This window comes from Streptomyces sp. NPDC047000, assembly GCF_040644295.1.
Lineage (GTDB): Bacteria > Actinomycetota > Actinomycetes > Streptomycetales > Streptomycetaceae > Streptomyces.
Genome location: NZ_JBEYWE010000026.1, coordinates 1 through 55521, shown reverse-complemented (window position 1 = coordinate 55521; position 55521 = coordinate 1). Strand labels below are relative to the sequence as shown.

General features: G+C 70.7%; 53 protein-coding genes and 6 pseudogenes (1 of these 59 only partly in view). 31 read left to right on the top strand and 28 right to left on the bottom strand.

All coding sequences use genetic code 11. The annotated features are described in order from the left end of the window. From ABZ862_RS30570 to ABZ862_RS30550, 5 genes are all read right to left on the bottom strand, one after another. A protein-coding gene (locus ABZ862_RS30570; protein WP_360965030.1) for an amino acid adenylation domain-containing protein crosses the window boundary here: on the bottom strand, positions 1–1234 show its 5' end (the start). Its footprint begins 3482 nt before the window's first position; the window shows 1234 of its 4716 coding nt (coding positions 1–1234); its start codon is at positions 1232–1234; its stop codon lies beyond the left edge, outside the window. 89 nt (positions 1235–1323) lie between these two features. Then, positions 1324–2580, bottom strand: coding sequence for a glutamate synthase-related protein (locus ABZ862_RS30565; protein ID WP_360965027.1), 1257 nt, complete (start codon positions 2578–2580; stop codon positions 1324–1326). Beyond that, positions 2577–3569: an asparagine synthetase A gene (locus ABZ862_RS30560; protein WP_360965024.1), complete on the bottom strand. Its 993-nt coding sequence runs from the start codon at positions 3567–3569 to the stop codon at positions 2577–2579. The genes ABZ862_RS30565 and ABZ862_RS30560 overlap by 4 nt, the downstream gene beginning before the upstream one ends. 14 nt (positions 3570–3583) lie before the next feature. Next, positions 3584–4816 carry a methylaspartate mutase gene (locus tag ABZ862_RS30555; RefSeq protein ID WP_360965138.1) on the bottom strand — a complete coding sequence of 411 codons (1233 nt, stop codon included), beginning with the start codon at positions 4814–4816 and terminating at the stop codon, positions 3584–3586. Positions 4817–4878: 62 nt separating this feature from the next. Further along, positions 4879–5292, bottom strand: coding sequence for a cobalamin-dependent protein (locus ABZ862_RS30550; protein WP_360965021.1), 414 nt, complete (start codon positions 5290–5292; stop codon positions 4879–4881). A 596-nt stretch (positions 5293–5888) separates the two neighbouring features. On the opposite strand from ABZ862_RS30550, the gene ABZ862_RS30545 reads away from it, so the two are divergent. The 5 genes from ABZ862_RS30545 to ABZ862_RS30525 all read left to right on the top strand — a co-directional run bounded on the left by ABZ862_RS30545 (position 5889) and on the right by ABZ862_RS30525 (position 11497). Next, on the top strand, positions 5889–6191 hold the full coding sequence (locus tag ABZ862_RS30545) for a transposase (protein WP_360965135.1): 303 nt from the start codon (positions 5889–5891) through the stop codon (positions 6189–6191). Positions 6192–6518: 327 nt separating this feature from the next. Beyond that, positions 6519–7175, top strand: coding sequence for a hypothetical protein (locus ABZ862_RS30540; RefSeq protein WP_360965018.1), 657 nt, complete (start codon positions 6519–6521; stop codon positions 7173–7175). A gap of 530 nt (positions 7176–7705) precedes the next feature. Next, positions 7706–8347, top strand: a complete 642-nt coding sequence (locus tag ABZ862_RS30535; RefSeq protein ID WP_360965015.1) for a hypothetical protein — start codon at positions 7706–7708, stop codon at positions 8345–8347. A 706-nt stretch (positions 8348–9053) separates the two neighbouring features. Next, positions 9054–10085: a serine hydrolase domain-containing protein gene (locus ABZ862_RS30530; RefSeq protein WP_360965012.1), complete on the top strand. Its 1032-nt coding sequence runs from the start codon at positions 9054–9056 to the stop codon at positions 10083–10085. Between the two features lie 332 nt (positions 10086–10417). Continuing rightward, entirely contained in the window at positions 10418–11497 is a 1080-nt protein-coding gene (locus ABZ862_RS30525; RefSeq protein WP_360965009.1) for a hypothetical protein, read from the top strand. Between the two features lie 12 nt (positions 11498–11509). Here ABZ862_RS30525 and ABZ862_RS30520 read toward each other — a convergent pair. Further along, positions 11510–11658, bottom strand: a pseudogene (locus ABZ862_RS30520) (ATP-binding protein); the annotation flags it as partial. A 25-nt stretch (positions 11659–11683) separates the two neighbouring features. Between ABZ862_RS30520 and ABZ862_RS30515 the strand changes: the two are divergent. After that, the gene (locus ABZ862_RS30515; RefSeq protein WP_360965006.1) at positions 11684–11890 is read left to right on the top strand and encodes a hypothetical protein; all 207 of its coding nucleotides are present in this window, start codon (positions 11684–11686) and stop codon (positions 11888–11890) included. A 144-nt stretch (positions 11891–12034) separates the two neighbouring features. Here ABZ862_RS30515 and ABZ862_RS30510 read toward each other — a convergent pair whose 3' ends face one another. Next, the gene (locus ABZ862_RS30510; protein WP_360965003.1) at positions 12035–12622 is read right to left on the bottom strand and encodes a cysteine hydrolase family protein; all 588 of its coding nucleotides are present in this window, start codon (positions 12620–12622) and stop codon (positions 12035–12037) included. Between the two features lie 74 nt (positions 12623–12696). Between ABZ862_RS30510 and ABZ862_RS30505 the strand changes: the two genes are divergently transcribed. Then, positions 12697–13683 carry a helix-turn-helix domain-containing protein gene (locus ABZ862_RS30505; protein WP_360965000.1) on the top strand — a complete coding sequence of 329 codons (987 nt, stop codon included), beginning with the start codon at positions 12697–12699 and terminating at the stop codon, positions 13681–13683. 96 nt (positions 13684–13779) lie between these two features. On the opposite strand, the pseudogene ABZ862_RS30500 reads toward ABZ862_RS30505, so the two are convergent. Both ABZ862_RS30500 and ABZ862_RS30495 read right to left on the bottom strand, forming a co-directional pair. Continuing rightward, positions 13780–14142 (bottom strand): annotated as a pseudogene (locus tag ABZ862_RS30500) (nuclear transport factor 2 family protein); the annotation flags it as partial. Beyond that, positions 14139–15137, bottom strand: coding sequence for an NADP-dependent oxidoreductase (locus ABZ862_RS30495; protein ID WP_360964997.1), 999 nt, complete (start codon positions 15135–15137; stop codon positions 14139–14141). The gene ABZ862_RS30495 and the pseudogene ABZ862_RS30500, both read right to left, overlap by 4 nt. A gap of 56 nt (positions 15138–15193) precedes the next feature. On the opposite strand from ABZ862_RS30495, the gene ABZ862_RS30490 reads away from it, so the two are divergent. Next, positions 15194–16174, top strand: a complete 981-nt coding sequence (locus ABZ862_RS30490; RefSeq protein ID WP_360964994.1) for a LysR family transcriptional regulator — start codon at positions 15194–15196, stop codon at positions 16172–16174. A gap of 173 nt (positions 16175–16347) precedes the next feature. On the opposite strand, the gene ABZ862_RS30485 is transcribed toward ABZ862_RS30490, so the two are convergent. Further along, positions 16348–16476 (bottom strand): hypothetical protein, encoded by a 129-nt coding sequence (locus tag ABZ862_RS30485; protein WP_360964991.1) that lies wholly within the window; start codon positions 16474–16476, stop codon positions 16348–16350. 415 nt (positions 16477–16891) lie between these two features. Between ABZ862_RS30485 and ABZ862_RS30480 the strand changes: the two genes are divergently transcribed. Continuing rightward, positions 16892–17041, top strand: coding sequence for a hypothetical protein (locus ABZ862_RS30480; RefSeq protein ID WP_360964988.1), 150 nt, complete (start codon positions 16892–16894; stop codon positions 17039–17041). Between the two features lie 155 nt (positions 17042–17196). On the opposite strand, the gene ABZ862_RS30475 is transcribed toward ABZ862_RS30480, so the two are convergent. The 9 genes from ABZ862_RS30475 to ABZ862_RS30435 all read right to left on the bottom strand — a co-directional run bounded on the left by ABZ862_RS30475 (position 17197) and on the right by ABZ862_RS30435 (position 27910). After that, the gene (locus tag ABZ862_RS30475; protein WP_360964985.1) at positions 17197–17382 is read right to left on the bottom strand and encodes a hypothetical protein; all 186 of its coding nucleotides are present in this window, start codon (positions 17380–17382) and stop codon (positions 17197–17199) included. Then, entirely contained in the window at positions 17369–18022 is a 654-nt protein-coding gene (locus ABZ862_RS30470) for a DUF6338 family protein (protein WP_360964982.1), read from the bottom strand. Before ABZ862_RS30470 ends, ABZ862_RS30475 begins: the two co-directional genes overlap by 14 nt. Continuing rightward, positions 18019–19074: a tetratricopeptide repeat protein gene (locus ABZ862_RS30465; RefSeq protein ID WP_360964979.1), complete on the bottom strand. Its 1056-nt coding sequence runs from the start codon at positions 19072–19074 to the stop codon at positions 18019–18021. The genes ABZ862_RS30470 and ABZ862_RS30465 overlap by 4 nt, the downstream gene beginning before the upstream one ends. Further along, positions 19071–22478 (bottom strand): CHAT domain-containing protein, encoded by a 3408-nt coding sequence (locus tag ABZ862_RS30460; protein ID WP_360964976.1) that lies wholly within the window; start codon positions 22476–22478, stop codon positions 19071–19073. The genes ABZ862_RS30465 and ABZ862_RS30460 overlap by 4 nt, the downstream gene beginning before the upstream one ends. Before the next feature lie 297 nt (positions 22479–22775). Continuing rightward, positions 22776–23741, bottom strand: a complete 966-nt coding sequence (locus ABZ862_RS30455; RefSeq protein WP_360964973.1) for a transposase family protein — start codon at positions 23739–23741, stop codon at positions 22776–22778. A gap of 72 nt (positions 23742–23813) precedes the next feature. Next, positions 23814–24404, bottom strand: coding sequence for a hypothetical protein (locus ABZ862_RS30450; RefSeq protein WP_360964970.1), 591 nt, complete (start codon positions 24402–24404; stop codon positions 23814–23816). 91 nt (positions 24405–24495) lie between these two features. Then, on the bottom strand, positions 24496–25233 hold the full coding sequence (locus tag ABZ862_RS30445) for a phosphotransferase (protein WP_360964967.1): 738 nt from the start codon (positions 25231–25233) through the stop codon (positions 24496–24498). 377 nt (positions 25234–25610) lie between these two features. Then, the gene (locus ABZ862_RS30440) at positions 25611–27488 is read right to left on the bottom strand and encodes a discoidin domain-containing protein (RefSeq protein WP_360964964.1); all 1878 of its coding nucleotides are present in this window, start codon (positions 27486–27488) and stop codon (positions 25611–25613) included. 44 nt (positions 27489–27532) lie between these two features. After that, entirely contained in the window at positions 27533–27910 is a 378-nt protein-coding gene (locus ABZ862_RS30435) for a family 1 glycosylhydrolase (protein ID WP_360964961.1), read from the bottom strand. A gap of 122 nt (positions 27911–28032) precedes the next feature. Between ABZ862_RS30435 and ABZ862_RS30430 the strand changes: the two genes are divergently transcribed. Beyond that, complete coding sequence (locus tag ABZ862_RS30430; protein ID WP_360965147.1) at positions 28033–28281, top strand: hypothetical protein; 249 nt, start codon at positions 28033–28035, stop codon at positions 28279–28281. A 41-nt stretch (positions 28282–28322) separates the two neighbouring features. On the opposite strand, the pseudogene ABZ862_RS30425 reads toward ABZ862_RS30430, so the two are convergent. Both ABZ862_RS30425 and ABZ862_RS30420 read right to left on the bottom strand, forming a co-directional pair. After that, a pseudogene (locus tag ABZ862_RS30425) lies at positions 28323–28427 on the bottom strand (carbohydrate ABC transporter permease); the annotation flags it as partial. Positions 28428–29552: 1125 nt separating this feature from the next. Continuing rightward, on the bottom strand, positions 29553–30476 hold the full coding sequence (locus tag ABZ862_RS30420) for a LysR family transcriptional regulator (RefSeq protein WP_360964959.1): 924 nt from the start codon (positions 30474–30476) through the stop codon (positions 29553–29555). 133 nt (positions 30477–30609) lie between these two features. Between ABZ862_RS30420 and ABZ862_RS30415 the strand changes: the two genes are divergently transcribed. From ABZ862_RS30415 to ABZ862_RS30395, 5 genes are all read left to right on the top strand, one after another. After that, positions 30610–31443, top strand: a complete 834-nt coding sequence (locus ABZ862_RS30415; protein ID WP_360964955.1) for an inositol monophosphatase family protein — start codon at positions 30610–30612, stop codon at positions 31441–31443. A gap of 41 nt (positions 31444–31484) precedes the next feature. Then, on the top strand, positions 31485–32081 hold the full coding sequence (locus tag ABZ862_RS30410) for an NAD(P)-binding domain-containing protein (protein ID WP_360964952.1): 597 nt from the start codon (positions 31485–31487) through the stop codon (positions 32079–32081). 424 nt (positions 32082–32505) lie between these two features. Further along, positions 32506–33180: a response regulator transcription factor gene (locus ABZ862_RS30405; RefSeq protein ID WP_360964949.1), complete on the top strand. Its 675-nt coding sequence runs from the start codon at positions 32506–32508 to the stop codon at positions 33178–33180. A gap of 71 nt (positions 33181–33251) precedes the next feature. Continuing rightward, positions 33252–34616: a HAMP domain-containing sensor histidine kinase gene (locus tag ABZ862_RS30400; RefSeq protein WP_360964946.1), complete on the top strand. Its 1365-nt coding sequence runs from the start codon at positions 33252–33254 to the stop codon at positions 34614–34616. Between the two features lie 61 nt (positions 34617–34677). Next, the gene (locus tag ABZ862_RS30395) at positions 34678–35538 is read left to right on the top strand and encodes an endo alpha-1,4 polygalactosaminidase (protein ID WP_360964943.1); all 861 of its coding nucleotides are present in this window, start codon (positions 34678–34680) and stop codon (positions 35536–35538) included. A 394-nt stretch (positions 35539–35932) separates the two neighbouring features. Here the strand turns inward: ABZ862_RS30395 and ABZ862_RS30390 are convergent, their stop codons facing one another. Continuing rightward, positions 35933–36472: a PadR family transcriptional regulator gene (locus ABZ862_RS30390; RefSeq protein WP_360965132.1), complete on the bottom strand. Its 540-nt coding sequence runs from the start codon at positions 36470–36472 to the stop codon at positions 35933–35935. Positions 36473–36648: 176 nt separating this feature from the next. Here ABZ862_RS30390 and ABZ862_RS30385 point away from each other — a divergent pair. From ABZ862_RS30385 to ABZ862_RS30335, 11 genes and pseudogenes are all read left to right on the top strand, one after another. Further along, positions 36649–36906, top strand: a pseudogene (locus tag ABZ862_RS30385) (alpha/beta fold hydrolase); the annotation flags it as partial. 46 nt (positions 36907–36952) lie between these two features. Continuing rightward, the gene (locus ABZ862_RS30380) at positions 36953–37252 is read left to right on the top strand and encodes an antibiotic biosynthesis monooxygenase (RefSeq protein WP_360964940.1); all 300 of its coding nucleotides are present in this window, start codon (positions 36953–36955) and stop codon (positions 37250–37252) included. A gap of 546 nt (positions 37253–37798) precedes the next feature. Further along, positions 37799–38503 carry a response regulator transcription factor gene (locus ABZ862_RS30375; protein ID WP_360964937.1) on the top strand — a complete coding sequence of 235 codons (705 nt, stop codon included), beginning with the start codon at positions 37799–37801 and terminating at the stop codon, positions 38501–38503. Further along, a complete protein-coding gene (locus ABZ862_RS30370; RefSeq protein WP_360964934.1) occupies positions 38500–39933 on the top strand; it encodes an ATP-binding protein in 1434 nt (477 codons plus the stop codon). The genes ABZ862_RS30375 and ABZ862_RS30370 overlap by 4 nt, the downstream gene beginning before the upstream one ends. 47 nt (positions 39934–39980) lie before the next feature. Continuing rightward, on the top strand, positions 39981–40373 hold the full coding sequence (locus tag ABZ862_RS30365; RefSeq protein WP_360964931.1) for a hypothetical protein: 393 nt from the start codon (positions 39981–39983) through the stop codon (positions 40371–40373). Continuing rightward, entirely contained in the window at positions 40370–41332 is a 963-nt protein-coding gene (locus ABZ862_RS30360; protein ID WP_360964928.1) for an FAD:protein FMN transferase, read from the top strand. The genes ABZ862_RS30365 and ABZ862_RS30360 overlap by 4 nt, the downstream gene beginning before the upstream one ends. Next, a complete protein-coding gene (locus ABZ862_RS30355; protein ID WP_360964925.1) occupies positions 41329–42018 on the top strand; it encodes a ferric reductase-like transmembrane domain-containing protein in 690 nt (229 codons plus the stop codon). Before ABZ862_RS30360 ends, ABZ862_RS30355 begins: the two co-directional genes overlap by 4 nt. Positions 42019–42122: 104 nt before the next feature. After that, positions 42123–43349 (top strand): NADH-ubiquinone oxidoreductase-F iron-sulfur binding region domain-containing protein, encoded by a 1227-nt coding sequence (locus ABZ862_RS30350; protein WP_360964922.1) that lies wholly within the window; start codon positions 42123–42125, stop codon positions 43347–43349. Next, on the top strand, positions 43346–43552 hold the full coding sequence (locus tag ABZ862_RS30345) for a ferredoxin (protein ID WP_360964919.1): 207 nt from the start codon (positions 43346–43348) through the stop codon (positions 43550–43552). The genes ABZ862_RS30350 and ABZ862_RS30345 overlap by 4 nt, the downstream gene beginning before the upstream one ends. Before the next feature lie 328 nt (positions 43553–43880). Next, positions 43881–44921: a tetratricopeptide repeat protein gene (locus tag ABZ862_RS30340; protein WP_360964916.1), complete on the top strand. Its 1041-nt coding sequence runs from the start codon at positions 43881–43883 to the stop codon at positions 44919–44921. Then, complete coding sequence (locus ABZ862_RS30335; protein ID WP_360964913.1) at positions 44918–45952, top strand: polyprenyl synthetase family protein; 1035 nt, start codon at positions 44918–44920, stop codon at positions 45950–45952. Before ABZ862_RS30340 ends, ABZ862_RS30335 begins: the two co-directional genes overlap by 4 nt. A gap of 260 nt (positions 45953–46212) precedes the next feature. On the opposite strand, the gene ABZ862_RS30330 is transcribed toward ABZ862_RS30335, so the two are convergent. Continuing rightward, complete coding sequence (locus ABZ862_RS30330) at positions 46213–46914, bottom strand: DUF6192 family protein (protein WP_360964910.1); 702 nt, start codon at positions 46912–46914, stop codon at positions 46213–46215. A 317-nt stretch (positions 46915–47231) separates the two neighbouring features. Here ABZ862_RS30330 and ABZ862_RS30325 point away from each other — a divergent pair, with 317 nt between their 5' ends. Next, positions 47232–47360: a hypothetical protein gene (locus ABZ862_RS30325; protein WP_360964907.1), complete on the top strand. Its 129-nt coding sequence runs from the start codon at positions 47232–47234 to the stop codon at positions 47358–47360. 192 nt (positions 47361–47552) lie between these two features. Here the strand turns inward: ABZ862_RS30325 and ABZ862_RS30320 are convergent, their stop codons facing one another. Beyond that, positions 47553–49670 (bottom strand): NACHT domain-containing protein, encoded by a 2118-nt coding sequence (locus ABZ862_RS30320; RefSeq protein ID WP_360964904.1) that lies wholly within the window; start codon positions 49668–49670, stop codon positions 47553–47555. 290 nt (positions 49671–49960) lie between these two features. On the opposite strand from ABZ862_RS30320, the gene ABZ862_RS30315 reads away from it, so the two are divergent. Beyond that, the gene (locus ABZ862_RS30315) at positions 49961–50089 is read left to right on the top strand and encodes a hypothetical protein (protein WP_360964901.1); all 129 of its coding nucleotides are present in this window, start codon (positions 49961–49963) and stop codon (positions 50087–50089) included. 204 nt (positions 50090–50293) lie between these two features. Here ABZ862_RS30315 and ABZ862_RS30310 read toward each other — a convergent pair whose 3' ends face one another. From ABZ862_RS30310 to ABZ862_RS30300, 3 genes are all read right to left on the bottom strand, one after another. Beyond that, positions 50294–51238 carry an SGNH/GDSL hydrolase family protein gene (locus ABZ862_RS30310; RefSeq protein ID WP_360964898.1) on the bottom strand — a complete coding sequence of 315 codons (945 nt, stop codon included), beginning with the start codon at positions 51236–51238 and terminating at the stop codon, positions 50294–50296. 350 nt (positions 51239–51588) lie between these two features. Beyond that, complete coding sequence (locus tag ABZ862_RS30305; protein WP_360964895.1) at positions 51589–51918, bottom strand: hypothetical protein; 330 nt, start codon at positions 51916–51918, stop codon at positions 51589–51591. Positions 51919–51938: 20 nt separating this feature from the next. Then, positions 51939–53225, bottom strand: coding sequence for an aromatic ring-hydroxylating dioxygenase subunit alpha (locus ABZ862_RS30300; RefSeq protein ID WP_360964892.1), 1287 nt, complete (start codon positions 53223–53225; stop codon positions 51939–51941). 379 nt (positions 53226–53604) lie between these two features. On the opposite strand from ABZ862_RS30300, the gene ABZ862_RS30295 reads away from it, so the two are divergent. The 3 genes and pseudogenes from ABZ862_RS30295 to ABZ862_RS30285 form a co-directional block, all read left to right on the top strand. Then, on the top strand, positions 53605–54900 hold the full coding sequence (locus tag ABZ862_RS30295) for a cytochrome P450 (protein WP_360964889.1): 1296 nt from the start codon (positions 53605–53607) through the stop codon (positions 54898–54900). Further along, positions 54897–55085: a ferredoxin gene (locus ABZ862_RS30290; protein WP_360964886.1), complete on the top strand. Its 189-nt coding sequence runs from the start codon at positions 54897–54899 to the stop codon at positions 55083–55085. The genes ABZ862_RS30295 and ABZ862_RS30290 overlap by 4 nt, the downstream gene beginning before the upstream one ends. Before the next feature lie 25 nt (positions 55086–55110). After that, a pseudogene (locus ABZ862_RS30285) lies at positions 55111–55338 on the top strand (DUF1330 domain-containing protein); the annotation flags it as partial. 95 nt (positions 55339–55433) lie between these two features. On the opposite strand, the pseudogene ABZ862_RS30280 reads toward ABZ862_RS30285, so the two are convergent. Beyond that, positions 55434–55521 (bottom strand): annotated as a pseudogene (locus tag ABZ862_RS30280) (carbohydrate ABC transporter permease); the annotation flags it as partial.

The window sequence follows — 55521 nt, the reverse complement described above, 5'->3', positions numbered from 1 at the left end:
CGACGACCGCGCAGGCCGACACGCCCGGATGCGCGGCAAGCGCGTTCTCGGCCTCACCCGGCTCGACCCGGAAGCCACGGATCTTCACCTGGTCGTCGGTGCGCCCGACGAACTCCAGCATGCCGCCGTCGGCCGTCCACCGGACCAGGTCGCCGGTGCGGTACATGCGCGCCCCCGGCTCCCTGCTGAACGGGTCGGCCGGAAAGCGGTGCGCGGTGGACGCCGGCCTGCCCCAGTAGCCCAGTGCCTGCAGCGGCCCTCCGATGAAGAGCTCGCCGACGGTGCCCGGCGGGCAGGACCGTAACCGCTCGTCGAGGACGTACAGTTCGCGCGGGCCCAGGGCCGAGCCGATCGGCGCCACGCCATCGTCCGTTCCGCTCGTTGCATCCGTTGCCTCCGACAGATCGGCGACCGTCGCAGTGATCGTCGTCTCGGTCGGTCCGTAGGCGTTGAGCAGCGGCACGCCCGTGCGCTCCCGCCACCGTGCCGCGGTGGCGGAATGCAACCGGTCACTGCCGGAGATCATCAGCCGCAGCCTCCGGGGAGGCTGCCCACGCAGGGCGCCCACCACCTCGCGGAAGTATCCCGCAGGCAGGTTGGCGACCGTCACGCCCTCGGTGTCCAGCAGGTCCAGCAGCTCTTCCGCGGCCGGCAACTGCCGCTCCGGCACGACCAGACAGGCGCCCGCCAACACGCCGGCCAGGACCTGTTCAATCGCCACATCGACGGTGGGGCGGGCGAAGTGCAGCACCACGTCGTCCTCGGTCAGGCCGAACCGGCGCACCGCGGTGCCGAGGTGCGCCAGCAAGGTGTGCCAGGCCACCAGAACGCCTTTGGGCGTGCCGGTCGTACCCGAGGTGTGGATGACGTAGCCGCCGCCGGTCAGCCGGCCTCGCGTCCCGTGGCCGCAGGTCCGGCCGTGAAGCCTGCCGTCGGCCAGCACCAGGGTCGCTCCCACGTCGTCGAGGAGTGACTCCGCGCGCTCGCCCGGACCGGCGGGATCCAGCGGCAGGTGGACCGCGTCGGCCCGCAGCGCGGCCAGCAGACCCGTGACGTAGTCGATCCGGTCGTCGCTGCGCACGGCGACGACCTGGCCCGCTCCTATGGTCCGGGCGAGCGCGCCGACGCGCTCGTCGAGTTCCTGGCGGGTGATGGTCCGGCCGCCGCAGCGCACCGCCGCAGCGGTCGGACGGTTACGAACGAGGGAAGGGAAGGGGACACCGCTTGCCAACATGATTCAACCCCGATGAATGAGTGACACCGATCGCTACGGCCGGCGGCGTGGACCGCGCACCGGTCGCACGGGCACGAGCAGCAGGACGTTCAGGACGGCGTCGCCCGTCCGTCCGGACCGGGCAGCCAGACGTCGTCGCGGTCCAGCGCACCGGGCGCGTACTTGCCGAGCGCGCTGATGAGCAGCTGGAGCTCCAGGGCCAGGCAGTCGACGAGCCGCACCAGCCCCTTGCGGGGGTCCTCCACGGCTGCGAGCACGGCGGCCCGGCCGAGCCCCACGGCCGCCGCGCCCAGCGCCAGGGCCTTGACCGCTCGGCCGCCTTCCCATATACCGCCCGAGACCAGCAGGTTGGCAGGCGGCGAGGTCAGCCGGCCCAGGCACTCGGCCAAGGGCAGTCCGACGTCCTGGAGGAACACGCGGGGCGCCCAGCCCGTGCCGCCCTCCGCACCGTCCACGGTCACCGCGTCGGCGCCCGCCTCGGCAGCGACGCGCACGGCCTCGGCCAGGTCCCGGCCGGGGAACAGCTTGACCCACACCCGGACCCGGGGAAAGTTGTTGCGCATCAGCCGGATCTGCTGCCGCAGGATCTCCGCGGTGAAGGTGCCGGGAGCGCTGGAGCGCAGGACCCGCCGGTCGCCCAGCACCGGATCCAGTGCGTAGCGGTCGCCGCACCGCAGGCCCGCCCCGGATACGGTATCGAGGACGGTCATCCCGCCCAGCCCCGGCTTGGCGCCCTGGCCGACCTTGAGTTCGAACGCGAGCCGACCGGACTCCAGCAGGGGCTGCGCCGCGGGGTCGCTGTGCACCAGGTTCCACACCTCGGCGTCGGCGTCCTCCGTGCTCTGCTGTACGGCCACCCCGCCGAACCCGTCGGCCACCTCCCCGCTGTAGGCGCCGATGCGGTCCAGCAGCGTGCCACCGGCGCTCTCGTCGAGCCGCCCGTATCCCCGCATGGGAACCAGGTTCTCGCCGATGACCATCGGCACCCCCAGGGCACCGGCCTGACGGCTGACGGCCAGCCCGAGGTCTCCCTCCGCGGCACGGGTGGAACCCAAGGCAGAGACATACACGGGCAGCGTGGAGCGGAAGCCGCCCACCGCCGTGCCGAGATCGACGTCCCCGTAGGTGGGCTCCCGGCCCAGCTCGATCAGGCGGGCCAACCGCTGCTCCATGAAGACGGGGGGCACCAGCCGCATCCGCTCCAGCGGATCGGTGGCTTGAGGGGGCGACGACCCGAACAGCACGTGCCCGTAGTCGTCGGCCGCCGGGAACACGGCTGCCGTGCCGAGGCGGGCCCGCTGCCTGATCTCCTCCTCGGGGAACCCGGGTGCCGTCAGGTCGCTCATGGCGAGACCACACCCGGCAGCTTGGGGAACGCGCTGGCCTGCCATACGGCGTCGAGCCCGGCGACATAGCGGGTCAGCCGCTCGATGCCGATACCGAACCCCGAACTGCGGGGTATGCCCTCGCGTACCAGGTCGAGGTACCACCCGTATTTCTTCGGGTTCTCTCCGGTCTCCCGCATCCGAGCGATGATCTCGGGATAGCTGTGGGTGCGCTCGCTGCCACTGCACAACTCGCCGTATCCCTCGGGCGCGATGAGGTCGAAACTGCGCAACCGGCCCGGCTCGGTGCGGGATTCGCGGTCGTAGAAGCCCCGCGATCCTTTCGGGTAGTCGGTCACGAAGAAGGGCCGGTCGGCCTTGGCGGACAGCAACGCCTCGGCCGCCCAGTCCAGTTCGGCGTCAAGGCTCTGTTCGTGGCCGTTCTCGCGCAGCCGGGCGACGGCTTCGGTGTGCGTCATGCGGTGGAATGCACCCTGGGTGAGGTGGGTGAGGGCCCGCACGTCGCGGTCGATCAGGGCGAACTGCTCGGTGAGGTCGGCGACGGTCTCGCGCACCATGTGCACCACCAGTTCCTCGACAAGCTGGACGGCCTCGTCGCGGCGCGCTCCCGCCACCTCCACGTCCAGCTGGTGGAACTCGGCGAGGTGACGGCCGGTGTCGGCCGTCTCCGGCGGTTCCAGGCGGATGTTGGGCGCGACACAGAAGATCTTCGGAAAGGTCCGCAAGGCCGCCTGCTTGTACAGGATGACGCTGCTCATGAGCTTGTACCGGTGGCCGTAGTAGTCGATGTCGACCTGCTTGGACCCGCGGGCGCCCGGGTCGGTGACCGGTCCGGAGATCGGCGGCAGCAATTCGACGAAGCCCGCCTCAGCCAAAAACCGGCGTGCGGAGAGCAGCAACGCGTTCTGGACGCGCAGCACCGCCCGCGTGCCGGGGTCGGACAGATGCCGGCCCGGGGACGGCAGAACCGCGGCGCCCGGTGCAGTCACTTCATTCGCTTCACTCACAGTTGTGTTCCCCCTTGATGGCCTTCCCCGGTGGGGCTGTGCTTCAGGGTGGCGGCTGCCCGCCGGTCGTAGGTACGCCGCACGAACGACAGCGCGGCCAGCAACTCGGCCGAGCCGGGGTCCGCGTGCCGGTCCACTGCAGACGCGGGGACGGGCATCGAACCGACGGCCGACCAGTGCAGGCGCCCGTCCTGGTCGAGCCGCCCGCGGGACCGGCCGCCGTTGTCCGGATGCAGGCAGTACGGGATGTCGAGGTAACCCTTGTGGAAAGCGTCGACCAGGGCGTCGCCGAGATCCGTCCGCAGGTCCAGGACCGCGTCGATCAATGCCCTGGCCTCCGCCTCGATACCGGTGTCCGGCACGGTCGCTTCCGGGAGCCGGCATCCTGCGCCGGCCGCGGCGGCGGCTGCCTGTTCGAGGGCCCGGACGTTCTCCGCGATCGTGGGGATGCGGTACGCCTCGGCCGTGGTCTTGACGATCAGCCGAGCCGCCCCGGTCCGCACGCAGAGCCGGGCCGCGTCCTCCAACAGGAGCCGGGCGCCGGCCGGTGTACGCGGAAACACCCCCATGTACGCGTACACCACGACATGCCATTCGACGTCCGGCAGGAGTTCGGAGGCGATCCGGCGCAACGCGGCCACCGCCTCCTCGTCCTGGCGGCTGTTCGCCTGCTGGGTGTAGCTGAGCGAGATGCTGCGCAGCCCCTGCTCCCGGAAGAACATGCCCTCCAGCACGCTCATGGCCACCAGCAGACCCGGCGGGCAGAGCTGCCCCATCAGACATCCGCCGAACGTCTCGAGGTGCGGCTCCACACCTTGTTCCCGGCGTTCGGCGAGCATCCGGCAGCAGCGTCTCCAGGCGCCGACCGCCGTACGCAGCGGGGTACGGCTGTAGGGCAGGCAGTACGACACCGGTCCGCCCTCGGTCGCCGCCAGGCCCGTCTGTGCCAGGGCGGTGAAGATGCGTTCGGGGTCCGCCGACCCGTGCCGCACCTGGACCGGGAAACTCGGATCGGCCACTCCCCGAAGCACCCGGCGGGTGACGTCCGGGCCCAGGGAGACCAGCGGGTAGCCGTTGAGCTCCAGTCCGGCGGCCACCGACCGGTGCGCCTCAGCGAAGTCACCGGTGCGGGTGTAGCTGTCGAGGGTGATCGTCCCGACGGTGGTGGCCGCCGCGCGCTTGGTGGCGAGCAGCCCCGCTCTCATCTGCAGGGGATCCTGCATGCCCATCCTCGGCTGGACCACCAGCGTCCCCGACTCCTGGGCACGTCTCACGAAGCCACCGAACGCCGTCACGCCGGCAGCTCCGCACAGAGCGAGGACACATAGGCACAGAACTCGTCCACCGCCGCGCCGCCCTCGAAGACCTCGTCGAAGCCGGCCGCCCGCAGGGCCCGCGACCGCGCTCCCCCGTCGGTACCGCCGATGCCGAGGCTGCCGCCGATGACCACGGGAGCCTCTCGTGTTTCCGGGCACGACCGCAGCCGGGCCACGATCCGCTTGCCGTCATGAAATCCGTGCCCGTTGACACTGCAGACGACGATCAGATCAGGTCGCCTGTGGCAGCATTCGTGCACGATCACCTCGTCCGGTACGCAGGGGCCCAGATTCGTCACCCGGTGACCGAGCTCGGTCAGCAGGACCTGCAGATAGGTCAGGTTCCAGGTGTGTGAATCGGAGGCCACCGTCGTCAGCACGACATCCATGCCTGATCGCTCAGCCCTTCCCGGTTCGCGGCGCGTTCGTCGGCCGGTCGGCGGGCCCACGGCGGATGCCGACAGGCCCGATGCGGAACGCTATGGCCGGGGCACTCGGGGCATCGGCAGTTCATCCGGCAAGTGGTCGGCGCCATCGGCCGACCGGGGAGTGTCCCTCGCGGGCGCGTCACCAGGTCGGCCCTTCGACCCGGCCCGGGACCGCCCGGTCCAGCAGAGAGACGCTCCTGCTCGAACGGGCTTCACCAGCAGCGATGCAGCCCACGCCGTCCGTCCTGTGACGCCCGATGGGAGGAGGAACTGCCGCGTGCCTGCTGCCGTGACTGCGCCGACCGGGCCCTGACGAGTTCAACGCACGGAATGACCCGTCCATCACCAGTAACTGGTCAACCCGAGGCCGATAGCACCGATGATGATGCCGATCATCATGACGGCAAGGGAAAGGATGAAGATCCCCCAGCATGAGAAGGACGCGTCGAGGCCGACCATGCCGCCCTGTCACCCCGCAAAGTCACCGGTCTGCTCACCTGCCATCCCGACCGCCTGGGCGAGGACCAGTGCGCCCTGCGTGACCAGCTCACCGGCGCCTGTCCCGAGATGACCGTGCCGGCCGACCAGATACGCACCTTCGCCGAACCACTGACTCCGCACACGGACAACACCGGGAGCCGGCGGCCTGGATCACCCGGGCTCGAGGTGCTGACCTGCCGTTTCTGCACTCCTTCGCGAACGGTCCGGAGCGCGACCGCGCCGCAGTCGATGCCGTCCTCACCCTGCCCTGGCACAACGGCCGAACCGAAGGCGCCAACACAGAGATCAAACTTCTCAAGCGCCTGATGTACGGCCGCGCCGGACACCGGCTCCTGCGCCGGATCGTCCTGCTCAACTGAGATCAGGGATGGAAGGCGTCCAATCGGGAAGAGCCCGTGAGGCCGTCGTGAACATGCACGGGGTGCTGTCTCCGTTTCGAAACCGCGGGATCAACGCGGCAGCGGAGATCAACGAGCGAGCCGAGGCCGTGTTCGGGGCCGAGGTCGAGAGTGAAGACGTCGTTCGACAGGAGCACCAGGCTCAATTCGTCCGTACTATCCACCAAGATGTGGAACAGCGGTCGCACTCCCGCCGTCACACGGCGCCAGGCACCGGACCGGTCGCCTCCGGCAGGCGGCTGTCCAGCCGCCAACCCCTTCACAGCCCCCAGTCGCAGGAGGAGTTCGATGTCTACCGACAGAGCCGCCACCGGCCTGACAGACCAGTACCGCTCACGAGTGGCCGCTGACCTGGAGTCCAACGGCCGCGAGCAGGAGCGTCTCGCCACCGAGATCGCCGCTCTGCAGAAGCAGCTGAGCGTGCTGCAGCACGAGCAGTCGGTTCTGACGCACGTCCAGGAGGTACTCGGCGCCGCCCCACAGGCGCAGGCCCTCGCCGCCGACGACAGCTCGGTTCCCCCGCCTCGTAAGAGGACACCCGCCTCTGCCGCATCCCACAAGGCAACGCGAGCGAAGAAGCCAACCGGCGGGAACGGCAAGCCGACCAGGAAGGCCGTGCCGGAGAAGGCTTCTGCCGCGAAATCGGCTGTCACCACACCCACGTCGTCGCAGCCGACGCTGGTCGAACTCGTCCGCGACCACCTCGCCCAGCACCACGAGCCCCGCTCCGCGGCCGAGGTCGCCGCATCGCTCGGCCAGGCCCACCCCGACCGCGGCGTCAAGACCACGGTCGTGCGCAGCACTCTGGAAGGACTCGTCGCCAAGAACCGCATCCAGCGCACCCGGCAGGGCAGCTCCGTCTTCTACAGCGCCCCCGCGACCGAGATCGACGACACTCCGGCCGAACCCCAGCAGAGTGCGCCCGTCGAGCCGACGGGCAGCTGAGCCGTCGATCTCAAGCCGCGGGGATGCCGGTGCGCTGAGGAGGGAAGCCGGCTGAAGAGCGGCGGCCGGGAAGGCCGAGGCGCAGGCTGCTCCTTCGGGTGCGCCTTCGGGTCGGCAGTCCTCCGCCGTGTCGGGCCGCGTTCGGAGGCCGACGTCGTCCCTCTGTGGAGGCGCACGGCAGTGTGCCCTGTACGGCGGAACGTTGGCCGGTTCCTTGTCCCCCTGCTCGTCGCAGCGCTCGAACTCGTCCGCTCGTGTGCCGGAGCGCCGGCACGGAGAACCGTCGGAACGCGCCCGGGAGTTCGGCCTCAGATGCCGGAAGATCACGGGCATCGGTGATGCGCAGGCGGGTGAGGAGGACGACGTGACACCTTCCGGGCGGGGTCGGTGCTGGACAGTCTGGAAGACCGCGCGGTTCGAGTGGTGCTCCGGTCACCTCGTTCGAGCAGTTTGCGCTGCCGGAGTGGACGGGCCGACTGCTCGGGCATGCGTCGTTGCACGGTCAGCCCGCCGGGGTCAGACTCGCGGCCTTGTGTCTCACCGCGCGCACCCCGCTGCACGGCCGGGGGAAGACCGGGCTGCGGCCGCTCGCCCGGCTGTGCGCACCGGGCTCCCCCGCTGCCGGCGGCGGGACGCTCACCGCGCTGCGGACCGCGGGCCGACTGGACACGCTGCGCGTGAACAGCACCGGGAAGCAGCCTGCCGCCTGCCGTCTCGGTGAGATCGCACGCCGCCTCGTACCCGTCTGCGGCGCTTCTCCTGCGCAGAGCGCCATCTGCGCGAATGCACCGGCCGGTGCATTCGCCCTGGCGGATCGGGCACACTCCCATGGGCGCCGCCACGGCCGTCCAGCCCCGCTGAGCGCCGCACTCGCCTTCCACGCCCGGCAATCCCTGCCCCGATTCCCCAGCGGCAACGAACTGGCACAGTTCCTCACGGCCGTCCGGCAGGAGGGCCGACTGGAGATCATCGATGACGCCGGGCAGCCGGTGCGGCCCGGACACCGGTACCGGGGTCATCTGGCGGTCGCAAAGGCCGAAGCCCGCAAGCGGTACGCGCTCTCCCCGCGGCGGGACGCTCCCCGCGCAGCCGCGCGGTGCCCCGCGGCGCCCGGCGCGGGAATCTGGCTCGTTCCCGGGGCGCGCGCCATCCTGGATCCGGGGTCCGTGTGAAGACCCGCAGCAACCGTGCAGCGACGCGCAACTTGTACGAATACCTGACCCAGTGCAGCGCGAAGGGCAACTCAGTCACTGCGCACGATCGATTGCCCCTGGCGCAAGCCCCCGGGCTCCGGGCCGCACCCACACTGCCCGGCCCGACTCGGCCTGCATCAACGGGCACCCTGGAAGGGTGCACCGGTCTCGGAACTCGCATGCAAGTGACGGCGTCCGCCATGCACGCAGCAACTCGCTGAAACCGCTCGCCCCGCGGACTCCACCCAGGATTCTCGCACCTTCGGCTATCCTCCGAAAGGTTCCCCAGGGTAGTGCAGGGCCCGCCGGAGCCGGCTTCGCCCCACGGCCGGGCGACAACTCGCCGGGCGAAGTCCCGTGTTCTCCTCCCCGTACGCCGATGGTGCCCGACGGCCTTCTCGGATTCTCGAAGGAGCATAAATTGCGTGTGCATGAGCCTGTCCGACGGCGCCCGCAACTGACGGGGTTTCGCGCAGTAGCAACAGTTGCGGTGTCCGCGGCCCTCGTCATGCCCCTTGCCGCGACCCCGTCGAGTGCGAACACGATCCACGAGAGCGCGGCGGTCCACGAGAGCGCAGCCGCCGGCCCTCGGACCCTCTCGGCGGTCCGACAGGACGGCACTGCGGAGACACGCGCTCATCTGCACGATTTGGCAAGGAAGTTGGTGGAAGAAGGAGTGCCTGGGGTGATCGTGCGGGTGGACGACGGTCACGGCAGGCCCATCGAGATCTCCGAGCAGGCCGCCTGGACGAAGAAGGACCATCGGCTCAGAGCGGACGACGAGGTGCGAGAAGCGTCCAACACCAAGACGGTGATGGCCACCCTCGTCCTGCAACTGGTCGCTGAGCACAGACTCGCCCTCACCGACCCGGTCGACAAGTGGCTGCCCGGCCAGGTGCGCAACGGCAGGGCGATCACCCTGCGCATGCTGCTCAACCACACCAGTGGGTTGTTCGACTACACCGAGGACCCCGCCCTCGTCCCGGCCCTCACCGGCCGGGACTCCCGCGTATGGACGTCGACGGAAATCCTGAGCCTGGTGAGCGGACACCCGGCACTGTTCGAGCCCGGCACCGAGTGGTCGTACAGCAACACCAACTACATCGCGATCGGCGCCGTCCTGGAGAAGGTCACCGGTAAGAACCTTGCGGCGCTGGTGCGGGACCGGATCGCCGGACCCCTGGGGCTCCGGCACACCTTCTACGCCACCGGCTCCACCTGGCACGACCGGCACGCGCACGGCTACGAACCTGACGCCGCCCACATGCCACCGGACGTCCCCGACGAGTTCAGGAACTACGCCGGACCGCAGCACGACGACCACGTGGACGTCACCGGCGACTACGTCACGGCCGACGGAGCGGATGCGGCGATCGTGTCCACCGCCGGTGACTGGTCCCGTTTCTACGGCGCACTGATGTCGGGCCGCCTGCTGCCCGCCGCCCAACTGGCCGAGATGCGCACCACCGTGCCGGAGGACGGGCCAGGAGACCCGGACGAGCTCGGCTACGGGTTGGGCATCGAGACGGCGAAGACCTCCTGTGGCACGGTCTGGGACCACGTCGGCGTCGTCCCGGGCTATGCGACCTACAACGTCACCGACTCCACCGGCCATCGCACGGCCGCCTTCTTCTTTGCCACATCCACTCTCAACAAGCAGGCGCACCGGACCGGCGCGGCCCTGATGGACGCGGTCAACTGCGCCATGTTCGACTGACCTGCGCATGTCCGTGGGAGCCGCCGCCGGATCACGATACGAAACGCCTACCGGTAGTTCGTCGAGTCCGGCAGTAGAGGCCGATGCCGTGTCCGGTGGTGACCGCGTCGATCAGGTCCTGGAGCTCGGCGGGCGGGATCCGTGTCCGTCCATACTCGCCACCACCGGCTGAGGGTGACGGCGGGGGCGAGCCAGGAACGGATGGCTCGTAAGGCTGGCTTCGTTCACGTGAAGTAGCAGCGTTTGATCAGCAGTTTGAGCAGCAGTTGACGATCTTGAGTGCTGCAGATGCTCACGAGGAATTGACGTCGCCGTGGTGCGGTACCCCTGGAGTGCGGCAGAAGCGGTCCGTTCTTGATCACCGGTCGTCAGAATCCCGGCGTTCGGATGCTGCCGATGGGCTGGAAGGCCAAGCCATGGACGATGACCGCTGGGCCGACCGGCCGGAACGGTGGGTCGGCACGGACTGCGACGTGCGGGCGGTCGTCAGCGCGATCCCGCGGGAGGCCAAGGACGGCTTCAGGTACGACGAGGTCCCCTGGCAGCGGTTCCGCCACTTCCACGGCCCGGGCGAGGAGATCCCCGACCTGCTCGCCACACTCGCGTCCCAGGACGCCGAAGCTGCCGACAGGGCCTTGCGGCAGCTCTGGACGTGTCTTCACCATCAGGGCAGCACGATCGCGGTGGGAGCACTGGCGGTACCGTTCCTGCTCCGGATCGCGGCGACCGCGCGCCCCGAACTCCGAGCCCGAACCCTTCGCCTGATCGCCGAGATCGGCCGGTGTCAGCACATGGGGGACGGATCGCGGGAAGGCCTGCTCCAGGTCGCCGAGGAGCCGTTGATGATCGAGGGCAGCACGATGTGCCCGGTGGACTGGACGATCCAGGCCGCCCGTCAGGCCGTCACGGACGACCTGCACCTTCTGCTCCCGCTTCTCTCCGACCCCGACCCCGAGGTCCGCTCCGTGACCGCCTACGTCCTGGCGGCGGCGGCCGACGGGCTTTCACACGTCTCCTCTGCTCTGCAGTCCAGGCTGGCGGAGGAAGACGATGCGGTAGTCCGGGTGAGCCTGGTCCTGGCGATCGCCCAACTCGCCCGCGAACATCAGGATGAACATGCTCCCAGGTGGGCCCGGGGCCTGTGGTCGGATCCCGGGCGACCGCCCGAGGTCCGCATCGGCGCCGGCCCGGCCTGGCTGTGCCTCGTCACCGGCCCCGCCCCCGACGAGCTCCGCGCCCTCCTCACCGACCATGGCACCCGTCAATACGATGGCCTGCTCCAGCCGGTGCCATGGCTCACCTGGATCGACCCCACCGGCGTCGGGCTGCGCAGTTGCATCGACGAAATGCTCACGGCGAACGTCCCCGAAACAGTGCTTGACGATCCTTGGGGTGGAGGACCAGCAAGCTGAACCATGCAGCGGTCAGACGGCTTCGGCGAGCACTTCGGTCCGCGCCCGGGTCGCGGCGAGGCGGTAGGAGTCGGTGCCGGTCTCGATGATGGTGCCGTTGAAGGTCAGGCGGTCGACGATAGCCGCACAGAGGCGGGGTCGGCGAAGGTCCTGGACCAGCCATGACGGGCTCGCGGGTTCAGCACGGTGACCATCGACAACGACATCGGCCTGCCGGAGCGAACCCTCGCGGCTCTGGGCCGACCCGCGTGGATCGACCGGGTGTTCGGCGACCTCGCGGTGAAGGGCCGGGCGACGTCGACCCGGCGCGGGTATGTGCAGATCTTCAAGGAGTTCCACTGTCCCGGGCGGCGGCACCGGGCACGGACGACTGAAGTCGCTTGCACTCTCTGACGGCGGATCATCGACTTCAGGCACGTCTACCGGGCCACTGGGGATCGGCCGAGCGACAGACCGCGCCTGCGCGCCGATCTTGACGGGGCGGATGCCGACGTTCACCCACCCCGGTGTTCCTGGGCGGCCAGGAGCGGGCGGGGCTCAGGGGCGGACGGCCGCGACCAGTTCGTCGGTCGTCACCACCCGGGCGAAGCCCCCGCCGTGCAGCGAGACGGCACTCGCCCGGGCCAGTTCGTCGGCCGTCAGGCACCAGCCGTTCGGGCCGGTCAGATCGAAGGTGTGGGTGGCGTCGAGGGCGACCAGCACGTCGTAGCCGAGGTTGCCGCCCATGCGGGCGGTGGTCTCCACGCACATGTTGGTCTGGATGCCGGCCAGTACGACCTGGGTGATATCTGCCGCTTCGAACCAGTCGTCAAGGTCGGGGGTGCCGTAGAACGCCGAGTTCACGGACTTGGTGACGAGCAGCTCCGGCCCGCCGCCCTTGCCGCGCCGCTCCTCGACGTACGTCTTGAAGTCGTTGCCCTCGTACCCGGTCCGCAACGGCGAGCCGGGCTTGTCGGAGTCGTGTCGTACGAAGACGACCGGCCGGTTCGTGTCCTGCCAGGCCGCGATCAGGGAGGCGATGTTCTCGTCGGCGGCCGGATTGTTGCGCGGGCCCCAGAACTCCCGTTCGTCGAAGCCCTTCTGCACGTCCACCACTACCAGCGCCGTGTTCTGTGTGATCTCCATGTTCACGATCCTGCCGTCCAACCAGCAGGTTTCACAGAAGGCGGAAAGACAGCGATCGATGGTTTACTGCCAGGATGACCCGACCGGCACCGGCCCACCGCATCGCCCTGCTCGCTTTCCCCGGCATCCGCGCTTTCGACGTCTCGGTAATCACCGAGGTGTGGGGCGCGGACCGCACCGACCGCGGGGTGCCCGCGTTCGAGCTGCGCCGGGTGGCCGCGGGCCCCGAACCGGTACCGCTGCGCGGCGGGCTCGCGCTCGCCCCGGACCGCACCCTCGCCTGGCTGCCCCGCGCCGAGCTGATCCTGGTGCCGGGCCTGGACGACCATGACACCCCGGCGCCCGAGCCGGTCCTGGCGGCACTGCGCCGCGCCCACGTCCGGGGCACCACCATCGCTGCGCTGTGCGGCGGTGCCTTCACGCTTGCCCAGGCGGGACTGCTGGACGGCCGCCGCGCGCTGACCCACTGGGCGCTGACCGATCTGCTGCGGGCCCGGCACCCACGGGTGCGGGTCGAGCCGGACGCCCTGTTCATAGAGGACGGCAATCTGTGGACGTCCGCCGGCACTGCCGCCGGCATCGATCTGTGTCTGCACCTGGTACGCACCGCGCACGGCGCGGAAGCGGCCGCGACGGTCGCCCGGTCCATGGTCACTGCGCCCTTCCGGACCGGTACCCAGGCCCAGTTCATCGAGCACCCGACCCCGCACGCCGACCGCGACGCGGACGTGCTGGCCCAGGTACGCACCTTTGCTCTGGCGCATCTCGGCGAGCCGCTCACCGTGTCCGCGCTCGCCGCGCGTGCCGGGATGTCGCGACGTTCCTTCGCCCGCCACTTCGCTGCGGCCACCGGAACCACTCCGCTGCGCTGGCTTCTGGACCACCGCATCGCGGCGGCCCAGAAACTCCTCGAACGCACCGATCTGCCCATGCCGGAGATCGCCCGCCGGTCCGGTTTCGGCAGCGAGGTCACCATGCGCCAGCACTTCGCATCCCGGCTGGCGACCAGCCCGCGCGCCTACCGGGCGTCGTTCGCTGCACCGGACGGGCCCAGCAGATAGCGGGGCAAGGAGGTCCCCGGAAATCCGGTCCTGGCTGCGATCCGGCTGGAAGCGGGGCTGACGATCCTGCGGGAGCGTCAGGGTGAGCTCGGCGATCCGCCGCCCACCGCCGGACCGGCGCAGGCCGAACGTGCAGACCCCGGTCGAGATCATCTGGTTGCTCTCGCCGGTGTTCCTCGTCTGCACCAGACAGGCCCGCACTTCAGCGGTGGTGGCGTCCATCGTCGTGACCACCGCATTGTCCAGGTGGTGCCGCACCCTTCCGGTCCGGGCCGTGCGCCCGTCACGGATGAAGTCGAGCACCGCCGTGCCTCCGGCGACCGGGCCGAGCACTCCCTGCCCGGGCATCGTGAAGGTCCAGGTGATGTCTTCGGCCAGGACAGCTTCCGCCTCGGGCGCATTCAGCTGGTCCAAGAGGTGGGCGTACTTCGCGACCGCCTGCTGGAGTTCGGCGATCACGAGACCACCCTCAGCACGATCTTGCCTTGGATGTGGCCCTGCGCGGCCCGCATGTGTGCGCCGGCCGCCTCGGACAGCGAGTAAGTGCTGTCCACTCCGACCTGGAGCTTGCCCTCGTCGAACAGGCGCCCGATCTCGGCGAGTTGGGGGCCGTTGGACCGTACCTGAATGTTCGAGACTGTGATGCCCAGACGCGCCGTCTCTTCCGGGTCGTACTGGGCGAAGAACACCGGAAGCATGCTGCCGCCGCGCTTGAGCACGGTCAGGAAGCGTGAACTGTCCGGGCCGCCAACGGTGTCGATCACCAGATCGACGCCGCTGACCACGTCCGCGGCCTGCGTCGTGGTGTAGTCGATGCACTCATCGGCGCCGAGCTTGCGCAGGAACTGCTCGTGCCGGCCCGAGGCCACCGCGATGACGTGTGCCCCCTTCCATTTCGCCAGTTGCACCGCGAAGTGGCCCACTCCACCGGCGGCCCCATTGACCAGCACGGTCATCCCTGGCGTGATCGGCACCGGCTGGTGCACCTGGCCGGTGAAAGGAGACGGCACGTCGTGGCCGAGATCAACCAGGTACTGCCAGGCCGTAAGCACAGCCATCGGCGCCCCAGCCGCCTGCACGTGGTCGATACCGGCCGGCTTGTGCGCCAAGTCCGAAGCCCGCGCGGCCACGTACTCGGCGTACGTCCGGCCGTCGAATCCGGGGAACCGCAGCATGCCAAGGACCTCGTCGCCGACGGCGAACCCCGGCACGTCCGGAGCGACCGCCTCCACCACACCCGACATGTCCGTTCCAGGAATCAGGGGGAACTCCAGCGCCGGCCTCATCTCTGCCGGCATGACCTTCATCCCCTCACGCAGGTACCAATCCGGCGGGTTGATGCCCACGGCGTGCACCCGGACGAGCACCTCGCCCGGGCCGATCTCGGGAACCGGCACCTCGTCGTACTGCAGAACTTCCGGCCCGCCCGCTTCGTGGAACTGAATCGCCTTCATCACACCTGTCGCTTTCTCGGGGAAACGTTGCATCTTCAGTCAAGGCCCAGGACGGCATGACAGTCCAAGGCCGGTTCGGCAACCCGGTCATTCCGAAACAGCATGACGCGTACGCTGCAAGGGTGAACGATCTCGGGCAGGACCTGGAACTGCGGCTGGTGCGCTACTTCACCGTGGTGGCGGCACACCAGCACTTCGGCCGGGCCGCCGGCGAATTGCACGTGGCCCAGCCGGCGCTGAGCCGCCAGATTCAACGGCTCGAGAAACATCTCGGCACACGACTGCTGGACCGCACCCCCCAGGGCACCCGGCTCACTCCGGCCGGCCAGACGTTCCTCCCCCGGGCCCGAGCCCTGCTGCAGGCCGCCCGCCAGGCAGAGCTGGCCGTACGTGAACAAGCCCAGACCGAACGAATCGCCATCGGCTACGTCGAAGACCTGGTGGTCACTGCCGCCGTACGGGAACTGCGCCGCCGTTACCCGGACGCCGAGATCACCACCCGGCATCTGAGCTGCCGCGACGTCAGAGCACTCTCCGACAAGCGCGTCGACGCCCTGATCACGCGAGCCCCGCTGCCACTCGACGCCGACGACCTGTTCACCACCCCGCTGTACGAGGAGCCCCGGATGCTCGTGGTCCCGCGCGGCCATCCCTTGGCCGACCGCGCGTCGGTGACCGCGGAAGAACTGGCCGGCGAAGAAGCGGCGCAGTGCGCGTTCGAGACCGCAGACTGGGCTTCCTACCGAATCCTCGGGGCCGGCGTGCCGCCGGTCGAGAGCTACGAGGACAAGCTCGAACTCGTCGCGAGTGGCGAGGCGATCGCCGTGCTACCGGTCGGCGACCGGCGCAGTTCACTGCGTCCCGACCTCGTCACCGTCCCGATCGAGGGCGCTCCCCCCAGCCAGGTCGTCCTGATCAGCCGCAAGGGCGACCCGAATCCGATGATCAGGAATCTCCGGCTTGCCGCCAAAGCCGTCCTGACCGGGACCGGGCCGACGATGACCATGAGCGGCAGATCTACCAGGGCGTCCGAGTAGAGTTCCGCCGACTCGCCGCAGGCTGAACACCGCTCGCCGCAGGAACTGCCCGTCTTGTCGCCGCCCCCTCTCGAGAAACGACAACGGCCTGTGCTCTCCTCGTAGGGAACACTGCATCCTGAGGAGTCTGCGGCGCTGGCGCGCGAGCAGCACGCAACCACGGCCCGGCCCGGTCACGTCAGCGAGGGCAAGCATTCGGACCAGTTCTCGCCGGCGAGCGTGGCCCAGCGGTCGGATGTCTTGGGGCGGATGCCGAGCAGGCCGGCGACGACCACGGGCGGCAGATCTACCAGGGCGTCCATCATGGCGGCGTTCCGAGCCGCGCGGACGGGCAGACCGTGGTGTCTCAGGGGGCCAGCGAGATCGAGGGGGGTTACGCGGGCGTCCAGGGTTTTGGCCTGACAGGGGGTATCTGTGCCCGGTCGTGGTGCTGTTCCGGGGTGTGCTGTGCCGGAGCTGACCCTCGATGAGACGGGCGAGCTTCGGGGGGAGCACGAAGGGGCGCTGTTCGACCGTCAGGGAGGTGTTCTCCTGGTCGCGTCGGATGTGGTCAGCGGTGAGCTCGACGATGCGGGTGAGGGGAGGACATACAGGGTCCATCGCATGATCGAGGTCTGTCCGGGTCCACGCTGTGAGGCCGAGGGCGGTCAGGGGTCTGCGGCAGTCGCGGGCGGTGCGGCGTAGGGCGGCGGCGATGTCGGTGCGGCCATCCGCACCGTGTTCGCCCAGCCCGGCCAGGACGCCGTCCGCCGTCCGCCCGACACGGCCGCCGACATGCTCGGAGCACAATTCCCGCAGGTCAAGCAGACGCTCCTGAAAGCCAAGGACGACCTCACGGCTCCCAAGGAGCCGGGGCGCGCTCAGTAACTCCCACTCCGGATCGGTGAGTTCATGACGACAAGTCACCCCACCACGATCCACCATTCGATGATCTCTGAAGACGGGCCCCAGGGTGCCCGGGCCGAGGCTCCCAGTCCATGGCGGTCCGGCGGACGCCGCCCGGAACCGCGCACTCGGTCACATCACTGCGGCGATGTGTCGCCGTCCCGTTCCACGGTGGTGGAGACACCGGCCGGTCCCTGTGGAGGCAGGGCCTGGTTCTCGGGCACGTCCTCCTTCTTGGGATGGTGGGTGCCCCGCGGCGGGCCCGCCCAGCTCGCGAAGTCGTCGTCGAGTTCGTCGTAGTCGGCGGCGTCAGGCTGCGTCATCGGCGTCTCCTCGGGTGTCGCGGCGCGGTTCGTGGAATTCCAGGAGGTCGACGTCGGCGGCCCGGACGTACAACCCGGCCGTGCCGCTCATCCGTGGTCCGAAGGTGCCGTCCGGCTCCATCCGGTACTGGGACTCCAGGTAGAGGTCACCGGGCTGCGGATAGGCGGAGGCACGCGAGCGCGTTCCGTACCAGCCGCCGGCCCAACCGCCGTTCTTCAGCCGGACCCGGACGAAACACGCCCCGCGGTCCCGGAAGAGAGCGTCCCACGCGGTGGGGGTCCCCTCGTGCACGGCGGCGCGCCGGCGCCGGATCCAGTACGCCTCCGCCCACGCCACCAGCGTCGGCACGACGACGACGAGAAACAGCAGCCACAGCCCGGCCTCCCGCGGCTGCTCGGCGACACCGGTCAGAGGCCGCTTCCCCCCGCCCCGCAGCAGCCGTATCAGGTGGGGACCGACGGCGATCAGATATGCGGCGTCGAGCAGGACTCCGACGGCGAGGGCGTGCACAAAGCGGTTGTTCACCTCCTGCTCGGCCTCGCGGATCCCGAGGAGCCGCTCCCTCGCGAAGAGGTAGGAGGTGCCGGGCAGAACCAGCAGCACCAGGATCGCGAGTTGCTGAACGGTACTTGGTGTCATGGTCCGCTCCCCCGCTCGCGCGCGCTGACGGCCGCGTTCCGGGCCAGTGTGCTCAGTGCGGCGAGGTCCAGATGATAGGCGCGGGTCTTCACCCACTCGGCCGGGGACGGCTTGATCAGCTCCACTTCCCGCCCGGCCCGCTTCATCAGCTCGATCGTCGCCGGCTCGTCGTCCTCGTGGAAGGCGAGCCGGGCGCCTACGAGCAGGAGGAATGCCGCCAGCAGGCGTTCCCGGGGCCGGGCGCGCCGCTCCAGCAGGGCCAGGGCACGGGAGAAGCACGTCCTCGTGCGCGGCACGATGCCCCGCAACGCGCTCTCCACACCGTCGTCGACCAGAGCGCGCACCTCGCGCAGGACACCGGGGCCGAGCGGCGGCGCGTCCGCCGGGTCCCCGATGCGCCGGTCCGCCTCCAGCAGGAGCCGGGTCGTCTCCCGACGCATCGACCGGGCACCCCCGAGCGACTCGGTCAGCACCAGAACCCGGTCCAGGACGGCGATCGCGTCCGCCACCTGTCCACGGTCGAGGAGCGCCTCCCCGAGCAACCGGGAGGCCCGTGCGGTTTCCGGCTGCCGGTCCGCCGCCTCGAAGACGGCACGGCACTCCTGGAGGAAGGCGAACTCGGCCTCCCCGGTCGGCCGCCCGGCCTCCAGCGCCAGTAAGGCGTTCGCACCGGCCTTGAACAGCGTCTCCTCGTCGCGGCCACGGCGTGCGTGCGTCCAGCTCTCGAGATACGCGGCGAGGCCCTGTTCGAGGTCACCTGCCTGGCTGTGGGCGACCCCGAGGTTGAGCAGGACGTGGCCGAGCAGTGCCGGGTCGTCCGCCACCCGGCCCCTGGCGATCCGCTGCGCCCGCAGCCCTGCGGCGAAGGCCTCGTCGTAGCGTTCCTCCTGGGCGTAAGCCAGGCAGAGCGAGCCCAGTGTGGAGGCCACCTCCCTGTCCGAGAGCGTGCGCCGGACGGCCGGGGTGTCGACGAGCGCGAAGAGCGCGACCCGTTCGTAGGCGGGCATGTGCAGGAAGTCGGCCGCGGTCGTGTCCGGCGCCTCGGTCATCATGCCCCCACCATGCTGAAGGGTGCCCACAGGAAGGGGTGCCGGAAGGGACGCGCCGGGACACGGCGGGACATCAGCCGCCGGCGGATCTCGGCCGGGAGCCAGTCCAGGCCCAGCAGTTCAGGCACGGTGGCCGAGCGCAGCCACAACTGGGCCCACCGCAGAGCGCGTGCGGGTGATTCGGCGACGCCGGGCGGTGTGCCGTACGGGGGCGGCTCGACGCCGTGGCCGAGCAGCCGCCGGTAGAACGCGATCATCAACAGCACGGCTGCGGTGTCGTTCGTCCTCCAGCGCGTGCAGACGACGCCTGCTCCGCCGGCCAGCAGGATGCCGGTCGGCAGCCCGATCGCCTCGTCCGGCAGGCGGGAGTCGACGAGCCCGGTCTCACAGGCCGACAGGGTCACCAGCCGGGCCCGCTCCAGCGGCCGGGGACGTGCGTTCAGCAGGTCTGCCAGGGTGATGCGCTCGCCGTCGAGGTCGAGCCCGGAGGCGAGCGGATCGGTCGGGTCGTAGGCGCCGTGGCATGCCAGATGGACGTGGCTGCCGCCGGACAGCGCGGCGACCAGGTCCCCTTTTGTGCACGCGTCCTCCGCCCCGGGCGGACCGCCGGTGACGTCCCGGCTCTCCCCCACCTCGGCGAACAGCCGGCGCAGCGTCTCCACCTCCTGCGCGGCGAGCAGTCCTCTGTCCTGGCCCGGGGTGGACGCCGCCACGAGAAGGGGTTCCGACAGCGGTGCCGCGGCCCGGTGTCTGGCCGCGAGGAGCAGTCGCACCGACGGTGCGTACGCGACCGCACAGGTCGCAAGCAGCGGCTCGCCCGTCGAAGGAAGGTGCGCGGCGTGCAGGGGCAGATGGGCGGTAGGGCCACAGGCGATCACGACCACGCCGGTCGCCGTGCCGAGCGCCTCGGCGACCGGTCCGATCAGCTCCTCCCCGAGCCGCGGGAGCAGCTTCCGCAGCTCCCCTCCCTTCCCGGCCACGGTTGCGGCGAAGGCGTCGGCCAGTGCACGGGCGTCCGCGGCGGTCAGCGTGGACTCCACGGCTTCGACGCGGGGCCCGGGATCGCTCTCGTGCCGGACGATCAGGGACAGACTCCCGTTCTTCGTCGCGGCGATGTAGCAGAGCGGCTCTCCCGGTCGTGCGGCCCCCAGGATGTCGGCCCGTGTCGTCTCCCGCAGGAAGGACCCCATACCCGGCAGCGTCCTGACCCGAGCCAGGGCGGCGGCCAGCTCCGCCCTGGCTTCGTCGAGGACTCCGCCCAGCTCGTACTCGGCCGCCTCCAAGTCCCGCCCGCCGTCCCGCAGGGCTCCCTGCCGGCTCAGCTCACGGTTACGGGCCTCCAGGGTCTGTACCGTTTCGGCGGCTCGCACGTAGGCGGTGTGGGTCTTCGGGTCCGTCTGCGCCAGCCGGTGAAGCTGGTCGTGATCCGGTGACAGGGCCAGATTGAAGTTGCGTGTTCTGCCCCGCTCCAGGCAGTGCAGCGCCTCTTCCGACCGGCCCGCGCGAGCGAGTGCGTAGGCGGCTCGCTGATGCAGATCCCCGGCCGAGTTCAGCCGCAGCTCACGCGAGGAGCTCACCAGGCAGGCGCGGAAGAGCTGTTCGTCCGCCTCTACGGCCTGCTGGTACGCGTCGGCCGCCGCGGACCATTCGGTCCGTTCCGCGAGAGCGTCACCGAGCTGTTCTGCCGCGGTTCGCAGCAGGTCGCTGTGACCGTGGGCACGGTCCATCGCTTCCCGCAGAACGGACAGCTCCTGCTCACGAAGTTCGTCCTCCCGCGAGGGGTCCAGCTTGCTGCAGACCCGGCACGCCTTCGCCAAGGAGACGAGCTGAAAGCAGAGTTCGAACCTGGTCGGGAGACCCTCGTAGGCGGCGACGGCGTCTTCGATGTACCCCAGCCCCCGCCGTGCCCCGGCGGCAGGATTTTCCGCCTCGCCTCTCTCGGCCCGCTCGAGCAGGGCCCAGCCGAGCTTGGACATGCTGCGTGCCCACAGGTGGGGAGCGGTGTCCCTGCGGCGGTTCACGAGGGCGGTCTCGTGGCACCGGATCTCCTCGTCGTACTCGCCGAGTTCGCCTGCGACGACGGCCAGCTTGTCGTAGGTGCTGGAGGCCTCGCCGAGGTCGCCGACCCGCTCGTAGACGGCGAGCGCCCGCAGCAGGTGCTCGCGTGCGCGAAGGCCGTTCTCCCGGCTGTCGCCGCGCATTCTCTTGCTGAGTGAGACCGCCAGTCGGGCCTGCGTGTTGGCCCACTGTTCGGGGTCGGTCTCTTCCGATTCGCAGGCGTCCAGCTGCTCGTACAGCCGCACCACGTGTTCCCTGTTGACGGCCGGGTCGCCTTGTTGCCGTACGTTGTACGCGCCGGCGAGGAAGCTCTGGGCGTCGCACCAGAGCTCCTTGTCCCGGGCGCGGTCGAGCCGGGCGACGACCGGTTCCAGCAGGCCGATGGCCTCTTCGATCTGGCCGGGTGCGGACTGAGTGCCCTGATCGATCAGCACCTTCGCCAGCTCACTGTGGACACGTGCCCACGTCCCGGCATCGCGCTCCGGCTCTGTCTCTTCCAGAGCCGCCCGCAGGTGCCGGACGGCCAGCTCCTGGTTGGCGTCAACGTCGCCCGTGTAACGCTGGCCATAGGCGCGTGCCAGCTCGTATCGCGCTATGGCCCAGCCCTGCGGGTCCTCCTCCCTCGAAATGCTGCGCGCTCTGCGCAGCAGCAGGCCGATGGCCCGTTCCAGGCCGATGACGTCCCGACCGCGGTTCCCACTGCTCAGCATCATGCCCAGCGTCATCTCCAGGTCGCCCCGCAACTCGGGCTGGTCACGGTCGCCCAACAGCTCCAGCGCCCGCTCCGCCAGACGCGCCAGCTCCTCCGTGAGCGGCCTGTCGCTCAGGGACCGGCCGAGCCCGGCACGCCCGGACGCCACCAATTCGGCGCCGATCCGCAGCACTTCAGGCGGTGCTGGCGAGCGCCGGGGCTTGACCCTGCACATGCGCGGCCCTCCGTCTGCCGGGGCGCCGCGCGCAGTCGGCGCCAGCACTCCCCGTGCCGCGTCGAACGGCACGGACAGGACACCGGAGTTCTCCGCCTCCTCCGCACTCACCGGCCCCAGCCTGTCGAGCAGCGCCTCCACGTAGAGCTTCTTGTCGGCCTCGTCCTGCTCGGGCGGGGTGCGAGGCGGATAGAAGTAGACCAACTGCCCGGTCGCTTCGCCGCGGTACACCAACAGCGGGAAGAACCGGGCCTTCCTCGCGCCGCAGGAGGGACAAGTGACCGACGGCACGTTGCCCTTGATCACTCCTTGCACCAAGTCGGGCCGCGCCAGGGCGTCGACGACCATGTACGTGTTGTCCTGGACGCCTTCGCCGCACCTGCGGCACTGCCAATCGTGCCTGATCCGAACCGAGTAGTTCACCGGCCCCCAACCGACGTCGCACGCTCCGAGTGAGGACCCCCTCCCCGTGCGCACCGGAGGTCCTCGGGGTGCAGCCGCCGAACCGCAGACGCACCGTCACCCGCTGCCCCCACTGTAGGGACACACAGTGACAGCCGCCGCGTGAACCCGTGATTCCGCCATCGGGCACCTCGCGCGGGCTCCCGGTGTCTCGGTTGTGCCAGGACGCCTCAGGCATGAACTGCCCCCCAGGCTGGTGGCGTTGCCAGCCGTTGCCGTTCGCTTCCGGCGGCAGGAAGTTCCTGATCACCACGTCCGTCAACCTGGGCACCACCGCGGCGCAATGAGAAGCCGCCATCGTGGTCTTTGCTGGTCAGCGAGGCTGGCGTGACGTTCGGGTGGGGTGCTCGCGCTGATCGGGAGCGTGATCGTTGACGCGTGATCGTCCGTCACCGCTGTACTTCGGTGGTCGCCAGGACGAGCAGGGCCCGCAGGAGGGTGGTCGCGTGCCGGGCGTTCATGCGGAGCTTGGTCAGGATTCTGCCAGGTCTTGAGGTTGGCGAAGCCGTGTTCGTTCGCGGCACGTTCCCGGCTGACCAGGCGGTTCGCTTCCTTCTCGGCGGCGGTGAGGCGGTGGTTGCGGGTTGCTTTGCGGCCGGTGATGATCACTGGGTCGTCGTCGGGCTTGTCGTCCAGACCGACGAAGCCCAGGTCAGCCAGGGCCCCGAGCCCGGCCTCCCGCAGATGCCGGGTGATCTTGTCGTGGCGGGAGGCGGTGATCTCGCTGGAGCCGCCGGGCCTGGCCGCGGATATCCGGATCAGGTTGCCCTTCTCATCGGTAAGTGCGAGAGACAGCAGGCCATGAGCCTTGCTCTTGCCGCTGCAGTTCTTCCGGTTGTCCCTCCCGGTGCGGCGTCGGGCGCGGATGAGGGTGCCGTCCAGCAGAACCACGACCCCGCCGCAGCGGGCGATCTTCTTCAGCGCGCGGTCCAGGCGCGGGGAGCGGGCGGCGAGGAGTTCGATCACTTCCTGGACCCGGCGGCGGATGGTGGAGGCGGACACGTCGTTGCCGCCGGCCATATCGGAAAGGCGCTGGTCATGGCGGAGCACGGCGAGCACGATGATCGCCTGGGTGCCGGGGCCGGTCCTGCGCCGGCGGGAGCGCATCCGGTGACGACGGCGACGTATGAGACCGGCGACGAGGTCGATGGTCCGTTTCGACAGTGGGAGGCGGACCTGGTGGACAACGTCGTGAGAGCCCTCGGCGGACTGGTTTGTCTTCACGCACTCACCAACTCCCGCCGGGGGTCGTCGTGCTACGGCAGGAATCGGCCGCTCCGCTGCAGTCTTCGCCGGTCAGCGCGGCAGGTGGCGGCCGGATCCGGTCCGGGCCAGCCAGCCCCGGTCGGAGAGTTCGCGCAGCTGACCGCGGACCGGCTCGACCTTGCCCGGTGTGGTTTCACGGCCCAGGGCGATCGCGGCATCCCTGGCCATCACCGGCCCGCTCGCGCCGGCCACGATCGCCATGATCCGCTGATACTCCGGCGTAAGGACCTCCGCCCCCATACCCTCCGTCCGCTCCGGCACCAGCCGCATCCCACCCGCACCCGGCCCGACCACCACCTTCTCCGGCTCCGGCCCCGGCTCCGGCTCCGGCTCCGGCTCCGGCTCCGGCTCCGGCTCCACAATGCGCGACGACTGCCGGCCGCCGTCGGTCGCCTCGGCCCACTGTCCGAACACCACCTCGGCGGCTTCCAGCCGGGCCACCTCGGCATCGATCCCGGCCAGCTCCTTGCGCAGCAGTTCGGCACGTTCCGCCAGCTCAGCCCGTCGCTCGACCGTCCAGGTCAGCACGTCCGTCGTGAACATCCCTCCCGCCGCAGAACCTAGCGGCAGCCCAAGTCCCCCGTACGAGAAGGACAGAGGCCACCCGTGACGGATGATCACGTGCTACCGATCTCCATCCCAACCAGCACGAGCGCCTCTACGAGACGTCACACCAGCCCCGCTGACCAGCAAAGACCACAATGGCGGCTTCTTACTGCACTGCGCGTTCCAAAGCATGCTGATGATCGGAAACCCACTGATACGCCCTTTGAACCTCTCTCACGACCCCAGCGTCACGAAGCCTGACCATGGCGACGTCACCCGCATCGGCCTCGGTCTCGATGCCCCGCCAGCACCGGTCCTGCCACCACAGGACCGTGGCTACAAGACGTTGCCGGTCCGACAGCTCGTAGCCGTCGGCGATCAACCTCATGCGGCGGCCCGCCTCACCGACGTCGGTCACAGCAGGGCCGAGACCCAGGTACTGCCAGCAGACATGAGCGATGTCATGGATCCGGGCGCCGGGCGCCGCCAGGTCCCAGTCGATGAATGCCGCCGGCCGAAGCGAGCCGCCGACCAGCCGGTAGACCGTGTTCTTGGGCGACAGATCGTTGTGACAGACGACCTCGTGGTCTCCGGCCAGTCGGGTACCGGCCGTCAGGTCGTGGAACTCGCGCGCGAGCCGGGCGACCGCCCCCAGGCTCTCGTCCGACGACACCGCAGCAGGCTGTCGCGGTTCCCACGCCACATGGCCATCCAGGTAACTGAGCACTTCGCGGCCCTTTTCGTCCACACCGAGATACCGCGGAGCTCCGCTCCAGTCACCGGCTTCGAGCAATCTCAGCAGATCACCCACGAACTTCGCGCGAGCAGACGCTGGACGGCGCACCGTGTCGCCGACACGAACGACGGCATTGATGAAACCTCCGGGCAAGGACGACTCAGGCATCCCTCCACCCTGCCCGATCGTCACCTCGAATTCTCAGTGACTTGCGGCTTCCCCACGCCCATGGGAGCGCTGCCCGCCCGCCTGAAGCGGACGCGCTCCCGCCCGGACATCGCCGGTGAGGTACTGCGCCTCAAGTGCACGGCGATGAGCCTCGACCCCAACGCGAAGTTCTATGACCGCACGCCACTCCTTGCCCACCGCCGCTGGCTCCGTCCTCGGTACACCGGTGGTCTCGAAGGGCCGCGCATCGCGGAGGGAGAACCGTCACGACGCTTCAGCCGAAACCCCCAGCCGGTGAGTGAGCAGGTCAGAGCCCTTGGCCGGCCATGGCGGCCGGCCAAGGGCCGCGCCGGCACCCCGTCCTTGGTCCCGGCGGGTCAGCGCTTCTGCTCCACCCGCACCCAGTCCACCTCCGCCTGCACTCCCCCTGCCGCGATCCTGTCGACGCTGGACTGCGGCAGACCCCAGTAGGGGCTCGTGACCTGGTTCCAGCCGGCCGGGTAGGCGCCGCCGAGGGCGAGGTTCAGGATGACGTACTGGTTGTGGTCGTAGACCCACTGGCCCCGGGTCGATTCGAGCTTGTTGCGCGTCGTCTCCTGGACGAGGCGGTCGTCCACAGAGAAGCGCATCGTCGTCGGTGTCCACTCGACGGCGTACGTGTGCCACTGGTCGGCCGTACCGCCGTTCGGGTATGTCTGGCGGGCGCCGATGTTGCCGTCCGCCGAGTAACCCGGCCCGTGCAGGGAGGTGCTCGTCCAGTCCGGGTAGCCGATGTTCTCCATGATGTCGGTCTCGCCGGAGGCGGGCCAGGACACGGACGGATCGTCGACGTTGCTGCCCAGCAGCCAGAAGGCGGGCCAGAAGCCGTCGCCGACCGGGAGTTTCATCCGAGCGCTGACCCGGCCGTAGGTGAAGTCGAAGTGCGTGTTGGTGTCGATGCGGCCGGATGTGAAGTCGTAGGTGCCGCCGCCCGCCCGGGTGCAGCCCTTGCAGTACTTCGCCCCGAGGAGCAAAGAGCCGTTCTGTGTGCGGACATTGTCCGTCGAGTCGACGTACGCCTGCGACTCACCGTTGACCGGGCCCATCTCCGTGCCGGTGCGTACCACACGCCACTTGGAGCGGTCGAGCGCGATGCCGGTGAAGTCGTCGAAGAACGTCGTCTGGTACGTGCCCGGCTGGTCGCCCGGCAGCGCGGGGTAGGCCGCCGCGGCGCTGCCGCCCGTGCCCCACACCTGGAACTCGTAGAGCGAGTAGCCGAATTGGGCCGTGTAGGGAGCCGGGTTGTAGAAGGAGCGGCGCTCCTTGCCGAGCATGCGGACGTAGCGGCCTGCGACCGGGGACGGCAGCGTGACGGCGTCGTGCAGGCCCACCGCGTCCGCGGGCGACTGGACGTTCGACCGGCGCGCGGCGACCTGGTCGGCGGAGGGTTGGTAGACCGTGCGCCAGGTGTGGTTGTCGTCGGAGACCTGCAGCTGGTAGTCGACGGCATAGGCCGCCTGCCAGTACAGGTCGACGGTGTCGATGGTCGACTGTGCGCCCAGGTCAACGGCGACCCACCGGTCGGCGTTCCAGTCACTCGCCCAGCGCGTGGCGTCGTCCCTGAGGTTGGCGGGCCAGCCTCCGTCGGTGACGTACGACGGTGAAGTGCCGGCGTCCTGGTAGTAGTTCGAGTACGCGGGGTGGTTCAGGGCGAGGTCGGTCCGGGTCGTGGACGCTGGGGCGGGTTCGCCGCCGTAGACCTTGAAGTCGTAGAGCGAGTAGCCGTACGGCGTGGCGCGTTCGATGCCGCGCATCCTGACGTAGCGGCCCGTCACCTCCTGCGGGTACGTGTGTGCGGTGACCGATCCCCCGGTGCCGGCCGTCTCGGAGTAGAAGGAGGTCCAGTCGCTGCCGTTCTTCGAGACCTCCAGGACGTATCTCTTGCCGTAGGCGGCCTCCCAGTCCAGGACGACCCGGTCGATCCGGACGGTCGTGCCGAGGTCGATGCGGATCCAGGCGTCGTCGGCGAAGTTGCTGGACCAGCGGGTCGCGCCGTTGCCGTCGAAGGCGAGGCCCGGGGTGGTGCCGCCGTTCTCGCTGCCGGAAGCGGTGACGGCGGCCGGGTCTGCGGCGTAGGCGGCGGCCGCGCGGTCGGTGTCCCAGGTCGCGGCGGCGGCTGCGGGCACCGCGGCGGGCGCGGCGAACGCCGGGCCCGCGGACAGCACCGCCAGGGTGGCCAGGGCGGTCAGGAGGATGCGCGGGGTGCGGGATGGCATGCGGCTCTCCTTGGGGGAGGTGGGGATTCGCAAAATTGTCGCGTTCATGCCAATTCAGTCTTCGGGTCCGGCTGCGGGGCCGCGTACGATCTCCGCGTTCCGGTGCCCGCTGTCCGGTCCCTGATCGCGCGGACGTGAGTGCGGCGGTCGACGTGGACGAAGCCGAAGCGCTTGTCGCAGCCGTACGCCCGCTCGGAGTTGCCGGGCGGCGACCAGGCGAAGCAGTCGGCGCGGGAGGCGCCCTTGCAGGCCGCCCAGATACAGCCGGGCAGGTGCCCGACCGTGTGGTCATGGCGCTCCGTGTCGCCGATGGCGCCCTCAGGATGGGCCATGTCCGGGCGGGCGGAGCCGTTCTCGGCAATGGAGGGCTCCCGTACGCCGTACTCGTGGGAGATCGGCGCGCGGGACTCCGAGGCGCGCACGCAGCGGCCACGCGGGCGGGACGCGTGGGGTCGTCGGCGACAGCCGCCCGAAGGCAGCGGTCCGGGCCCAGCCGGTCCAGCGGGGCGGCGACCCTCGCCCCGTCGCCCGGCCGCTCGGGGAGTTGGACGACGCACCCCTCACACCGGTCGGCCGGAAAGCCGCGGTCGTGCGCGCGGTCCAGCCACCGGCAGTCGACGTGCTCGTCGTGGCGGCGGGCGACTGCCTCGTCCTCGCAACGGCCGGTGGCGGCGTACACGGTGGAGAGATTGCCGACGAGGCCGCCCTCAGCACCGGAAGGCTCGTCGAGGGTGGCCCAGTGGATGACGCGGCCGCCCAGGCGCACGGCGGCGACCGACACGTACGCGGCTGAGCGCTCGACGGTCGCGCGGTCGGGTTCGCGGTGGAGGCAGGCAGAGCGACGGCCGACGTGCGGGTGGTGTCGCCGGCCGGCAGGGAGGCGAGGACCACCTCGCCCCAGCCCTTCACGAAGGCGGATACGGCGACCGCGACGAAGCCGGATGCTGGGCATGGCTCCTGCTGTCCCTTCCCGGGAGTCGAAGCCCCGAAAGCGGCGCCGGAGTCGTCCCCATCCGGTTCCCGGACCCCCTCATGGCTTAATTTAGGACATGAGTTAATTCTAAAGAGAAACACCCGTCAAGGGATCCGGCACGGGTATCTCGCCGGGCCGGGCCAAAAAGGGCTGGGGAGAAGGAGGCCGGGTGGCGGCGCCGGGCCGCCGTACGGGTCGCGACCTGCGAGGGGAGAACCACACCGCCCTTCTGCGGCGGTCGCGTTTCGGCGGGCCCCTGAACCGCCATGCGACCGCCACCGGGGCTGGGCTCGGCTCTGCAGCCCCGGCCGCAGCACGCTGAGGGCCTGCGGATGTCCATGCCGCCGGCATGGCGCCGTCTCCCCGGTCAGCGGCAGGGGCCACGCTGCGATCCCGTTGCCGGTGTCGGGACCGAAGCACGGGCCCTGCCCGCCCTGACGGTCCCGCGCGCACGCAACCGGGGTGAGGACGTTCCCGGGTCCGGCCGCGGAGGTCAGATGATTCAGCGGGAGCGGGCCCGGGAGCCCTCGGCGTTCCTGCGGAACCAAGTCGCCAAGGAACTCTCCTCGCAGCAGGAGGGCACCTCTGAGGGTGTCCCGCCGAGCACAACACCGGGGCGTTCCATCACCTTCGGTGGCGCCAAGGCTGCCGATCGCCCGTAACCGCGACCGGGGCCTGGTGGCTCCCGGCTGGGACGGCCGTCGGGTTCCCGGAGGGGCTACGGGGCGGTTCAACGCAAGGCGTCGGCCGATCAGGTGTGACAGCCGATCGGACGACCCTCGACCCTCGCTGTGCCTGGGAGCCCGGCTGACCGGGCAGCGACGGACCGGGCTCCCGGTGGGCCCGTTCGCGCCCGCACGGCCCCCCGTATGCGGTGTCCCCCTGCGGGGCCGCGGGCCCGTCCGGCGGAGGACCGGGCGGGCCGTGGCATCCAGGGGGCCAGGGCCTGTGTGATGTCGTGATCAGCTGCCGGATTCTTCCCTCTTCGTGGGGCGGAACCCGGTAGGACACAGCGCGGGCGCCGCAGCTCCGCCCGGCCGGCGCCCAGCCGCGGTCACGGGGCTGACCGCTCGCGCGGGGCGGCGGTGCTGTCAGCGCGTTGTCTGATTCCGGCCTCTCGCCGAACCGGCCAACGCGGTCCGCGCCAGGCCGCGTAGCCACGCATGTGCGGGGTCGGTGTCATAGCGCTGATGCCAAGACAGGTACACCGCGGCCGAGGGCAGTTCGAACGGCAGCGGAAGGAGGACCAGACCGAGATCCGCGGCCGGGGCGTGTGCCGTGGATTCGGGGGCTGTGACAAGGAGGCCGGACTCGCGCACGAACTCCAGCGCGGCCCCTTCGGTGGGCGCGGTCGCCACCACACGCCGGGTGAGGCCGAGCCGCGCCAGAGCCTCGTCGACGGCGTTGTCGAACCTTCCGCGCCGCGAGACGGCGATGTGCTCGGCCTCGGCGTACTGCGCGGCGGTGACGGTCTCGACGCGGGCGAGCGGGTGTCCCCGCCGCATGACGACGACATGGCGCGTCTCGGCCACCTGTTCCGCGTGGATCTCGGGCTGGGCCGGGCGGTTCGCGTTCGCCTCGAGGTCGACCTCGCCGCGACGCAGCCCGGGGGTGTCGATGCTCGATTCCGCGATGAAGCGCAACCGCACGCCTGGCGCCTGCTGACGCACCTTTGCGAGGAGTGCGGGACCGCCGAGGGCGACGAGAGAATCGTGCCAGCGAAGAGTGAAGGTGCGCTCGAGCGTCGTGAGATCGAGTTCACGGCTTGGCGCCAGCACGCTGTGGACCTGCTGCAGCAGGTCGTGGACCTGCTCCCGAACGGCGATCGCGTACGGGGTCGGGGTCATGGAGCGGCCGGTGCGCACCAGGATCTGATCGCCCGTCGCCCTCCGGATCCGGCCGAGGCTTCGGCTCATCGCCGGGGCTGTCACATGCAGGCGCTCGGCCGCACCGGCCACGCTTCCTTCTTCGAGGAGCGCGTCGAGCGCGGCGAGCAGATTCAAATCCAATTGCATGTGAGTCACTCTAACCATTCTTCACATGCACTTGAAGTTAATGCTGCGCGCTCATACCTTCGAGGTGCGGGCGCAAGAGAGGGGCGGTTTCGCCCTCAGCGCCTCATCCCCCTGCTGAGATCGGAGTACCGCCATGCCCGACTCGATCCGGAGCACCGGCACCGCCGCAGTCACTGGTTCCTCGTCCGACGCCTCCTTGCTCGAGCAGACCGTGACCGCCGTGGGTGCGGCGGGTTCGGTGCTGCGGGAGCGGTTCGGCGGCGCGGTCCGGTACCGGACGCGCGAAGAGCTGATGCGCGCGCTCGCGGCCAACGACGACGCGGCCCTCGACGTCCTGCGCCCACGTCTCGCCTTCCTGCGTCCGGAGGCCGGCTGGGTGGCGGAGGAGTTCGAGGGCGGGGCCCTTCCTCCCGGCGAATGGTGGGTCGTGGATCCGGCCGAAGGCAACGTCAACCACCTGCACGGCCTGCCGGAATGGGCGGTGACCGCCACCCTCGTGCGCGAGAACCAGCCGGTGCTCACCGTGGTCCACCAGCCGCTGACCGGCGAGACCTGCGCCGCGCTCGCGGGCGGCGGCGCGCACCTCGACGGCCGCCCACTGCGCGTTTCGGACACCACGGACCTCGGACTGAGCCTCGTGGCCACGAGCCAGGCCAGGCCGGACGAGGACGCAGCGGTCGTACGGCGCGTCGGCTCCTCGGTCACCGCGATGCTCCTCGACGCGCTCGTGGTGCGGACCTCGGTGCCCGCGACCCTGCACCTGCTGAACGTGGCCGCCGGCCGGATCGACGCCTTCTGGCAGTTCGCCGGGGCCCGGGCGGACCTGCTGCCCGGCGCACTGCTCGTCGCCGAGGCCGGCGGACGCATCTCCGACGTCCAGGGACGCCCTTGGACGCCGGAGAGCGAGAGCTTGCTGGCCGCCGCGCCCGGTGTGCACGCCGGCGCCGTCGCCGCACTCTCGCGCTGACCACCGTCGAGAACCATGAACGCCGGAAGGACCAGATCGGCATGACCAAGATCGCCGTACTCGGAACCGGCCGCGTCGGCGGCAGCCTGTCCGCAGCCCTCACCCGCGCCGGGCATGAGGTGAGCGTGGCGGACCGCTCACCCGGCGCTGCCGCCGACGCCGCCCGGACAGGGCAGGTCGTCGTCAACGCCACGCCGGGCGCCGGCACGCTGGAACGGCTCCTCGCTCTGCGCGGGGAACTGAACGGCAAGATCCTCGTCGACGTCTCCAATGCCACCGTCGACGGACCGGACGGACTGCCCGCCCGCCTGCTCTACCCCGGCTCGAGCCTCGGGGAGCGGCTCCAGGCGGCGCTCCCCGGGACGCGCGTCGTCAAGACGCTCAACACCATGCTCTACAGGGTGATGACCGCGCCCGCCGCACTCGCCCAGCCGCCCACCGCCTTCCTCTCGGGTGAAGACCCCGAAGCCAAGCGGGTCGTCCACGGGCTTCTCGAAGACCTCGGATGGCGCCGGGAGTGGATCACGGACCTCGGCGGGATCGAGACAGCACAGGCTGCCGAGGCCGCAGTCCTGTTCGTACCTCACGTGATCCGGTCCAGCGGGTTCGCGCCCTTCGCCGTCTCGGTCGCCCGCTGACCGAACGGGAAGGCGGCGAGCTGCGAGGTGGCATCTCCGCTTCCCGTTCCGACCGGCTCACGGCACACCTCGGACCTCGGCCACCACCGAACGATCCGACGGGCACGCGTAGAGATGGCGGGCGGGGAGCGGTGAGTATAGGGGCCCCCTCCCCCATGAATGGTCCGCGTGGTGCCTGAGAGGCGATACTGAGCGGCATGTCCATGCCTTCCGCCTCCTCCTCGCCGACCGCTTTCGGGCCGCGGGTGAGGCCGGTCCGGTCATGGTCGAACCGGCCGTGTCGGTCGGTGAGCGTGATCCGGGGCCTGAAGCCGGGGCACCGGGGGCCGACGGCCGAGGCAGGCGCCGTCTCCCGGGCGGAAAGGCCACCGCCCGCGCAGGCAGCGTGCCCGGACAACCCACTCCTCAAGGACGAATCAGAACCATGCGTGTGCTCCTGGTCGAGGACGAAGAAGACCTGCGGTATGTGATCTCGACGGGCCTGAGGGACGCCGGGTACGCCGTCGACGCGGTGTCCGACTGGCCCGATGCGGACGTCATGCTCGACTTCGTGCCCTACAGCTGTGTGGTGCTCGACCGCCTCGTGCCGTCCGGAGACACTCTCTACCCGCTCCAGGAGCGCCGCCGCCGCGGCTGGACCACGCCGGTCCTGTGCCTCACGGCCCTCAACGAGGTCCCGGACCGTGTGGACGGCTTCCGTTCCGGAGCGGACGACTACCTGGCGAAACCGTTCGCCATGGTGGAACTGGTGCTGCGCGTCGGCAGTCTCGTCCGCCGGGCGCCGGAGCGGCTGCCCGTGCATCTGCGCCACGCCGACGTCGAGCTGGACGAGGCCCGACGCGAGGTGCGCCGCGCCGGCGTTCTGCTGTATCTGACCCCCAAGGAGTATGCGGTCCTGCACCAGCTCCTGCTGCACCGGGACGAGGTGGTCACCCGTACCGCGCTCATCGATCACTGCTGGGACGAGATGGCCGACCCCGTCTCGAACGTCGTCGACGCGGTCATGGCGGGCCTGCGCCGCAAGCTCGGCGCGCCCGCTCTGATCCAGACCGTACGCGGTCACGGGTTCCGGCTCACGGACGGCGCGGGGCCGTCATGACGGACGGTCCTGACGGGGAGCGGTCCGCAGGACGTCCGCGTCGCGCACCACGGCGGCTTCGGCGGCAGCCGGTGAAAACAGCGGGCACCCGGATCGTCGGGGCCGCGCGAAGCGTGCGGCCGTCCCCGGCCCGCAGGCGCCTGAGTCGTCTCCAACGGCGGCTGACCCTCGCATACACCCTGATCACACTGGCCGGGGTAGGGGCGCTGTGCTGGCTGGTGATCCGCACGGACGGACGGTCCTGGCAGGCCGCCCAGTACGAGGAGATGCGCCGCCGGGCGGCGGTGACAGCCTCGCTGATCTACTACACCGACGCCGGGATCCAGCTCGACGGCCTGTACGACGACGAGGCGACCAGCGGCCGTCCCCAGGTGCTCGTGCTCCAGACTCACGGCGACGGGCTGCGACGTGTGTTCATCTCACGCGGCCCTGCGGCGGACGTCGAGGAGGGTGCGGTCGCCCGCGTGGCGCGTAAGGCGATGGCCCAGGACGACACGGTGCGCGCGCAGGGCCTCACGAGTGCGGGACAGCCGGCCTACCTGCTGGCGCTGCCGTTCTACCACGACCGGACGCAGCAGACCTCGGGTGCCGTGGTCGTGGTCGGCGACCCCGCGAAGGGGCAGGCGGAACACCATCGGCTGGTGGTATCGGTGCTGTCCGGCTCCGGTCTCCTGGTGCTGCTGGCGGCCGTGACCGGCCACGTGCTGTCCGGGCGGAGCCTGCGTCCGGCGGCGGAGGCGCTCGACGCCCAGGAGCGGCTGCTCGCGGACGCGGCACACGAACTGCGCACACCGGTGGCCGTGATGCGCGGCTCGGTGGACCTCGCGGACGCCGACCCGGGCCGGCTTCACGCACATCTGCCGCGCTTGCGGCGGGCCACGGACCGTATGACGGACGTCGTCGACAACATCCTCACCCGCGGCCGGCTTCAGGCGGGGAACACGTTCCGTCCCGTGCCGCTGCGCCTGGATCAGCTCGTCGAGCAGGTCTGCGAGGAACTGCCGCCCGCTCGGCACACGGTGACGGCGTACCTCGACCCGTCGGTGGTGACCGCCGATCCCGAACTGGTGCGGACAGCGGTGCGCAACCTGCTCGCCAACGCGCTGCGGCACGGCCGGACCCCCGGCGACCCGCAGGACCGGGCCGAGGTGGACATCACGGTCAGCGGCACCGCGGTCACCGTGGCCGACCGGGGCGTCGGGGTGGACCCGGACGTCCTGCCCGGTCTGCTGGTCCGGTTCCGCTCTCCCGGCGGCGGCACCGGCATCGGGCTGTCGCTGGTGCGGGAGGTCGCCGCCGCGCACGGCGGAGAGGTGACGGTACGGCAGCGGCCCGGCGGCGGATCGGCCTTCGTGCTCACGCTGGGACCGGCACAGCGGCCGACGGGGCACCGCCGGGCGCCGCTGCGTTCCCCGGGCCGGAATCCCGCCTCATGAATTCCTCACGGTTCTCCGCCCAGGATGTGAACATCAGTACGTACCTTGCACAGGAGTCCGTGTGTCGAACCACGCAGCTGTACCTTTCCTCCGCCGTAGAAGCACCGTCGCCGCCGGGGCCGTCGGCGCCGTGGTGGCCCTGGGGGCCGGTGTGACACTGTCCGACGTCTTCGCGGCCACACCGGCAGCGAAGGCGGCGCCGAAGGTGACGCTCCCCACGGCCAACGCCACGTTCGACTATCAGATCGGCGGCGGGTACACCCCTGCGAAGGGGGTGGCCGCCGTGTCGCGTGACCGGTCCGCCAAGCCCGTGAAGGGTCTCTACAACATCTGCTACGTCAACGCGTTCCAGGCACAGCCGGACGCACTGGGCTGGTGGCAGAAGAACCACCCCGACCTGATCCTGCGCGACAAGAACAACCGTCCGGTGGTCGACGAGGACTGGAACGAGGCGCTTCTGGACACGTCGACGGCGGACAAGCGCACCCGGCTCGCCCAGGTGGTCGGCGAGTGGGTGGACGGCTGCGCCAAGAGCGGCTACCAGGCCGTGGAGCCGGACAACCTCGACTCCTACGAGCGCTCGGGCGGCCGCCTGGCCAAGGCGCACAACGCGGCCTTCGCCAAGCTCCTGGCCGGCCGGGCGCACGCCGCAGGGCTCGCCGTCGGACAGAAGAACACCGTCGACATGCTGCCGGAACGCACGAAGATCGGCTTCGACTTCGCCGTCGCCGAGGAGTGCGGTGAGTACAACGAGTGCGGCGACTACGCCAAGGCGTACGCGAACCGTGTCTTCGTGATCGAGTACCAGGACGGCGGCTTCAGCCGGGCCTGCGCCGGCTTCGGTGCCAAGCTCGGCATCGTCCAGCGCGATCTCGACGTCGCCCCCCGCGGGTCCGGTGGTTACGTCTTCCACACCTGCTGAGGCGGGCAGACCGACCCGGCGTCGCATCAGCGCCCCACCGACGCGCTCTCGGCCGGCCGCAGCGGTGGACCGACCGTGGGCGCGCGGGACGAGGTGATCGCGGTGGCGGACCTCGAGCCGTCGAGGACGCGCCGACCGCACACGTGGTGGAAGCAACACCCCACAACTGTGCGCGATGTCGTGAGTCTTGAGCGCCTCAGCGGTCCGGCACCGGCCGAGAAACCGCCCTCGCCGCGACCACCGGCTCCCTTCCGGGTCTTCGTGGACCAGGACGAGATCCTCCGGTCGGAGTCCTGGCGAGCCCTGGGCGGTTGACCCCAGCCGTCACGATCACCGGGCAGAGCCAGGCCGAAGAAGGCCGGCAGACGTGCTGCTCCCGGCTCGGGCCGGAACGTCAGTTCGTGTCAGCTTCCAGGGTGAGCGCCTTCAGGGTGGTGTCCAACCAGTGCAGCTCGGTGCGGCTGGTGGCGCGGGCGATGGTGAGCATGCCCTGGCGGAAGGGGTCGTCGAACTCCTCCGCGGCGACCGGGCGTTCACCCTCGTAGAAGAAGCTGCTCGGCTCCCGGAGGAAGGCAAGACGCCGCCGGAGGACGGCGGCCTGCTGGTCGGGAGCGTCCAGGTGACGCAGGAAGGCCAGCACGGTGAACCAGTGATTCTCGTCGCTGATCTCGACGCCGTCGGCCTCACGCAGGCGGTGGCGCAGCTCCTCTCGGCCCTTGCCGGTCGGAGTCAGCACATGCCGGGGTGCCGCCCGGGTGCCGGGCTCGGTCTGCCGGACCAGCAGCCCGGCCTTCTCCAGCCGCTTGACGGCCGGATAGAGCGTGCCGTCCGCGATCGGCCGGACATGGCCGGTGAGGTGGGCGACGCGCCGCTTCAGCTCGTAGCCGTGCAGCGGCTGCTGGTACAGGAAACCCAGGATCGCCAGTTCCAACACGGCATCCATCTTGCCTCACCACCTCTATATATCGGAGTCGATGTGTAGTCTCGGCGATGCTTTAGGGCGCCCGGGCAACCGGCAGCCAGGCATACGACTGAGCGGTCGAGTGATCGAGGTGGAGTTACGCGCGACGCCCAGGTGACCCCGAAGGGGCGCGAATCCGCTGGGCGGAGATGCCCGGAAACCCGCGGCGTGCCGCCCGTCTCCACCTGCACGGGCTCGGCGCCTCAGCCGCGCCGTACTTCGCGGCCTCCGCCGCGCACCCCGCCCTGGCCGGCCACCGCTCACTCCTGCTCGACCTGCCGGGCTTCGGCATCAGCGACCGTCCCGCCGACTTCGGCTACACCCTGGAGAACCACGCCGACGCCGTGGCGACGGCCCTGGAAGCGGCCGAGGTCCGGGCGGCGGACGTCATCGCGCACAGCAGAGGTCGGTATGCGGGTGAGTGCGGACGGTGTGACCGGGCGCATCACGGTCATGACCAGGTTCACCGTGACGGGTGATCAAACCGAGTTCGACCAGCTTCTCGCCGTGCACGAAGAGTACATGCGGGCCCAAGAGGGTTTCGTGGACTGCTACTTGCTCCGATCCGCCACCCGTCCGCGGCAGTTCAGCCATGTGGGGTGGTGGGAGAGCCTGGACGTGTATCGACGGATCGGTGAGAGCCCGGAGTACACGTCGCAGATGAAGGGTCTGCTTGCTCTCGCGGACATCACGGACGTCGACGTCTGCACCTTGGCCTCGGGGCACGACCGCGCACCGGACAGGCTCTCGTGAGGACGTCCGACACCACCAGCGGGTCGTACCGGGTAGCGGGGCCGCAGGACTTGTGAGCGCGCAGGCGCTCGCCCGGCACTTCGACGCGGTGACGGTCATCGAGCGTGACCGGCTGCCGTATGAGCCGGTGTCGCGTACCGGTACGCCGCAGGCCCGCCGGCCACACGCCTTGCTGTCCCGGTACGGGCGGCGGCCGTGGAGAAGCCTGTGCCCGGCATCGTTCAGGCGCTGGTCGAGGCGGGAGCCCGGCGTTTCCGGATGCCGGAGGAGACCTCGGTGCACCCGCCCGGGCCTCCCCTGCCCACGAAACGACGGCACGCCCGCCCCGGCACACCGAAACCGTCATCGCTCCCACCGACACCCACGGCCTCACCGACCCCAGAAGACCGCGGCCGCCGCACCCGGCCCGAAGCCCGCGGGCGACCGCCGCCCGCCGGTGTACCGGACGCGGGCCGAACGGCCCGTATCTCCCGGGCCTGGGCGGGGCGCAGGCTGGGAGACGGACCGGTGCAGCCGATCGCATCGCCCGGGAGGCGGATAGCGCACATGAACGTCCAGGCCGCCGACGGAGCCGGGGAAACACGGGTGCTGGTCGTCGAGGACGATCGCGGCATCGCGGAGTCCTTGGTGCGCGGGCTGCGGCAGGCGGGGTACGTGGCCGAGGGCGTCCGAAACGGCCGGGACGCCCTGGCGGCGCACACCCCCGATGTCGTCCTGCTGGACCTGGGGCTGCCCGACATCGACGGTGTCGAGGTGTGCCGGATGCTGCGCGCCCGCTCGGACGCCGCGATCATCGCGGTGACCGCGCGGGGCGAGGAGGCGGACCGGGTCGTGGCCCTGGACGAGGGCGCGGACGACTACCTGGTCAAACCGTTCGGGCTCGCCGAGCTGCTGGCGCGGATCAGGGCGGTGCTGCGCCGGCGGCGCCCGGCAGGGCCGGAAATCGTCCGGCACGGCCCGCTGGCGCTCGACCTGCGTACCCGGCAGGTGTCGGTGGACGGACGTCCGGTGTCGCTGACGCCGAAGGAGTTCGCCGTCCTCGAGTGCCTCACCGCTGATCCGGGCCGGGTGATGAGCCGACAGCAGATCCTGGAGCGTGCCTGGGACGCCCATTGGTACGGGCCGACAAAGGTGCTGGACGTGCATGTCGCGGCGCTGCGCCGCAAGCTCGGCGTGCCGGGGCTGATCGAGACGGTCTACGGGCACGGCTTCCGGCTCGGCGCGCTCCAGGAGCCCCGGGAGCACCCGTGACCCGCCGGATCTCCTGGACGCTCCTGGTCCTGACCTCCGTGCTGCTGGTACTGGCGGTCGTACCGCTGGCGGTGCTGATGACAGGACGCGAGCGCGTCACCTACCGCGACAGCCAGCGGTCAGCCACCCGGGTGATCGCCGCGGCGGCCGAGGAGCACCTCTCCGACCACAAGCCGGCGCTCACCATGCGCCGGGAGCTGGCCGCCGCGGCCCGGGCGGGCGACTGCGCCGCCGTGTACGACGCCTCCGCGCATCTGGTGGCCAGTACTCCCTGCACCGCGGCGCAGGGTGAGGAAGCGGTGGAGCTGGTGCGGGACGTCCTGGCCGGGCACGAGCCGGAGCCACCGGAGAGCGAGGGCCGGCTGCTGGCCGCGGAACCGGCCGGTGAGGTGCGGCGGCCCGCCGGCGCGGCCGTCCTGGCCCGTTCGGCGGCTCCGCTCGATGCCCGGATCGCCGCGATCTGGGGATGGTCGGCTGTGATCGGCGTCGCGGGGCTGGCCGCCTCGATGGTGCTGTCCGTGCGCCTGGCCCGCTGGGTCGGCCGCCCGCTGTCGGTGCTGGACGCCTCCGCGCGGCGGCTGGGCGAGGGCGCCCTCGACGAGCGGGCCGACGTCGGGTCCGGTCCGCCGGAGGTGCGTCGTCTGGCCGGCACCTTCAACACCATGGCGGCCCGCACGGAGGCACTGGTGCACGGTCACCGGGCCGTGATCGCGGATGTGTCCCATCAGTTGCGCACCCCGCTGGCCGCGCTGCGGCTGCGGCTCGACGTCCTGGCCACCGGAGCCGAGGACGGCATCGCCGCGGAGCTGGCCGCCGCGCAGGAGGAGATCGCCCGGCTGTCCCGGCTGGTCGACGGGCTGCTGGCCGTGGCACGTGCCGAGCAGGCCACGCCACGCCCGACAGCCGTGCGGACCGAAGCGGTGGTGGCCGAGCGGGTGGCCGCCTGGTCGCCGGTGGCCGAGGAACGCGGCGTGCGGCTGGCCGCCGTGTCCGGCGGGCCGTCGCCCGTCGTCGCGTCGGGAGCGGGTCACCTCGAGCAGATCCTCGACAACCTGATCGCCAACGCCGTGGAGGCCGTGGACGAGGACGGGAGCGTCACCCTCGACGTCCGTTCCGAGGGGGACTTCGCCCGGGTACGGGTGAGGGACGACGGTCCCGGGATGACGGCTGAGGCGAAGGAGGTCGCCTTCCGCCGGTTCGGCAACCGGGAGGCCAGAGGCACCGGGTTGGGACTGGCCATCGTCCACCGGCTGGTCACCGTCAACGGCGGCACGGCCCGGCTGGAGGACACCCCCGGCGGCGGGCTGACCGTCGAACTGCGGCTGCCGCTGTGGCGGGAGTCCGGCAGCGGGCAGGGCGGCGCGACCAAGATCTTAACCGGTTCTGAAGAAGACGTGAGTGAGTTCCCGAGCGCCGACGGCACAGCCTGAAGGTGCACGCAGCCGATCCGGTCCTCCGAATCACCAGGAGTGCTGCCATGGTGTTCTCACCCGACGACTTCCAGCCGATCCCCTCTCCGCGCAGCTCCGCGCGTGCCCGTGAGCGCGGTCTGCGGCGCAGCCGCCGTCTGACCCGGTGGATCGCCGTGACGGCCGTGGCCGGCGCAGCAGCCCTGGGCGGTTTCTACACCCACCTGCTGCCGGGAGGTTCGGCGGCCCCCGCGCCGACCGGCCCCGCACCCGTGCAGAGCCCCGCGACGTCATCGTCCGCCACCGCCGCGGGAGGGGCCGGGCAGCATGATGACGGGGGCGAACAGGGAGACGACGAGGGCGAAGGGGCAGCCCCTGCCGCACAGCCGGCACCGCAGCCCCCGGCCCAGCCGCCGGTGCCCGCCCAGCAGCAGCCCCACACGACGACGGGCGCATCATGACCACGCACGCGCCGGTGCCCTCCCCCGCCCAGGTCGTCTTCCCGGCCCTCGGCACCACGGCCGTACTGCTCGTCACCGAGCCCAGCGCCCTGCACGCCGCGGAAGCCGTGCTGCGCAGCGAACTGCACGCTGTCGACCTGACGTGCAGCCGCTTCCGGCCGGACTCCGAACTCACCCGCGTCAACCTGCGCGCAGGTGTCCCGACCGCAGTCAGTCCACGTTTCGCCGACGCTCTCGACACCGCCCTTCGAGCCGCCCGGATCACCGACGGCGCCGTCGACCCGACCGTGGGCAGCGCGGTCATCGCGCTCGGTTACGACCGCACCTTCGCCTCCCTGCGCCCCGACGACGCCCGCCCCCTGCCCGTCGCCCGCCCCGCGCCCGGCTGGCAGCGCATCGGGTGGAACCCGCGCACCCGGACGCTGTGCCTGCCGCAGCACACCCGCCTCGACCTGGGCGCCACCGCCAAGGCCCGCGCCGCCGACCGCGCCGCGCAGCAGGCCGCCGCGGCGACCGGCAGCGGAATACTGATCAGTCTCGGCGGCGACCTCGCCGTGGCCGGACGTCCGCCCGCGGGCGGATGGCGGATCGCCCTGGCCGACGACCACGCGCAGCCCGTGACGGCGCCGGGCCCCGCCGTGGCCGTCACCGGCGGTGCACTGGCGACCTCCGGCATCCGGGTGCGCGCCTGGCGGCGCGCCGGACACGCACTGCACCACATCGTCGACCCGGTCACCGGGGAACCCGCCGCAGCCGTGTGGCGCACGGCCACCGTCGCGGCCGCCACCTGCGTGGACGCCAACACCGCCAGTACGGCGGCGGTCGTGCTCGGTGAGCGGGCCGCGGGCTGGCTGCGCGCCACCGGTCTTCCCGGCCGCCTCGTGGGCACGGACGGCACCGTGCTGTGCCTCGGCGGCTGGCCGCCCGACTGCCCGGCTCCCGGGATCGGGGGTTCATGATGACGGCCCTCGCCCTGACCGGCAGCCCGCTGTGGTACGCGAGCCGTGCCGGCGGGACCCTCACGTTGATCCTGCTCACCGCGACCGTGCTGCTCGGAGTCGTCTCGGGCGGCCGGGCCGCGCCCCGCCGGATCGGCCGGTTCGAGATCGGGCTGCTGCACCGCAACCTGTCCCTGCTCACCCTGGCGTTCCTCGTCGTGCACGTGGTGACGGCGGTGCTCGATCCGTTCGTGCACCTGGGGTGGGCGGTGTCCGTGGTGCCGTTCGGGGCGCCCTACCGTCCACTCTGGCTCGGGCTGGGCACGGCCGCGCTCGACCTGCTGCTCGCGGTGCTGATCACCAGCGCGCTGCGGCACCGGCTGGGGGTACGCCGCTGGAAGGCTGTGCACCGGCTGGCCTACGCCGCCTGGCCGCTCGCCCTCTTCCACGGCGCCGGGACCGGCACCGACACCCGTCTGCCCCTCCAGCTGTGGCTCTACGCCGCCTGCCTGGCCTCGGTGGTCGCCGCCGTGTGGTGGCGCCTGCTGAAGGCGGGGCCGGGCCGGATCGCCGGACGGCTGGTGGCCGCCGTGGCCGCGACCGCCGTACCCGTGGTGCTGACCGCGTTCCTGGCCGCCGGCCCGCTGCAGCCCGGCTGGGCTCAGCGCGCCGCCACGGCGGCTCTCCTGCCCGGAGGTGGAAGGTGACCTCCTCTGCCACGGCACCGTTCGCGCCCCGGGGCTCCGGGTCCGGGCCGGGCGACCCGGCCGGACGGCTGCTCGCGGGATGGCATGCCACCGGACGACCGGCCATGTTGTCCGACCACCTCAGGCGCTACGGGCCGTCTCCCGTCGCTCTCACCTGGGGTTCGTCGATGCCGCTGGTGGACGCCGTCGAGGCGGCCGGGCTCTCCGGGCGGGGCGGTGCCGGGTTCCCCACCGCGCAGAAGCTGCGTGCCGTCACGGCGCACCGGGGCCGCACCGTGGTCGTCATCAACGCCATGGAGAGCGAACCCGCCAGCCGCAAGGACCAGTTCCTGCTCGCCGTCGCACCCCACCTGGTCCTCGACGGCGCCGTCCTGGCCGCGGCGGCGGTCGGTGCCGGTACCGTCCATGTGTGCCTGCCCCGGACCCGCACCGTCCAGTACCGGCAGCTCAGCGTCGCCCTGGAGGAACGGCGAAGGGCCCGGCTTGATCCCGTACGACTGTGTCTGCACGCCCTTCCGCACGCCTATGTCTCCAGCGAGTCGACCTCTCTGGTGCGCTGGCTGAACGGAGGTCCGGCCCGCCCGCAGGGCAGCCCACCGCCCACCCATGAACGCGGCGTGGCGCGCCGCCCCACACTCGTCCTCAACGCGGAGACTCTCGCACACCTCGCCCTCATCGCCCGCCGTGGACCTGAATGGTTCCGCCGGGCCGGCACACCGGACGAGCCCGGCACCGCGCTGATGACGGTCTCCGGGGCCGTGGCTGCCCCCGGTGTCCTGGAAGTGGCGTTCGGCACGCCGCTCGCCACGGCGCTCGAGCGTGCCGGGGGCCTCACGGAGCCTCTGGGGGCGGTCCTGCTCGGCGGCTTCGCCGGCACCTGGCTCCCGGCGGAAAGTGTTCACACGCCCCTCGCACGGCGCGACCTGGCTCCACTGGGAGCCACGCCCGGCGCGGGCGTACTCGTCGCGCTTCCCCGCTCGGCCTGCGGGCTGGGCGAGACGGCCCGGATACTCGCCTTCCTGGCGGCTCACGGCGCCCGCCAGTGCGGCCCGTGCCGCTTCGGGCTGCCCGCCGTGGCCGAGGATGCGGCCGTACTGGCCGCCGGTCAGGGGGACCTGCGGCTCCTGTCACGCCTGCGTCACCGCGTGGGTCTGCTGCCGGGCCGGGGTGCCTGCCGCCATCCGGACGGTGCGGCCCGTCTCGCCGCCTCCGCCCTGCGCACGTTTGCCGACGACGTCGACCGTCACCTCTCGCACGGCCCATGCCCCGCGGCCCGGCGGCCGCCCCGGATCCCCGTCCCGCCCGCCGTACCCCCGGAGGCCTGGCGATGACCGCGCCCCGGACGCTGCGCGTCGACCGGATCGCCTGCACGGGTCAGGGCCTGTGCGGCGAACTGCTCCCCGAGCTGATCGACCTCGACGAATGGGGCTACCCCGTCCTCAAGGACCGGACCGTCCCCGACCGGCTGCGCGCCCACGCCCGACGCGCCGTCGCGGCCTGCCCCCGTCTCGCCCTCCACACCGACGAGGTCTGACGGGACGCTCTGTCCGCCCGCGCCCAGCGGCGCGCTGCCCGTCGAAAGCAACGGTGCCGTACCTGGTGGGACGTCTTCGCTCAGCGGGTGCGGGCATGGACCGCGAGCGCGAACCGCACACCGCGTTGCCAGGAGTCGGCCCGGCGCCTCACTTGAACTGACCGCACCCCGCGGGCAACCCGTCAGACATGGGTGACGTCTTGATCGGTGGCACACGGCGCCCTCGCCCTCGCGGGCCGAGGGCTCACTCAACGGACTCTATACACTCTGTGTATACATGCCATGTATACACAGAGTGTATAGAAGTCGCCCGGACCGAAAGGCATCTATGTACGGCAAGGCATTCGCCCCGGAGTATCAGGGCGCTCTCACCGCCCTCTCCGTGAACTCCTCGCTCACCGACGTACTCGCCGCCGGCATCGAGGAGCTGGAGGCGGCACGGCGCTCGGGACGGTACGGCGAGGCGGCCCGCTGCGGTGTGGCGGTCGCCGAAGCGTACCGCCGCCTGGGACGGATCGGGGACGCGGACCGGGAGTGGAAGGCCAGTTATCGCGCGGCCCGTGCGGCCGAAGACACCGCCGCGATGGCATGGGCCCTGTGGAGCGGCGGCACACTGGCCCGGCAGCGCGGCGCGTTCCCGCTGGCCTGGCGGCTTTTGGGGTTCGCGGCCGAGTTCGGCGAGCGGGGCGGCGACGTCGTGGTGCGCGGGTACTCGCTGGCCGGGCTCGCGGAGACCGGACGCATCCAGGGCGACTACGAAGCGGTCGGCAGACTGCACGAGCAACTGCTGGCGGAGGCCCGCCGGCGGGGCGAGGCGCGGCACACCGTGTGGGCGCTGGAGGGCATCGCGCAGATCCACCGCAACACCGGCAGGTACGACAGCGCGCACGCCTTGTTCGAGGAGGCGGCCGGAATCGCCGAACGGGCCGACGACCGGCGCGGCCGTGCCTGGGCGCTCCGCGGGCTCGCCGACGTCGTCTCCGTACGGGACGGGGACACCGAGCGGGCCCTGGCGCTGCTGTCCGAGGCGGAGGCGACGTGCCGGGCGATGAACCTCTCCAGCGCGCTCGCCTACAACCACAAGATGCGCGGCAACATCCTGTACCGGGCGGGTCGTCACGCCGAGGCCAGGGACCTGTACGAACGGTCCCTGGCCGAGTTCCGGGCCATGGGCGAGCCGCGCGGAGCGGCGCTGTCCCGGCTCGGACTGGCCAAGTCCCGGGCCCGGCTGGGCCACGACCTCCACGAGATAGCTGCCGAACTCGTCGTCCTGGCAGCCGAGTTGGATCGGATCGGGCTGCGTCACGCGCGGGAGATGGTGACGCGGGCCCAGGAGGAGTTCGGCGTCGCGGCTGAGGCCGTCCGATGACGGCGCCCGCGTCCCTGCGGGCACCGGCCGCTGTGCCGCATGTCCTCGAACGCTGCCACGCGCTGGTACGGCCCGCCCTGGCAGAGGCCGTCGACCGGCTGCACCCCTGGATGCGCGAGATGGCCGCGTACTCCTTCGGCTGGTGCGAGGTGGGAGGCGCGCCGTCCTCGTCGTCCGGCGGAAAGGGGGTGCGCCAGGCCTTGGCGGTGCTCGGTGCGGAAGCTGTGGGCGGTCCGGGACCGGCCGGGGTGCCGGCGGCCGTCGCGGTGGAACTGGTGCACACCTTCTCACTGCTGCACGACGACATCATGGATGGCGACCCGGCCCGGCGACGCCGTCCGGCGGTGTGGAAGGCGTATGGCACGGGCCCCGCCGTGCTGGCCGGTGACGCGCTGTTCGCGCTGGCCGTCGAGACCCTCGCAGCGGCATCCGCCGGCCCGCAGGCCGTGCGTGTGCTGTCCGCAGCGCTGCGCGACCTGGTGCGCGGACAGGCCGACGATCTGCTGTTCGCGGAGCGTCCGTGGACAGGTCCGCGGCAAGTGCGGCCGGAGGAGTACCGGCTGATGGCCGAGCACAAGACGGGGGCGTTGCTGGGCTGCGCGACGGCGCTCGGTGCCCTGCTCGCCGGGGCCCCGCCGACGACGGCCCACGCCCTCGACCGGGCCGGCCGGCAGCTGGGCGTCGCGTTCCAGATCGTCGACGACATGCTGGGCATCTGGGGTGATCCGGAAGTCAGCGGCAAGCCCGTCCACGCGGATCTGCGGGAAGGCAAGAAGACCCTCCCGGTGCTGGCCGCGCTCGCCTCCCCGGCCCCCGAGACGCGTCGGCTCGCCCTCCTGCTGGAGCGTGCCGATGCTCCCGAGGAGACGGCCGCGCTGATCGACGCGCTGGGCGGCCGGTCCACGGCCCTGGCGCAGGCCCGCCGCCATCTCGCGGCCGCGGAGACGGCCCTCGGTGACCTGCCTCTCGAGCCTGGCCCGGTCGACGCCCTGCACGCGCTGCTGGACTTCCTCGTGCGCCGCGACCTCTGAACACGCCGGTGCCGCCCTGCCGCAGGGCCGTACGCCACCGCGCCGCCCTCCCGGACGTGGTCGGCCCTGCGGCGGGGCGGGGCGGCGCTCTCCCGCAGTGCTTGCACGATGAAGGGGCACGCCGCTTCCTCGCTGCGGGCGACCGCGCGGCCGACGATGGCACACCCGTGGCGACAACAGCAGTGGCGACAAGGGATTTCGCAGGCCACACCCGGCAGGGGTTCCGGCCGGTCGCCCTGTACGCGGACAAAGACCCGTGTTTACAGCTGGACGGTGGTGCCGGATTCGAGCAGGCTGATCGGGATCCCGGTCAGGCCCTTCTCGCCGAGGAGGTGGGCGGCGGACCGCCGGCCGAGGTCGCTGAGCATGAGTTCGTGGATCTGGACGATGCGCTCGGGCTTGACGGTGCGGACGTAGTCGGCGGCCTCGCCGAGGTTGGTCCATGGGCCGCTGGTCGGCAGGAGGAGGGTGCGCACCGGAGCGTCGGGCGCGAAGTAGGCGTCGCCCGGATGGTAGAGGGTCCCGTCGTCGAGGAGATGGCCGACGTTGTCGGGGCACGGCACGTCGGCATGGATCAGGGCGTGGCGGTGACCGTGGACGGTGACGGAGATGGAACCGACGGTGAAGGCGTCACCCGCGGCGACGGCAGGCCGCCGCGCGGGCTGGGCGGGGGGGGGGTTGGTGACCGCCTCGAACCGCTCCTGCTCATCGGGAATGCCGGCCAGGATCTTGTGGATGGTGTGCGAGACGTCCGCCCGTCGGCGCTCCTTCGGCCAGCGCGAGGACACCCACCGGCAACTGCGGATGGCCGTGTAGGCCAGTCCGACATCTTCGGCGAACATCCGGACGGCCTCACCGACGGTGAACAGGTCGTCCTTCCCGAACGGATTCGCGCCTCCGTACGAGCGCATCGGCTCGATCTCCACAGCCGCGTCCCCGAGACGCCACTGGGCGCTGCTCATCGTGGCTACCCAGTCCCGCCCCAGCTGACCAGCTCGTCATAGCGTTCCCGGGTCACACTGCCGATCATCGCGGGCACCCGGACATCATCCCCGGCGGACCCGGGTGCGGCACCCGTGTCATGCCGTCAGTTCGCCCCGGCAGGGCGTCGCTTCGCACCATCCGACCGGCCCCAGGAACCCGCCAGGACGCACAGTTGCCGCTGTGAAGCGCGATGCCAGCCGTCAAATGCACGATCTCACAACCCGGCATCCGCCACGCGCCGCCTGCGCCAGGCCCGTTTGCGGCAGATGGGAAAGCAGTACGTTGCCAAGACAGGATGTTCGCCCCCACCGTCCACGACGTCCCGCACTCCGGGCGACTGGACGTCACACCGGCCTTCACCGCCTCGGCCCTCGCCCTCGCCCGCCGCATCCGCCGCCAGTGCCGCGACCTGCACGCCGACTAACAGAACACCGCAGCCATCTTCAACGACGGCATCAGCGGATCGCCGCACCCACGACACAGCCGCGGCCCGCCATCGCGATCATCCGCGACTACGACCAGTCTCAGCCGGGGAACACCGTCTCTGCCCATGCGGTCACGTTATGACCGGTCATTGTCCAGCCCAACCAGCCGAACCGGGCAGGGAATCCTGTACTCAGGCTCTCGGGAGAGCGTCGTCATCGCTGCTGGACTGCTCGGCGAGATAGCGCTGCAGGCCGATATGACGGAACTGATAGACCGTGCCGACTTGGCGGAGTATGCCGCGATCGTGCGCGTCCTGGAGAAACGCCATCAACGACCACGGGGCATGATCCCGCATCGCCAGGCAGGCCTTGGTTACGGCGAACTGCGCCCATGCCGTCTCCCTGAATCCGACATAGAACCCACGCGCCAGTCCTGCAGCGAGCCCGAGGGCCAGCCCGCCACCGATACCCAACGCCGGTATGACCCAGAAACTGCTCTTCAGCCCGAACGCCCAGACGCCCCAGGCCCCGAACCCCAAGACATACAGCAGCATGATCTGGAGGAAGATCCGGCGATCTTGCACGACCAACGTCCCCGGCCCGACCCGGACGGCAAGGTCAGCCCGCTCCAGCGTCAGCCTTCCGTTGAAACGGCTCCAGAGTATGCCCGCAGCGATCAGGACGATGTACTGGAGGACGACGCGCGCACCGACGAACTGGTACAGGGCTAGTGCTGTCATGAGCGCCGCCAGGAGCCCGAAGTGGAGAGCGGACCGGAACCGGGAGCTCGGGTACACGACGGCGTCCGACTTGCTGAAGCCGAAAGCGGAAGCCAAGCCGCACATCAGGCCGGCGACCAGCATGCCGCCAAGCCCCCAGACGAGCCCCCAGACGAGCCCAGAGCTGAGCCAGGAGCTGAGACCGGCAACAAGGCCGACGGTAACGGCACCGATGAGAGCGGTCGCCGATCCGGCGGTATTTTCTCGCTGCTCGGCAGGCACCGCCGAGCCGAGTTCCCACCAGGCCAAGTCCGTACTGCCGCCGCGGTGGACTTCCAAGTGCCGGGCAAGGGTGGCGAGCGTGTGACGAGCTTGCTGCGCGGACCAGTGGGAAGGCTTGCTGTGTGCATCCCGGTCCTCGTAGACGGCTGTGATGAAGTGGCTGAAAAGATGACGCTCCAGCTCGTCGCGGGTACCCAACACCGTGGTGTCGCACAACTCATCCGGGTGCGGAGTCGGCTCGGTGGCCCCGACTCGGGGCGACGGGGCGTAGATGGTGCGCGCGAGGAACAGGCCCAGCGGTGTGATCAACACCTGGCCGACGGGAGTGTCGCTTCCCAGACGGGCGATGACCGCATCCCATCGCTCGGCATGGGGAAGACCGCTGCGCAGATACTCGGCGGCCGGGCCCGGGGTGAGCGGTACCAACTGGATGCCTACGGCACCATCGAGCCGCCTGGCATCCAGCCCATTCAGGGCAGCGCGGTAGGCGTCGGTGCGGCTGGACAGGACCAAAGGCTGCGTGCGCCAAGCCCTGTTGATCTCGTGGAGGGCCACAGCGTGCAGGGCAGGCGGAATTTCGTCGAACCCGTCCAGGAGCGGCAGAATATGGCCGCGGTCCACCAGAGCTTGGGCCCGGTCGGTCTCCGGCGACTCCGCGGAGGCAGGATGCCCGAGATCGACATTGTGGTGGAGGCGCAGTTGCTCGGCCATCCACTTTTTCAGACCGCCCGACTCGAGAGGGTTCCAGGACGCGAGAGAAAACAGCACCGGCACCGGGCCGCTGCTCCCCGGTCGTGCCAGTTCCTGCAGCAGACGGATCAGCAGCACGGTCTTGCCGGATCCGGGCTCGCCCAGGACCACTAGGCGGCGCGTGGGCACCCGCTTGGTGAAGACCTCGCCGATCTGCGTGTAGGTACCCTCTAGCCCTGCCTCGTCCACCGGCCACGCGCCGGCATCACCGGGCGGACCATCGGGCAAGCCACGGGCGGCCTTGACCACGTCCGCCCAGTCTGCAACCAGTCCGGACCTGGCGGGCCGCCAAGCAACTGGCAGCGCATAGGACTCGACTACATCGCGCTGGGTGGCCTTAGCCTCCCACTCCCGCCGGACGTCTGCTGCCAGCTCCTTCGTCACCGCGGCCAGGTCCTTTGCGGCCTCGGCGCGGCCCGCACGAAAATCAGCCCAGCCCAGTGCGACCGTGACAGCGGCTGCAACCACCTGGGAGACGGTTGCAACCGTCTCCTGCTCGATGTACGACTTCAGCCCCACTGCCAAGACCAGCGTGACTACCGCCGTCAGCAACAGCATCCTTCGGACGCCTTGCAGCCCTCGGCCGATCCCCCGTGTACGCACGTCGAGTCATCATGCCGCACCCCATGCCGACGGGGACACCATTCGCGACGAATCCGACCACTCCAGCTGACTATTGGCATGCTGGCATCAGGCACAGGCTCTTACGGGTCTGTGCAGCGAGCGGAGCCCAGCTCGCCGCATGGGCCAAAGGGCACTGGAAGATCGAAAAACTTCTGCACCACGTCCGGGACCGCACCTTCCGCGAGGACGACCCCACGATCCGCACGGGCCACCTGCCCCGGGTCATGGCGGGACTGCGCAACCTCGCCATCGGCATCCACCGCCAGGACGGACAGACCGACATCGCCGCCGCCCTGCGCCACGCCGCCCGCGACTGCCACCGGCCACTGGCCGCCCTCGGCCTCACCGGATGAATCCGGACAGATCTTGATCTTGCAACGGCCCCTGGCCGCCCCGGCCCTGAGCACCGTGTACTTCGACGTCCCGGAGGCCGGACGACACCGTGCGCACGGGATGCCGGCCGTCCTGAACGGCACGCCCATGCCCCCGGAAGCCCCCACCGCGCGTCTTCGTCTCGAGGTGCGTTCCTCCACCTGACGGCGTCGACGGAACGCGTCTCAGGACACCGCGGGTACGCCTTCCTTGCGCATCGTTCCCAGAACGGCGTGCGCCATCACCGACTCGCCCCGCGCGTTGGGGTGCAGCGGGGCTGCCGCAGACGCCGGGTGGAGCGGCTCCACGTAGCGGCGGCCGGCCGGTGCACAGGCGTCGTGGTCCGTGCTGGGCGCGTAGGTGTCCACGTAGATCGCGCCCGTCTCCTCGGCACGCTGCCGCAGCATACGGTTGAGGGAGAGTTCGGTCCGGCGCAGGAAGTCCACATCCCCGGGGGCGAGGACCATGCCCGCACAACTGGTCTTCCGGGCCGGCAACAACGCCGGATACCCCACCACGAAGACAGCGGCCCGCGGGGCGCGCCCGGCGATGGTGACGAGTGTCCGAGCCAGGCGGGCCCCGGCGGCGTCGATACGCTTCTGGAGCCGGTCGGCGTCGGCCCGGAGATACCGTCGCCTGCACGGCGCGTCCCGGCCGAAGAGCTGTGCGCCGCCGGTCAGGCGGTACACCAGGCCCTGTGCGACACAGCGCTCGAACACCTCGCTGAAGCCGACATCGTTGCCCCCGATCCCCAGGGTCACCAGCCGGGTACGCCGGTTCAGTGCGGTGATCTGGGCGGCATTGACTCCGTCGCCCGTGTCCTGGGTGGCGGACAGAGAGGCGATCGTGGCGCCGGAGCAGCTCATGTCCCGGACGTCTGCCGCGGGAATGCCGAGCTCACGCGCCACGAGCGCCGGGTAGTTACGGGTGGAGCGGGCACATCCCGGAGGCCTGCCCGTCTGGTCGGGTATGCGGGGACCGGACGTGTACGAGTCACCGAGAGCCACGTAGGGCATGTCCGAGGGCGTGTCCGGCCCGGTCCCCGCGTACTGCCTGGCGATGACGATCGCCGACAGAACCAGGACGGCGAGCAGCGCACCGGCTCTCAGCACCATCTTGCGGGATCGCACTCGCCCCTCCGAACCGGATCGCACCACAGGCCGCATCGTCGGACACCACCACGCCGCCGCAGGAACGATGCCGTCGGCAGGTCCTCCGTGACACCGGTGCGCGACCGGCAGGAATGCCACCGGAACGCCAGGGGAGGCCGGACGTGACATGGACGCCCCTGGCAGCGGACAAGTGGTGAGAGCGCGTCAGTCGTTGACGCCGACGCGGTCCAGGATGCCTTCGCCGGGCTTCCCGGGTCATCCGGCGGAAGGAGGAGGCCGGCTGCTGCGATCGCACCAAGGGGGTGCTCTGTCTGCAACGACCGCACTACGGCCGTGGCTCGCCTGTGGCAGCGGAGGCCGGAAACCGGTCAGACGGCGGGTTCGAGCACCGCGTCGATGCTGGAGGCTCCCGAGTCGGGCACCTTGGGCTGGCGCCAGGCCTCCACGGAGAAGGCGACGGTCACCAATGAGCAGAACAGCCAGAGCAGTCGTTTGTCGGGCTCCGAGATGTCGTCCATGGAGATCTCCCGCAGGCGGGCCGCGCCGGACTTCAGCAGCGGGAAGGCGACCTCGTAGAACGCGTCGAGCTCGTCCATCGTGCTGGCGATCCGCTTGGCGTAGCGGGCCTTCTCGGTGGGGATCGCCCAGTCGGCGAAGGGGTCCAGGGCCTCGAAGCCCTCGGGGAACGTGCCGGCCATGGTGTGGTCCTCCTCGGGGATCAGGATGCTGCCGGGTCGCCGGACGTGCGGCGCCGGTGTTCGCGGACGTACTCCTGGGCGGTGTGGTGGAGGTGGCGCAGGAGTACCTCCTGGTCGTTGAGGGGGAAGCGGTCCACGGTGCCCGACTCGAGCATCGTCTGGGTCGCCTCCAGGGTGTTGCCGTCCTGGAGGCCGTACTCCTTGAACGAGACGGCGGCCAGTTCCTGCTGGAGCCGCTCGAAGGCGTTCTTCGGCGGGACGAAGTAGCACGTCCCCTCGAAGATGTGCGTGTGGTACGAGGTAGGCCAGTAGTGGTACGTGAGGACCCAGTTCGGCCGCCAGATCAGCAGCATGAAGTTGGGGAAGAAGACGAAGGAGTCCATGCCCCAGCGGTGGTCCCTGGTGGGATTGACGGCCGGCGGCAGGTCCTCCGTGGCCATGCCGATGTCCGGTGCGTCCCACGGGCCGAACAGGCCGCTGCGCAGTGCCGCCTCGATGGGCTTGACCATCTCGCGGTCGTGCGGCGGGGCGATGCCGCCCCAGGACGACACCATGCTGTGCGGGCCGTCGATGTCGTAGTGGAGCGCCTCGTAACCGTACTTGGCGATCCGCCGGGCCTGGTCGGGCATGTACTGGCCGGAGTGCAGGATCGGGGCGTGGTAGAACTCGGCGAACGCGTCGATGAAGAGCTTCCAGTTGCTGCCGACCTCGGCGCGGAACTTGTGGACCTGGGTCAGCTTGTGGAACGGGTAGCCTTCGATGCCCTTGGCCAGTTCCCCGAGGTACTCCCGCAGCGGGGTCGTGTTCCGGGTGTCGAGGTTCACGAAGACGAAGCCCTCCCACACCTCCGTCTGGACCTGTTTGAGTCCGTAGGCGGACTTGTCCAGGTCGAAGAACTCGCTCTCCTGCTGGACGAAGGCGAGTTCGCCGTCCAGGCCGTAGCGCCAGGCGTGGTACTTGCAGGTGAACTGGCGGCAGACGCCGCTGGTCTCCTCGCGCGGGAAGTCGTTCCACACCAGCTTGTTGCCGCGGTGCCGGCAGACGTTGTGGAAGGCGCGCACCTCACCGTCGGTGCCGCGCGCCACGATCACGGACGTCCGTGCCGCGTCCAGCTCCTTAGTGAAGTAGCTTCCCTTGCGCGGGAGTTGCTCGACGCGTCCGACGTTGAGCCAGGTCCGCTTGAAGATGGCCTCCCGCTCCAGCTCGTAGTGCTCCGGCGAGATCGAGTCCGCGTAGGAGACCGGCCGGGTGTCCACCTTGAGGTGCTCGGTCCAGCTGCCCTCTTCGGGCTTCTTGAAATGCGCCATGGGGTCGGGCCCTCCAGTCGACGACGCCGCTCGTCCAGTCGATAACTCTGATCTCTTGACACGAGAACCGTATTCTCAATTTTGCGTAATCGTCAAGGATGCCCGCGGAGTTCACGCTTCAGGTCGGCTCGACCCCGAGAAGCCGGCCGCCCCGGCAAGCGGGCGACGGATGGCGGTAATAGTCTTCTCCAGAAGTGAGAGGCAAGCTATCGTCCCGTTGTCCGTGCCGCGCAGGAGGTGATGCGGTGACGCGCATCGTGTATCGCCCGGGCTCCGCAGCCGGGACTCCGCGGTCAGGGACCGCCCGCCCCTCCGCCGAGCGGGGTGGTGAGCCGCCGAGGCACCCGAGACGCCACGACGAAGGGAACGCCCCACTTCAATGCCGGACTACGACGCGATCGACTTCTTCCGGGACGATGCGCTCGTCGCGGACCCCTACCCCTACTTCGACCACCTGCGCGCGCGGTGCCCCCTGCGGCGCGAGCCGCACCACGACGTGGTGATGGTGACGGGCTACGAGGAGGCGGTGCAGATCTACAACGACCACGAGACGTTCTCCTCGTGCACGTCGGTCACCGGTCCCTTCCCCGGGTTCCCGGTTCCCCTGGAGGGGGACGACATCAGCGATCTGATCGCACGGCACCGTGACGAACTGCCCATGAGCGACCAGCTCCCCACCCTCGACCCGCCCACGCACACCGCCCACCGGGCCCTCCTGATGCGTCTGATCACGCCCAAGCGCCTCAAGGAGAACGAGGCCGCCATGTGGCACCTCGCCGACAGCCTCCTGGACGAGTACCTGGCCCGGGGAGAAGGGGACTTCGTCCGCGACTTCGCGGGCCCCTTCACCCTGCTCGTCATCGCCGACCTGCTCGGTGTGCCCGAGGGGGACCGGACGGAGTTCCGCGCCAGGCTGCAGCGCCCGGAGGCGGCGAACGGGCCCGGCATCGGCAGCACCGGCGAGGAGACCTTGGAGCACACACCTCTGGAGTACCTCTACGGGCGGTTCACCACATACATCGGGGAGCGCCGTCGCGCCCCCCGCGGGGACGTGCTGAGCGGGCTGGCGACCGCCACGTTCCCCGACGGGTCGACTCCGCAGACCGCCGACGTGGTGCGGGTCGCGGCCAACCTGTTCGCGGCCGGCCAGGAGACGACCGTCCGTCTGCTCGGCTCCGCGCTCCGCGTCCTCGCCGAACGCCCCGAGCTGCAGCGGCTGCTGCGGGCCGAGCGGCAGCGCATCCCGCTGTTCATCGAGGAGTCGCTGCGCACGGAGAGCCCGATCAAGGGCGACTTCCGGCTGGCGAGGAGGGCCACGACCGTGGGCGGCGTGGAACTGCCCGCCGGCACCACGGTGATGCTGGTCAACAGTGCCGCGAACCGCGATCCGCGCCAGTTCGCCGATCCGGCGGCTTTCGATGTCGAGCGCCCGAACGCCCGGCGCCATATCGCCTTCGGCCGGGGCATCCACAGCTGCCCGGGGGCGCCGCTGGCCCGGGCCGAGGCACGGGTGGCGATCGAACGGCTCCTGGACCGGACGACGGACATCAGGATCTCCGAGCAGGCGCACGGGCCGTCCGGCGACCGCCGCTACCGCTATGTCCCGACGTTCATCCTGCGCGGCCTGACCGAGCTGCGTCTGGAGTTCGACACCCGCGAGAGCGAGGCGCGATGAAGGCCACGGTGGACGACGACCGCTGCCGCGGGCACGGTGTGTGCCTCGGTATCTGTCCCGAGGTCTTCGACCTCAACGACGACGGGTATTCCGTGGTGCTTCTGCCCGAGATCCCCGTACGGCACGAGCAGTCGGTGCGCAGGGCCGCCGCCCTGTGTCCCGAGCACGCCATCACGACGACGTGACGCGCGTCCGGACAGAGGAGAGCTGATGCCCAAGGGCTATGTCGTCATGACCGAGGCCGTCCGGGACGAGGAGGCCATGGCCGCCTACGGCAGAGCCGCCGCCGTGTCGATGGCCGAGGCCGGCGCCCGCGTCCGGGCCGTCGACGGCCGTCCCCAGGTCCTGGAGGGCGACTGGCACGGCGACCGGACCGTCATCCTCGAGTTCGACTCGGTGGAGGCGGCCCGCGCCTGGTACGAGTCGGCCGGCTACCGGGCGGCCCGACCACTGCGGCAGGCCGCGGCCGTCACCAACGCCGTCATCGTCGCCGGGTTCGAACCGCCGGTGCGGGTGGCCGGTCAGGAGGGCACGCTGAGATCCTTGATGTTGGCCACGAAGCCCGAGCCGGGCAGGAAGGTGAACGTGGAGAACAGTTCGCGGCCCGACTTGGTGGACGCG

What these genes read in the sequence shown, in the direction of transcription:
- ABZ862_RS30365 (WP_360964931.1), top strand. Translation starts at nt 39,981, where the DNA reads ATGGTGTTCTCACCCGACGACTTCCAGCCGATCCCCTCTCCGCGCAGC.
- ABZ862_RS30420 (WP_360964959.1), bottom strand. Translation starts at nt 30,476, where the DNA reads ATGCAATTGGATTTGAATCTGCTCGCCGCGCTCGACGCGCTCCTCGAA.
- ABZ862_RS30305 (WP_360964895.1), bottom strand. Translation starts at nt 51,918, where the DNA reads ATGGCCGGCACGTTCCCCGAGGGCTTCGAGGCCCTGGACCCCTTCGCC.
- ABZ862_RS30290 (WP_360964886.1), top strand. Translation starts at nt 54,897, where the DNA reads ATGAAGGCCACGGTGGACGACGACCGCTGCCGCGGGCACGGTGTGTGC.
- ABZ862_RS30550 (WP_360965021.1), bottom strand. Translation starts at nt 5,292, where the DNA reads ATGGATGTCGTGCTGACGACGGTGGCCTCCGATTCACACACCTGGAAC.
- ABZ862_RS30350 (WP_360964922.1), top strand. Translation starts at nt 42,123, where the DNA reads ATGTTGTCCGACCACCTCAGGCGCTACGGGCCGTCTCCCGTCGCTCTC.
- ABZ862_RS30505 (WP_360965000.1), top strand. Translation starts at nt 12,697, where the DNA reads ATGACCCGACCGGCACCGGCCCACCGCATCGCCCTGCTCGCTTTCCCC.
- ABZ862_RS30325 (WP_360964907.1), top strand. Translation starts at nt 47,232, where the DNA reads ATGTTCGCCCCCACCGTCCACGACGTCCCGCACTCCGGGCGACTGGAC.
- ABZ862_RS30495 (WP_360964997.1), bottom strand. Translation starts at nt 15,137, where the DNA reads ATGAAGGCGATTCAGTTCCACGAAGCGGGCGGGCCGGAAGTTCTGCAG.
- ABZ862_RS30345 (WP_360964919.1), top strand. Translation starts at nt 43,346, where the DNA reads ATGACCGCGCCCCGGACGCTGCGCGTCGACCGGATCGCCTGCACGGGT.
- ABZ862_RS30565 (WP_360965027.1), bottom strand. Translation starts at nt 2,580, where the DNA reads ATGAGCGACCTGACGGCACCCGGGTTCCCCGAGGAGGAGATCAGGCAG.
- ABZ862_RS30490 (WP_360964994.1), top strand. Translation starts at nt 15,194, where the DNA reads ATGACAGTCCAAGGCCGGTTCGGCAACCCGGTCATTCCGAAACAGCAT.
- ABZ862_RS30315 (WP_360964901.1), top strand. Translation starts at nt 49,961, where the DNA reads ATGGCGGGACTGCGCAACCTCGCCATCGGCATCCACCGCCAGGACGGA.
- ABZ862_RS30330 (WP_360964910.1), bottom strand. Translation starts at nt 46,914, where the DNA reads ATGAGCAGCGCCCAGTGGCGTCTCGGGGACGCGGCTGTGGAGATCGAG.
- ABZ862_RS30510 (WP_360965003.1), bottom strand. Translation starts at nt 12,622, where the DNA reads ATGGAGATCACACAGAACACGGCGCTGGTAGTGGTGGACGTGCAGAAG.
- ABZ862_RS30415 (WP_360964955.1), top strand. Translation starts at nt 30,610, where the DNA reads ATGCCCGACTCGATCCGGAGCACCGGCACCGCCGCAGTCACTGGTTCC.
- ABZ862_RS30340 (WP_360964916.1), top strand. Translation starts at nt 43,881, where the DNA reads ATGTACGGCAAGGCATTCGCCCCGGAGTATCAGGGCGCTCTCACCGCC.
- ABZ862_RS30410 (WP_360964952.1), top strand. Translation starts at nt 31,485, where the DNA reads ATGACCAAGATCGCCGTACTCGGAACCGGCCGCGTCGGCGGCAGCCTG.
- ABZ862_RS30335 (WP_360964913.1), top strand. Translation starts at nt 44,918, where the DNA reads ATGACGGCGCCCGCGTCCCTGCGGGCACCGGCCGCTGTGCCGCATGTC.
- ABZ862_RS30405 (WP_360964949.1), top strand. Translation starts at nt 32,506, where the DNA reads ATGCGTGTGCTCCTGGTCGAGGACGAAGAAGACCTGCGGTATGTGATC.
- ABZ862_RS30380 (WP_360964940.1), top strand. Translation starts at nt 36,953, where the DNA reads ATGACCAGGTTCACCGTGACGGGTGATCAAACCGAGTTCGACCAGCTT.
- ABZ862_RS30540 (WP_360965018.1), top strand. Translation starts at nt 6,519, where the DNA reads ATGTCTACCGACAGAGCCGCCACCGGCCTGACAGACCAGTACCGCTCA.
- ABZ862_RS30295 (WP_360964889.1), top strand. Translation starts at nt 53,605, where the DNA reads ATGCCGGACTACGACGCGATCGACTTCTTCCGGGACGATGCGCTCGTC.
- ABZ862_RS30300 (WP_360964892.1), bottom strand. Translation starts at nt 53,225, where the DNA reads ATGGCGCATTTCAAGAAGCCCGAAGAGGGCAGCTGGACCGAGCACCTC.
- ABZ862_RS30360 (WP_360964928.1), top strand. Translation starts at nt 40,370, where the DNA reads ATGACCACGCACGCGCCGGTGCCCTCCCCCGCCCAGGTCGTCTTCCCG.
- ABZ862_RS30440 (WP_360964964.1), bottom strand. Translation starts at nt 27,488, where the DNA reads ATGCCATCCCGCACCCCGCGCATCCTCCTGACCGCCCTGGCCACCCTG.
- ABZ862_RS30555 (WP_360965138.1), bottom strand. Translation starts at nt 4,816, where the DNA reads ATGGGCATGCAGGATCCCCTGCAGATGAGAGCGGGGCTGCTCGCCACC.
- ABZ862_RS30470 (WP_360964982.1), bottom strand. Translation starts at nt 18,022, where the DNA reads ATGACACCAAGTACCGTTCAGCAACTCGCGATCCTGGTGCTGCTGGTT.
- ABZ862_RS30375 (WP_360964937.1), top strand. Translation starts at nt 37,799, where the DNA reads ATGAACGTCCAGGCCGCCGACGGAGCCGGGGAAACACGGGTGCTGGTC.
- ABZ862_RS30465 (WP_360964979.1), bottom strand. Translation starts at nt 19,074, where the DNA reads ATGATGACCGAGGCGCCGGACACGACCGCGGCCGACTTCCTGCACATG.
- ABZ862_RS30475 (WP_360964985.1), bottom strand. Translation starts at nt 17,382, where the DNA reads ATGACGCAGCCTGACGCCGCCGACTACGACGAACTCGACGACGACTTC.
- ABZ862_RS30320 (WP_360964904.1), bottom strand. Translation starts at nt 49,670, where the DNA reads ATGCTGTTGCTGACGGCGGTAGTCACGCTGGTCTTGGCAGTGGGGCTG.
- ABZ862_RS30445 (WP_360964967.1), bottom strand. Translation starts at nt 25,233, where the DNA reads ATGCCTGAGTCGTCCTTGCCCGGAGGTTTCATCAATGCCGTCGTTCGT.
- ABZ862_RS30485 (WP_360964991.1), bottom strand. Translation starts at nt 16,476, where the DNA reads ATGGACGCCCTGGTAGATCTGCCGCCCGTGGTCGTCGCCGGCCTGCTC.
- ABZ862_RS30355 (WP_360964925.1), top strand. Translation starts at nt 41,329, where the DNA reads ATGATGACGGCCCTCGCCCTGACCGGCAGCCCGCTGTGGTACGCGAGC.